The organism is Streptomyces sp. NPDC093510 (genome assembly GCF_040683555.1).
GTDB lineage: Bacteria > Actinomycetota > Actinomycetes > Streptomycetales > Streptomycetaceae > Streptomyces.
Genome location: NZ_JBFBEE010000007.1, coordinates 173321 through 230482, shown reverse-complemented (window position 1 = coordinate 230482; position 57162 = coordinate 173321). Strand labels below are relative to the sequence as shown.

At 71.5% G+C, this 57162-nt stretch carries 52 protein-coding genes, 1 tRNA gene and 1 pseudogene (2 of these 54 only partly in view); 42 read left to right on the top strand and 12 right to left on the bottom strand.

Annotated elements, in window-relative coordinates:
- From dxs to AB0N81_RS13690, 4 genes are all read left to right on the top strand, one after another.
- Positions 1-1021: the 3' portion of a 1-deoxy-D-xylulose-5-phosphate synthase gene (gene dxs, locus AB0N81_RS13705; protein WP_365357991.1), read on the top strand. It extends 890 nt beyond the left edge of the window; 1021 of the gene's 1911 nt are visible here — the last part of the coding sequence; its start codon lies beyond the left edge, outside the window; its stop codon occupies positions 1019-1021.
- Positions 1018-2403 (top strand): aspartate aminotransferase family protein, encoded by a 1386-nt coding sequence (locus tag AB0N81_RS13700; protein WP_365357990.1) that lies wholly within the window; start codon positions 1018-1020, stop codon positions 2401-2403. The genes dxs and AB0N81_RS13700 overlap by 4 nt, the downstream gene beginning before the upstream one ends.
- 77 nt (positions 2404-2480) lie before the next feature.
- On the top strand, positions 2481-3125 hold the full coding sequence (locus AB0N81_RS13695) for an XRE family transcriptional regulator (RefSeq protein WP_365357989.1): 645 nt from the start codon (positions 2481-2483) through the stop codon (positions 3123-3125).
- A 59-nt stretch (positions 3126-3184) separates the two neighbouring features.
- Positions 3185-3301 carry a DUF6126 family protein gene (locus AB0N81_RS13690; RefSeq protein WP_361169991.1) on the top strand — a complete coding sequence of 39 codons (117 nt, stop codon included), beginning with the start codon at positions 3185-3187 and terminating at the stop codon, positions 3299-3301.
- Positions 3302-3335: 34 nt separating this feature from the next.
- On the opposite strand, the gene AB0N81_RS13685 is transcribed toward AB0N81_RS13690, so the two are convergent.
- A complete protein-coding gene (locus AB0N81_RS13685) occupies positions 3336-4151 on the bottom strand; it encodes a tyrosine-protein phosphatase (protein ID WP_365357988.1) in 816 nt (271 codons plus the stop codon).
- A gap of 104 nt (positions 4152-4255) precedes the next feature.
- A complete protein-coding gene (locus AB0N81_RS13680) occupies positions 4256-5062 on the bottom strand; it encodes a class II aldolase/adducin family protein (RefSeq protein WP_365357987.1) in 807 nt (268 codons plus the stop codon).
- A gap of 127 nt (positions 5063-5189) precedes the next feature.
- Between AB0N81_RS13680 and AB0N81_RS13675 the strand changes: the two genes are divergently transcribed.
- Complete coding sequence (locus AB0N81_RS13675; protein ID WP_365357986.1) at positions 5190-5753, top strand: TetR/AcrR family transcriptional regulator; 564 nt, start codon at positions 5190-5192, stop codon at positions 5751-5753.
- On the opposite strand, the gene AB0N81_RS13670 is transcribed toward AB0N81_RS13675, so the two are convergent.
- Positions 5750-6247 (bottom strand): SRPBCC family protein, encoded by a 498-nt coding sequence (locus tag AB0N81_RS13670; RefSeq protein WP_365357985.1) that lies wholly within the window; start codon positions 6245-6247, stop codon positions 5750-5752. The genes AB0N81_RS13675 and AB0N81_RS13670 overlap by 4 nt on opposite strands.
- A 194-nt stretch (positions 6248-6441) precedes the next feature.
- Between AB0N81_RS13670 and AB0N81_RS13665 the strand changes: the two genes are divergently transcribed.
- The 9 genes from AB0N81_RS13665 (at position 6442) to AB0N81_RS13625 (ending at position 16160) form a co-directional block, all read left to right on the top strand.
- Positions 6442-8532, top strand: a complete 2091-nt coding sequence (locus AB0N81_RS13665; protein ID WP_365357984.1) for an alpha-galactosidase — start codon at positions 6442-6444, stop codon at positions 8530-8532.
- Positions 8533-8708: 176 nt separating this feature from the next.
- On the top strand, positions 8709-9545 hold the full coding sequence (locus AB0N81_RS13660; protein ID WP_365357983.1) for an SGNH/GDSL hydrolase family protein: 837 nt from the start codon (positions 8709-8711) through the stop codon (positions 9543-9545).
- A gap of 224 nt (positions 9546-9769) precedes the next feature.
- The gene (locus AB0N81_RS13655) at positions 9770-10540 is read left to right on the top strand and encodes an SIMPL domain-containing protein (RefSeq protein ID WP_365357982.1); all 771 of its coding nucleotides are present in this window, start codon (positions 9770-9772) and stop codon (positions 10538-10540) included.
- A gap of 149 nt (positions 10541-10689) precedes the next feature.
- On the top strand, positions 10690-11895 hold the full coding sequence (locus tag AB0N81_RS13650) for an MBL fold metallo-hydrolase (protein ID WP_365357981.1): 1206 nt from the start codon (positions 10690-10692) through the stop codon (positions 11893-11895).
- Between the two features lie 421 nt (positions 11896-12316).
- The gene (locus AB0N81_RS13645) at positions 12317-14164 is read left to right on the top strand and encodes an ATP-binding protein (protein WP_365357980.1); all 1848 of its coding nucleotides are present in this window, start codon (positions 12317-12319) and stop codon (positions 14162-14164) included.
- Between the two features lie 83 nt (positions 14165-14247).
- Positions 14248-14682 (top strand): roadblock/LC7 domain-containing protein, encoded by a 435-nt coding sequence (locus tag AB0N81_RS13640; RefSeq protein WP_365357979.1) that lies wholly within the window; start codon positions 14248-14250, stop codon positions 14680-14682.
- Positions 14683-14684: 2 nt separating this feature from the next.
- Positions 14685-15056, top strand: a complete 372-nt coding sequence (locus tag AB0N81_RS13635; RefSeq protein ID WP_365357978.1) for a DUF742 domain-containing protein — start codon at positions 14685-14687, stop codon at positions 15054-15056.
- Complete coding sequence (locus AB0N81_RS13630; protein ID WP_365357977.1) at positions 15034-15627, top strand: ATP/GTP-binding protein; 594 nt, start codon at positions 15034-15036, stop codon at positions 15625-15627. The genes AB0N81_RS13635 and AB0N81_RS13630 overlap by 23 nt, the downstream gene beginning before the upstream one ends.
- Positions 15624-16160, top strand: a complete 537-nt coding sequence (locus tag AB0N81_RS13625) for a GAF domain-containing protein (RefSeq protein ID WP_365357976.1) — start codon at positions 15624-15626, stop codon at positions 16158-16160. Before AB0N81_RS13630 ends, AB0N81_RS13625 begins: the two co-directional genes overlap by 4 nt.
- Before the next feature lie 10 nt (positions 16161-16170).
- Here AB0N81_RS13625 and AB0N81_RS13620 read toward each other — a convergent pair whose 3' ends face one another.
- The 3 genes from AB0N81_RS13620 to AB0N81_RS13610 form a co-directional block, all read right to left on the bottom strand.
- Positions 16171-18051, bottom strand: a complete 1881-nt coding sequence (locus AB0N81_RS13620; protein WP_365357974.1) for a DUF2264 domain-containing protein — start codon at positions 18049-18051, stop codon at positions 16171-16173.
- A gap of 43 nt (positions 18052-18094) precedes the next feature.
- Positions 18095-19402, bottom strand: coding sequence for a M60 family metallopeptidase (locus tag AB0N81_RS13615; RefSeq protein WP_365357973.1), 1308 nt, complete (start codon positions 19400-19402; stop codon positions 18095-18097).
- 127 nt (positions 19403-19529) lie between these two features.
- Positions 19530-21989, bottom strand: coding sequence for a polysaccharide lyase 8 family protein (locus AB0N81_RS13610; protein ID WP_365357972.1), 2460 nt, complete (start codon positions 21987-21989; stop codon positions 19530-19532).
- A gap of 233 nt (positions 21990-22222) precedes the next feature.
- Here AB0N81_RS13610 and AB0N81_RS13605 point away from each other — a divergent pair, with 233 nt between their 5' ends.
- The 5 genes from AB0N81_RS13605 to AB0N81_RS13585 all read left to right on the top strand — a co-directional run bounded on the left by AB0N81_RS13605 (position 22223) and on the right by AB0N81_RS13585 (position 29678).
- Positions 22223-23680 (top strand): M1 family metallopeptidase, encoded by a 1458-nt coding sequence (locus AB0N81_RS13605; protein WP_365357971.1) that lies wholly within the window; start codon positions 22223-22225, stop codon positions 23678-23680.
- Positions 23677-25932 (top strand): right-handed parallel beta-helix repeat-containing protein, encoded by a 2256-nt coding sequence (locus AB0N81_RS13600; RefSeq protein ID WP_365357970.1) that lies wholly within the window; start codon positions 23677-23679, stop codon positions 25930-25932. Before AB0N81_RS13605 ends, AB0N81_RS13600 begins: the two co-directional genes overlap by 4 nt.
- A 148-nt stretch (positions 25933-26080) precedes the next feature.
- Positions 26081-27265, top strand: a complete 1185-nt coding sequence (locus AB0N81_RS13595) for a Gfo/Idh/MocA family oxidoreductase (protein WP_365357969.1) — start codon at positions 26081-26083, stop codon at positions 27263-27265.
- Positions 27266-27388: 123 nt separating this feature from the next.
- Complete coding sequence (tdh, locus tag AB0N81_RS13590) at positions 27389-28417, top strand: L-threonine 3-dehydrogenase (protein WP_365357968.1); 1029 nt, start codon at positions 27389-27391, stop codon at positions 28415-28417.
- A 61-nt stretch (positions 28418-28478) separates the two neighbouring features.
- On the top strand, positions 28479-29678 hold the full coding sequence (locus AB0N81_RS13585) for a glycine C-acetyltransferase (RefSeq protein WP_365357967.1): 1200 nt from the start codon (positions 28479-28481) through the stop codon (positions 29676-29678).
- A gap of 72 nt (positions 29679-29750) precedes the next feature.
- Here the strand turns inward: AB0N81_RS13585 and AB0N81_RS13580 are convergent, their stop codons facing one another.
- Positions 29751-30410 (bottom strand): TetR/AcrR family transcriptional regulator, encoded by a 660-nt coding sequence (locus tag AB0N81_RS13580; protein ID WP_365357966.1) that lies wholly within the window; start codon positions 30408-30410, stop codon positions 29751-29753.
- A 186-nt stretch (positions 30411-30596) separates the two neighbouring features.
- Between AB0N81_RS13580 and AB0N81_RS13575 the strand changes: the two genes are divergently transcribed.
- From AB0N81_RS13575 to AB0N81_RS13565, 3 genes and pseudogenes are all read left to right on the top strand, one after another.
- Positions 30597-31715 carry a serine hydrolase domain-containing protein gene (locus AB0N81_RS13575; protein ID WP_365357965.1) on the top strand — a complete coding sequence of 373 codons (1119 nt, stop codon included), beginning with the start codon at positions 30597-30599 and terminating at the stop codon, positions 31713-31715.
- Between the two features lie 90 nt (positions 31716-31805).
- Positions 31806-32060 (top strand): annotated as a pseudogene (locus tag AB0N81_RS13570) (dihydrofolate reductase family protein); the annotation flags it as partial.
- Between the two features lie 247 nt (positions 32061-32307).
- Positions 32308-33207: a LysR family transcriptional regulator gene (locus AB0N81_RS13565; protein WP_365357964.1), complete on the top strand. Its 900-nt coding sequence runs from the start codon at positions 32308-32310 to the stop codon at positions 33205-33207.
- Positions 33208-33357: 150 nt separating this feature from the next.
- Here AB0N81_RS13565 and AB0N81_RS13560 read toward each other — a convergent pair whose 3' ends face one another.
- Positions 33358-34149 (bottom strand): SDR family oxidoreductase, encoded by a 792-nt coding sequence (locus AB0N81_RS13560; RefSeq protein ID WP_365357963.1) that lies wholly within the window; start codon positions 34147-34149, stop codon positions 33358-33360.
- A 224-nt stretch (positions 34150-34373) separates the two neighbouring features.
- On the opposite strand from AB0N81_RS13560, the gene AB0N81_RS13555 reads away from it, so the two are divergent.
- From AB0N81_RS13555 to AB0N81_RS13530, 6 genes are all read left to right on the top strand, one after another.
- Positions 34374-34724, top strand: coding sequence for a beta/gamma crystallin domain-containing protein (locus AB0N81_RS13555; RefSeq protein ID WP_365357962.1), 351 nt, complete (start codon positions 34374-34376; stop codon positions 34722-34724).
- A gap of 817 nt (positions 34725-35541) precedes the next feature.
- Positions 35542-36405: an ABC transporter permease gene (locus AB0N81_RS13550; protein WP_365357961.1), complete on the top strand. Its 864-nt coding sequence runs from the start codon at positions 35542-35544 to the stop codon at positions 36403-36405.
- A gap of 89 nt (positions 36406-36494) precedes the next feature.
- Complete coding sequence (locus tag AB0N81_RS13545; RefSeq protein ID WP_365357960.1) at positions 36495-37520, top strand: ABC transporter substrate-binding protein; 1026 nt, start codon at positions 36495-36497, stop codon at positions 37518-37520.
- A 2-nt stretch (positions 37521-37522) separates the two neighbouring features.
- Positions 37523-38377, top strand: coding sequence for an ABC transporter ATP-binding protein (locus AB0N81_RS13540; RefSeq protein ID WP_365357959.1), 855 nt, complete (start codon positions 37523-37525; stop codon positions 38375-38377).
- 128 nt (positions 38378-38505) lie between these two features.
- Complete coding sequence (locus AB0N81_RS13535) at positions 38506-39069, top strand: XRE family transcriptional regulator (protein WP_365357958.1); 564 nt, start codon at positions 38506-38508, stop codon at positions 39067-39069.
- Positions 39066-39689, top strand: coding sequence for a GNAT family N-acetyltransferase (locus AB0N81_RS13530; protein WP_365357956.1), 624 nt, complete (start codon positions 39066-39068; stop codon positions 39687-39689). Before AB0N81_RS13535 ends, AB0N81_RS13530 begins: the two co-directional genes overlap by 4 nt.
- Here the strand turns inward: AB0N81_RS13530 and AB0N81_RS13525 are convergent.
- Together AB0N81_RS13525 and AB0N81_RS13520 are read right to left on the bottom strand one after the other, a co-directional pair.
- Positions 39683-40576 carry a sugar phosphate isomerase/epimerase gene (locus tag AB0N81_RS13525; protein WP_365357955.1) on the bottom strand — a complete coding sequence of 298 codons (894 nt, stop codon included), beginning with the start codon at positions 40574-40576 and terminating at the stop codon, positions 39683-39685. The two genes, AB0N81_RS13530 and AB0N81_RS13525, sit on opposite strands and share 7 nt — an antisense overlap.
- A gap of 8 nt (positions 40577-40584) precedes the next feature.
- Positions 40585-44070 (bottom strand): ThuA domain-containing protein, encoded by a 3486-nt coding sequence (locus AB0N81_RS13520; protein WP_365357954.1) that lies wholly within the window; start codon positions 44068-44070, stop codon positions 40585-40587.
- Between the two features lie 336 nt (positions 44071-44406).
- Between AB0N81_RS13520 and AB0N81_RS13515 the strand changes: the two genes are divergently transcribed.
- The 9 genes from AB0N81_RS13515 to AB0N81_RS13475 all read left to right on the top strand — a co-directional run bounded on the left by AB0N81_RS13515 (position 44407) and on the right by AB0N81_RS13475 (position 51827).
- Positions 44407-45384 carry an alpha/beta hydrolase gene (locus AB0N81_RS13515; protein ID WP_365357953.1) on the top strand — a complete coding sequence of 326 codons (978 nt, stop codon included), beginning with the start codon at positions 44407-44409 and terminating at the stop codon, positions 45382-45384.
- A gap of 131 nt (positions 45385-45515) precedes the next feature.
- On the top strand, positions 45516-45896 hold the full coding sequence (locus tag AB0N81_RS13510) for an MmcQ/YjbR family DNA-binding protein (protein WP_365357952.1): 381 nt from the start codon (positions 45516-45518) through the stop codon (positions 45894-45896).
- A gap of 157 nt (positions 45897-46053) precedes the next feature.
- Complete coding sequence (locus AB0N81_RS13505; protein WP_365357951.1) at positions 46054-47337, top strand: MFS transporter; 1284 nt, start codon at positions 46054-46056, stop codon at positions 47335-47337.
- A 106-nt stretch (positions 47338-47443) separates the two neighbouring features.
- Positions 47444-47517, top strand: a tRNA-Pro gene (locus tag AB0N81_RS13500).
- A 365-nt stretch (positions 47518-47882) separates the two neighbouring features.
- Positions 47883-48206 (top strand): SDR family NAD(P)-dependent oxidoreductase, encoded by a 324-nt coding sequence (locus AB0N81_RS13495; protein ID WP_365357950.1) that lies wholly within the window; start codon positions 47883-47885, stop codon positions 48204-48206.
- Between the two features lie 94 nt (positions 48207-48300).
- Positions 48301-48972, top strand: coding sequence for an HAD family phosphatase (locus AB0N81_RS13490; protein WP_365357949.1), 672 nt, complete (start codon positions 48301-48303; stop codon positions 48970-48972).
- Positions 48973-49238: 266 nt separating this feature from the next.
- On the top strand, positions 49239-49670 hold the full coding sequence (locus AB0N81_RS13485) for a cupin domain-containing protein (RefSeq protein WP_365357948.1): 432 nt from the start codon (positions 49239-49241) through the stop codon (positions 49668-49670).
- A gap of 560 nt (positions 49671-50230) precedes the next feature.
- Positions 50231-51169: an FkbM family methyltransferase gene (locus tag AB0N81_RS13480; protein WP_365357947.1), complete on the top strand. Its 939-nt coding sequence runs from the start codon at positions 50231-50233 to the stop codon at positions 51167-51169.
- A 220-nt stretch (positions 51170-51389) separates the two neighbouring features.
- A complete protein-coding gene (locus tag AB0N81_RS13475) occupies positions 51390-51827 on the top strand; it encodes a spore-associated protein A (RefSeq protein ID WP_365357946.1) in 438 nt (145 codons plus the stop codon).
- Between the two features lie 39 nt (positions 51828-51866).
- Here the strand turns inward: AB0N81_RS13475 and AB0N81_RS13470 are convergent, their stop codons facing one another.
- Positions 51867-52508 carry a DUF6328 family protein gene (locus tag AB0N81_RS13470; RefSeq protein WP_365357945.1) on the bottom strand — a complete coding sequence of 214 codons (642 nt, stop codon included), beginning with the start codon at positions 52506-52508 and terminating at the stop codon, positions 51867-51869.
- A gap of 118 nt (positions 52509-52626) precedes the next feature.
- On the opposite strand from AB0N81_RS13470, the gene AB0N81_RS13465 reads away from it, so the two are divergent.
- The 5 genes from AB0N81_RS13465 (at position 52627) to AB0N81_RS13445 (ending at position 57036) form a co-directional block, all read left to right on the top strand.
- On the top strand, positions 52627-53466 hold the full coding sequence (locus AB0N81_RS13465; RefSeq protein ID WP_365357944.1) for an SDR family oxidoreductase: 840 nt from the start codon (positions 52627-52629) through the stop codon (positions 53464-53466).
- 139 nt (positions 53467-53605) lie between these two features.
- On the top strand, positions 53606-54412 hold the full coding sequence (locus tag AB0N81_RS13460; RefSeq protein WP_365357943.1) for a mannose-6-phosphate isomerase: 807 nt from the start codon (positions 53606-53608) through the stop codon (positions 54410-54412).
- A 147-nt stretch (positions 54413-54559) separates the two neighbouring features.
- Positions 54560-56014 (top strand): vanadium-dependent haloperoxidase, encoded by a 1455-nt coding sequence (locus AB0N81_RS13455; protein ID WP_365357942.1) that lies wholly within the window; start codon positions 54560-54562, stop codon positions 56012-56014.
- Between the two features lie 115 nt (positions 56015-56129).
- On the top strand, positions 56130-56327 hold the full coding sequence (locus AB0N81_RS13450) for an antitoxin (RefSeq protein WP_365357941.1): 198 nt from the start codon (positions 56130-56132) through the stop codon (positions 56325-56327).
- 202 nt (positions 56328-56529) lie between these two features.
- Complete coding sequence (locus AB0N81_RS13445) at positions 56530-57036, top strand: hypothetical protein (protein ID WP_365357940.1); 507 nt, start codon at positions 56530-56532, stop codon at positions 57034-57036.
- Between the two features lie 87 nt (positions 57037-57123).
- Here AB0N81_RS13445 and AB0N81_RS13440 read toward each other — a convergent pair whose 3' ends face one another.
- Positions 57124-57162 carry the 3' end of an acyl carrier protein gene (locus tag AB0N81_RS13440; protein WP_365357939.1) on the bottom strand. It continues 279 nt past the right edge of the window, so 39 of the gene's 318 nt are visible here — the last part of the coding sequence; its start codon lies beyond the right edge, outside the window — the gene reads right to left on this strand; the stop codon is at positions 57124-57126.

Genomic DNA, 57162 nt, shown 5'->3' with positions numbered 1-57162 from the left:
CACGGTCGGCGTCATGGACCCGCTCACCTGCGAGCCGCTCGCACCGTCCAACGGCCCCTCCTGGACCTCCGTGTTCGGTGACGAGATCGCCCGCATCGGCGCCGAGCGGGACGACGTCGTCGCCATCACCGCGGCCATGCTTGGCCCGGTCGGCCTGACGAAGTTCGCCGAGGCCCACCCCGACCGGGTGTGGGACGTCGGCATCGCCGAGCAGCACGCCGCGGTGTCGGCCGCCGGCCTCGCCACGGGTGGCCTGCACCCGGTCGTCGCGGTGTACGCCACCTTCCTCAACCGCGCCTTCGACCAGCTCCTGATGGACGTGGCGCTGCACCGGTGCGGGGTCACCTTCGTGCTCGACCGCGCCGGGGTCACGGGCGTCGACGGCGCCTCGCACAACGGCATGTGGGACATGTCGATCCTCCAGGTCGTGCCCGGACTGCGGATCGCCGCGCCGCGCGACGCCGACCAACTGAGGGCCCAGCTGCGGGAGGCGGTCGCCGTGGACGACGCGCCGACCCTGCTCCGGTTCCCCAAGGAGGCGGTGGGGCCCGCGATCCCCGCCGTGGACCGGCTCGGCGGCATGGACGTACTGCTCCAGGACCCGGACCCGGACGTGCTGTTCGTCGCCGTCGGCGTGATGGCGGCGGTCTGTCTGCAGGCCGCCGAGCTGCTGCGGAACCGCGGTCTGCGCTGCACCGTCGTCGACCCGCGCTGGGTCAAGCCGGTCGACCCGGAGCTGCCCGGACTCGCGGCGGGGCACCGCGTCGTCGCCGTCGTCGAGGACAACAGCCGCTCCGCGGGGGTCGGCGCCGCGGTCGCGCTCGCGCTCGGCGACGCCGAAGTGGACGTCCCCGTAAGGAGGTTCGGGATTCCCGAGCAGTTCCTCGCGCACGCCAAGCGGGGCGAGGTCCTCGCCGACCTCGGGCTCACCCCGGTCGAGATCGCGGGCAGGATCAGCGCCACGCTCGCGGCCAAGGAGGGCGCGGGCCGGCAGGGTTCAGGCAAGGAGCAGAGCGTATGACCAAGGAGTTCGACCTCGGCAGGCTCCTCGCCGAGCGAGGCGCGGAGCGGTACGAGCTGCACGCCCGGCACCTCAACCACCAACTGCCGCGCATGCTGCACACCATCGGCTTCGACAAGGTGTACGAGCGGGCCGAGGGCGCGTACTTCTGGGACGCGGAAGGCAACGACTACCTCGACATGCTCGCCGGCTTCGGTGTGATGGGCCTCGGCAGGCACCACCCCGTCGTCCGCAAGGCGCTGCACGACGTCCTCGACGCCTCCCTCGCCGACCTCACCCGGTTCGACTGCCAGCCGCTGCCCGGCCTGCTCGCCGAGCGGCTGCTCACGCACAGCCCGCACCTGGACCGGGTCTTCTTCGGCAACAGCGGCACGGAGGCCGTCGAGACGGCGCTGAAGTTCGCCCGCTACGCGACAGGGAAGCCGCGCGTGCTCTACTGCGCGCACGCCTTCCACGGGCTGACCACCGGCTCGCTGTCGGTCAACGGCGAGGACGGGTTCCGGGACGGCTTCGCGCCGCTGCTGCCCGACACCGCGGTCCCGCTGGGTGATCTGGACGCGCTGCGGCGGGAGTTGCGGAAGGGCGACGTCGCCGCGCTGATCGTCGAGCCCATCCAGGGCAAGGGCGTGCACGAGAGCCCGCCCGGATATCTGCGCGCCGCCCAGGAGCTGCTGCACCGGCACAAGGCGCTGCTGATCGCCGACGAGGTGCAGACCGGCCTCGGCAGGACCGGCGAGTTCTACGCGTACCAGCACGAGGAGGGCGTCGAGCCCGACCTGGTCTGTGTCGCCAAGGCGCTGTCGGGCGGCTATGTGCCGGTCGGCGCGACGCTCGGCAAGGACTGGATCTTCAAGAAGGTCTACTCGTCGATGGACCGGGTGCTCGTGCACTCGGCGAGCTTCGGTTCGAACGCGCAGGCCATGGCGGCGGGCCTTGCCGTCCTGGCGGTGATGGAGGACGAGAAGGTCGTCGAGAACGCCCGGGTCACGGGGGAGCTGCTCAGGTCGCGGCTCGCGGCCCTCGTCGACCGTTACGAGCTGCTGAGCGAGGTGCGCGGCCGCGGGCTGATGGTCGGCATCGAGTTCGGGCGGCCCACGTCGCTCAAGCTGCGCGGGCGCTGGACGATGCTGCAGGCCGCCCGCAAGGGGCTCTTCGCGCAGATGGTCGTCGTGCCGCTGCTCCAGAAGCACCGCATCCTCACCCAGGTCTCCGGGGACCACCTGGAGGTCATCAAGCTGATTCCGCCGCTGACCGTGGGGGAGCGGGAGGTGGACCGGTTCGTGACGGCCTTCACCGCCGTGATGGACGACGCGCACAGCGGCGGTGGGCTGATGTGGGACTTCGGCAGGACGCTGATGAAGCAGGCGGTCGTGAACCGCTGAGGCCCTCCGCCCACCCGGCTTTTGCCTCTCGGGCAAGAAAGTTGCCCGGGAGGCAAGGCTCTGGCTGAATCAGGGACATGAGCCCTGCCGAGCCCGTGGAGCCCGCGACGGCCGCCGAGCCACCCGAGACGGCCGAAGCACTGCCCGCCGTGGCGCCCCAGCTGCGCGAACTGCGCCGCCGCGCCTCCCTCACCCTGGAGGCCGCCGCCCGCACCGCCGGGCTCTCGCCCGCCCATCTGTCCCGCCTGGAGACCGGGCAGCGCCAGCCGTCGCTGCCGATGCTCCTCACCCTCGCACGCGTCTACGGTACGACGGTCTCGGAGCTGCTCGGCGAGACGGTCGCCGACCGGGACGCGATCGTCCGCGCCCCGGACATGGAGCCGACCCGGGCGGGCGGCTGGACCTACTGGCAGGCGGGCGCCTCCGGCCGTGGCATGCAGGCGCTGCGCGTACACGTGCCACATGGCGCGCAGGGCGACATCGTGCGCGTCCACCCCGGCGAGGAGTGGCTGTACGTCCTGAAGGGACGGCTGCGGCTGCACCTCGGTGACGCCGCGCACACCCTCGCGCCGGGGGACAGCGCGCACTTCGACTCGCTGACCCCGCACCGGATCGGCGCCGCCGACCGCGGCGGCGCCGATCTCCTCTTCGTCCACACGTTGCTGCAGAGCCCCGCCACCGCGCTGTGCCTCGGTGGCCCCACTCAGGGAGACCCGACATGACGGAACCGGAACAGCAGGCCCCCGCCCCGCAGGAACAGCCCGCCCGCAAGGTGATGCGCATGGAGGAGAAGTTCCCCCGGGCGCTCTGGGTCCGCCTGATCATCTACGTGGCGGTGGGCCACATCTTCGCGGCCTTCATCTATCTGCTGTTCGAGCTGGGCGCGAAGAACCAGTAGGGGAGCCGGGTGCGGGCGTCGGACCGGGTGCCGCTCAGTCGAGCAGGCGCTCCCGGAGACGCTCACGGGTCTCGTCGCTCACCTCGAGGCCCACGGAGAGGTACGTGTCCACGTCGCCCCAGGTCTGCTCGATCGTGTCGTAGGCCGCCGCGAGGTACTCGGCGCGGGCGTCGAAGAGCGGGTCGAGAAGCTCCATGACCTCGGGCGACATCGCGTTCGGGGAGCTGTCCGAGCGGTGCACCTTGTAGCGGCGGTGCTTCACGCTCGACTCGAGGTAGTCCGCCTCGATGGCGTCACGCTCCACGCCGACGGCGAGGAGCGTGACGGCTATGGACAGGCCCGCGCGGTCCTTGCCGGCCGCGCAGTGCATCAGCGCGGGCACGCTGTCCTCGGCGAGCGCGTGCAGCACCTTGCTGTGCTCGGCGGTGCGCTCCTTGATGATCGTGCGGTACGCGGCCGACATCCGGTCCGCGGCCCTGCCGCCGGAGAGGATCGAGCGCAGCTGGTCCAGGTCGCCGTCGCGCACCATCATCCAGAACTCGGCGCCGTCGGCCGGGTCGGTCAGCGGCAGGTTCATGTTCCGCACGCCCGGCAGCGCGACGTCCGGGCCTTCGAGGCGCTGGTCCGCGGCGTTGCGGAAGTCGAAGATCGTGTGCAGGCCGAGCGAGGAGAGGAACTCGACGTCGGCCGCGGTGGCGTGCGCCAGGTGACCACTGCGGAAGAGCCTGCCGGGGCGGACGCGGCGGCCGTCCACCGTCGGCAGCCCGCCCACGTCACGGAAGTTGCGCACTCCGGAAAGCTCGGGCTCTGACAGCTCTGACAGCTTCGTCGGCGGGACTTGCTGCGTCACGGGCTCTCCTCAGGCTCTTCGGCCGGCGCGGCTCGCCGGGGCAGGTGCGCCTTTGACGATACGACATGGGTTCCTGGGGCAATTACCCGTTCTCGGGGGCTCGGTCACTCGAAGAGGTCGGGCTCTTCGCGGACGATCTGGTCCCACAGGGGGCGCAGCTGGAACCACCCGGAGAGAGGGGTCCCGATCTGTTCCCGGACCATGAGCGCGGTGTCGTGGTCGATGTGCTCGGGCGTGCCCGCGGCCATCGCGAGCAGCTGTGCCTGGCAGGACCGCTCCATCGTGATGAACCACCAGGCCGCCTCGGGGACGGTCCGGCCCACGGTGAGGTTCCCGTGGTTCTGGAGGATGACGGCCTTGTGCCCGCCGAGTGCCCGCCCGATGCGCCGGCCCTCCTCGGCGTCGTTGACGACGCCCCGGTAGTCCGAGTACAGGCCCTGGTCCTCGTAGAAGGCGCAGGCGTCCTGGGTCAGCGGGTCGAGCGGGACGCCGAGGCTGGAGAAGGCCTTGCCGTACGTCGAGTGGGCATGGGCGGCGGCCACGACATCAGGGCGGGCCCGGTGGACCTCGGAGTGGATGCAGAACGCCGCGCGGTTCACCGGGCGCCCGCCCTCCACGACCTTGCCCGCGCTGTCGACCAGGAGCAGGTCGGACGTCCGGATGTGGCGGAAGCTCATGCCGAACGGGTTGACCCAGAAGTGGTCCGGGGCGCCGGGGTCGCGTGCGGTGATGTGGCCGGCGACGCCCTCGCCGAAGCCGAGCTTGCCGAAGAGGCGGAACGCGGCGGCGAGCTCCTGCTTGCGCAGCTGCCGCTCGTCCTCGACGGAGAGGTTTTCCGGGCGCAGGTCCAGGGCGGCGATCTGTTCTGCGGTTCCGACGGCGGCACGCTCGTCGGCGGTGAGTGCGGTCATGAAGCCTCCTCAAAAAATACGGGCCGTTCATTTATGGCTGGCCGGTAACGTTGCACGCGCCACGGAGGCTGTCAACGGTTCGGGGAGGACGCCCATGGCGAAGGGTGCGCGGACGCGGGCGCGAAGCGTGGCGAAGCTGCAGGCGGCAGCGCTGGACGTGTTCGCGGAGCACGGCTTCCACGGCGCGTCGATCGAGGAGATCTGCACCCGGGCCGGCCTGTCGCGAGGAGCGTTCTACTCGAACTTCGAGGACAAGGAGGCCCTCTTCTTCGCGCTGTTCGACGAGCACGCCGACCGCGAGGTGGCACGGCTCGACGCGGCGGTCTCGGGTGCGGCCACGATCGACGAGGTGCTGGACGCGCTGGTGGGGGCATGGAAGGGGCACGGCGACGAGGAACGCTCGTGGTTCCTCGCGTCCACGGAGTTCACCGTCCACGCGATCCGGCACCCGGCGACCGCCCGACGGCTCGCCGAGCACGACCGCCGGCTGCGGGACCGCCTATCGGAACTCCTGGCCGTCTTCTTCGAGCGCGTCGGACGCGAGGGGCCGGCCGACCTCGACATGCTCGCGCGCTGCGTCATCGCCCTCCACGAGGGCGCGCTGATGCAGACCCTCGTCGAACCCGGCGAACTGCGGCCGGGGGAGTTGCAGCGCCGGTTCCTCCCCGCGGTCCTGCTGGCGGGCGGCTAGCCGAGGGGTTCGCCGGTCTCCAGGAGGGTCTTGAGGCTGGAGAGGATGGGCGGCCAGCCCTGGCTGCACATGGAGTGCAGCGTGCCGGCCGGGTCGAACTCGTGCGTCACGGTCAGCTTCACCTGGTCGCCCCGGTCGCCCCGGTCGTCCCGGTCGCCCTGGGGTTCGAGATCGAAGGTGACCTGGGAGCGGCGCTCACTCGCGAGCCGCGCCCGCAGCTCCTCGTCGATGCCGTTCGCCTCGGCCCACTGAGGGCTGAAGGTGTGCCAGGTGTACGCCAGCCGGCGGTGCGGTTCATGGGCGAGGACGACCTGCTCGGGGTCCTCGGTCGTGGCTCCCGTCTCGGTCCAGGCCATCGGGGACCCCGCCGCCCAGTCGGTCGAGAAGCTCACGCCCCAGTACCGCTGCGTGAACGCCGGGTCGGTCAGCGCCTGCCAGAGCTGTTCGGGGGAGGCGCGGATGTACGTCGTATAGACGAACGTCTTGCTGTCCATGGGGGCTGCTCCAATGCTCTGTGCAGGTCCGCGGGCCTGCTCTCCCAGGTCCGCACGCCGCTCAGGTCAACGCCATCACCGGGCGACGCGGCGTGTCAATCGGAGTGCCTCTGTATGGCCGCGGGTTTCACTGTCACCATGTGCAGGCGGGCGAGCGCGCGCCTGTGGGAATCCTCGGACCGGGCGGGGGCCTGATGATCGAGACCGGCGCCGACGGCCGCACATGGCTGCTCTCGGGACCCCGCAGCAGCTACGCCCTGCGGCTGACGGAACACGACGAACTGCTGCACCTCCACTGGGGGCCGCAGATCACCCTCGCCGACGCGGAGGCGCTCGCCGCCGAGCCGCTGCCGCCCGCCCGGCCCTTCGAATCGGCGCTCGACGGGCGCGAGGAGTATCCGGTGGAGGGCGGGCCGCGCTTCGTGCCGCCCGCCCTGTCGGTGCGTGGCGGCGGGGTGCGCGGCACCGAGTGGCGGTACCGGAACGCGGCGGCCGACGAGGACGAGCTCCAGCTCCACTTCTTCGACCCGGTTCACCAGTTGCGGATCACGCTCGTCTACCGGCTGCGCGGAGACGTCATCGAGCGGCAGGTCGTCCTCGTGCACGAAGGACGCTTCGGGACATCCGAGGTGGAGCTGCTGCGCGAGGACCCCGCGACCTGGACACTGCCCGCACGGGACCGCTGGCGCCTGTCGCAGCTGCACGGCCGCTGGGCCGCCGAGTCACGGCTGGTGCGCGCCGACCTGACGTACGGCGAACAGGTCATCGGCAGCCGGCGCGGGCACACCGGGCACCACCACCTGCCCTGGGTCGCGCTCGACGCGGGCGAGGCCACCGAGGAGAGCGGCGAGGTCTACAGCTGCGCGCTCGCCTGGTCCGGGTCGTGGCGCGTCTCGGTGCACCGGCTGCCGGACGGCACCGTGCAGATCACCGGCGGCAGCGGGCACGACGGCTCAGGTCAGCACCTCCTCGCGCCGGGCACGGCCGTCGTCACGCCCGTCTTCGCGGGCCTGTGGACCGACGGCGGCTTCGGCGGCGCCAGCCGCGCCTGGCACGCCTACCAGCACGCACACGTCATCCCGGACGCCGGCACGCCCCGGCCCGTCCTCTACAACTCCTGGGAGGCCACCGGCTTCGACATCTCGGAGGGACAGCAGCGCAAGCTCGCCCGGCGGGCCGCCGCCCTCGGGGTGGAGCTCTTCGTCGTCGACGACGCGTGGTTCGGCGAGCGCGTCAGCGACCGGGCGGGCCTCGGCGACTGGACGCCCAACCCGGACCGCTTCCCCGGCGGCCTCGGCCCGCTCGCCGACGAGGTGCACGGCCTCGGGATGCGGTTCGGCATCTGGGTGGAGCCGGAGATGGTCAACCCCGACAGCGACCTCTACCGCGCGCACCCCGACTGGGTGCAGCACCAACACGGCCGTACGCGCACGGAGTTCCGCAACCAGCTCGTCCTCGACCTCACACGGGAGGACGTACGCGCACACCTGTGGCGGCGCCTCGACGGGCTCCTCTCCAGCGCCCCCGTCGACTACGTGAAGTGGGACTTCAACCGCCCCTTCACCGATGTCGGCCGGCCCGGCGCGGCCTACCCCCAGGGGCTCTGGTCGGGCCACACCCACGCCCTGTACGACCTGCTGGACCGGCTCCGCCAAGCGCACCCCGACGTGGCCTTCGAGTCCTGCTCGGGCGGGGGCGGACGGATCGACCTCGGCATCCTCTCCCGCACGGACCAGGTGTGGACCTCCGACAACACCGATCCGCTGGACCGGCTGGCCATCCAGCACGGCTTCAGCCAGCTGCACCCGGCGCGCGTGATGGCCGCCTGGGTCACCGACAGCCCCAACACACAGCTGAACGGCCGGGTCAGCTCCCTGTGCTTCCGGTTCGTGAGCGCCATGGCCGGGGTGCTCGGCATCGGCGGCGACCTCACCCGGTGGACCGAGGGCGAGCTCGCAGAGGCGCGGGACTGGGTGGCTCTCTACAAGGAGATCAGGCCCGTGGTGCAGCTCGGCGACCTCTACCGGCTGCGGCCACCGGGAGACGGGCTGAGCGCCGTGCAGTACGTCCGCGGCGACGACTCCGTCGTACTGGCCTGGCTTCGGGCGCAGGCTTACGGGGAGGAGCCGGCGCCGGTGCGGCTGCGCGGGCTCGATCCGGCGGCGGCGTACGTCTGCCCGGACACGGGGGAGACGTACCGGGGCGCGGTGCTGCTGCATCGCGGGCTGAGGACCGGGCTCACAGGGGACCTGGACGCGGCGGTGTTCCGGCTGCGGAGGGTGTGACGCGTGCGCGGCGAAAGAGGCTGTGACATGGGGCGAAAGCGGGGGTGCCGTGCGATGAAAGGTGGAACGTGCACTTATTCCGAGTTGGGTGAATCTTGACCGGTGGCTTATCTCACCCACCGTCAACCCCTCCTACGGTGGCGTAGGTCACTTAGGGAGGTGAAGGATGTGGCTTCGTGAGCGCAGAGTCGACAACCTTCATCCACCACCCCAACAACAACCGCGTATTCAACTCCTACGCAGCGGTCGGCGACAGCTTCACCGAAGGCGTGGGCGACCCGGGCCCCGACGGCACCTTCGTCGGCTGGGCCGACCGCCTCGCGGTCCTGCTGGACGACCGTGTACCCGAACACACCTTCCGGTACGCCAACCTCGCCGTCCGCGGAAAACTCCTCGACCAGATCGTCGAGGACCAGCTGCCGCGCGCCAAGGAGCTCGCCCCCGACCTGGTGACCTTCTGCGCCGGGGGCAACGACATCATCCGGCCCGGCACCGACCCCGACGAGGTCGCCGAGCGGTTCGAGCGGGCCGTCGCGGACCTCTCGTCGGCGGTCGGCACGGTCATGGTGACCACCGGCTTCGACACGCGTGGTGTGGCGGTGCTCAAGCATCTGCGCGGCAAGATCGCCACGTACAACATGCACGTGCGTGCCATCGCCGACCGCTACGGCTGCCCGGTGCTCGACCTGTGGTCCCTCAAGACCGTCCAGGACCGTCGTGCCTGGGACGGCGACCGGCTGCACCTGTCCGCCGAGGGCCACACGCGCGTGGCGCTGCGGGCCGGACAGGTCCTGGGTCTCGACGTGCCCGCCGACCCCGACCAGGCGTGGCCCCCGATGCCGCCGCGCGGCACGCTGGAGGTGCGGCGCGACGACATCCACTGGGCGCGCGAGTACCTGGTGCCGTGGATCGGGCGGCGCATCCGGGGCGAGAGCTCCGGGGACCACGTGGAGGCGAAGGGCTTCCGCAACCTCGACACCCTCAAGCTGCACATCGAAGCGGCTGCCTCCTGAGCCGGTGAGCCGCTCGGTGAGTCGCTCACCGGGCGGCGGCACGCTGGACGGCGTCTTCGGGTGAACGCCCGCCGTCGTAAGGGGAGTCGGCCCCGGAGCGGCCGGTCCCGGCACTGGACCGGTGAGGTGACCGGGCGGGAGTGGCGCGGGCGCGGGCGGGCCCGCCGGTGCTGGGATGGCGGCGAATCGTCCCCGCAGGGACGGACCGCCGGAAGGAACCCCCCATGCGCTCAGTACGTTCCGTCAGCGCCGTCGCCGTGGTGCTCGCCGCCCTCGGGCTGCCCGCCGCACCTGCCGCCGCCACGCCCGGCGCCCCCGTGGCGGCAACCGTCCCAGCCTCCGCCCCCGCCCCCGCGACAGTGACCGTGACCGGGGCGGGCAGCGCCTCCGCCGCACCCGACATGGCCGTGCTCACCGCGGGCGTCGAGGTCACCCGGCCGACGGTGGCCAAGGCGCTCGAGGCACAGAACGACGCGGCGGCGGCGCTGCTCGGCGCCGCGCGCACGGCGGGCGTCGACGAGAGGGATGTCAGGACGGAGGACCTCTCGCTGACCCCTGTGTACCGGGGCCAGGCCGGTGCGCCGCCGCAGAACGGGTCCAGGGGCGAGGAGGCGCACGTGATCGGCCACCGGGCCGCGCAGATGTTCTCCCTCACGATCCGCGACATCGACAGGACCGGCGCCGTGGTGCGGGCGGTCGTGGACGCTCCCGGCGACGCGAGCCGTGTCCACGGGGTGGCCTTCGACGTCGCGGACCCCGGGGCGCTGCGTACCAGGGCCCGCGAGGCGGCGTACCGGGACGTCCGGGAGAAGGCCGCGCAGTACGCCGAGCTGAGCGGCCGCCGTCTTGGGCGCCTGGTCTCGCTGGACGAGAGCGGCGGGCGCACCGGGCCGGTGCCGATGCCGGTGGCCGCGTTCGCGAAGGTGGGGGCGCCGGTCGCGCCCGGACGCATCCATGACGAGGTCTCGGTGACGGCGGTGTACGAGCTCCGCTGACGGCGGTCCACGGGTTCGGTGACTGTCGCGCGGGGCCGGCCGCGCCCGGCCGCGCAGGAGCGTCCGAACCCGGCACCGGAGCCCGCGCAGGACGCTCCCGGAGCCGGTGGACATAATGGGAGGGCCTATCCACCCCCTCAGGAGGTCCCGTGTCCCGGTCCCTGATTCCCGGGCTGCGCTCCCTGCGGTCCGCTGCCTTCGGAGCGGATCCCGCGGGTGCCCGGCTGGCCCGGATCCGCAGATCGCCGAACTTCTCCGTGGCCGAGGGGTCCTTCCAGAACCCCGTGGGGGCACGGACCCGGCCCACCGGGTCGACCATGGAGTTCGCGAAGATCTACTTCCGCAAGGAGGAGCGCGTACGCCGCGGCCCGGCCGGCACGGTCCCGGTGCACGCCACGACCCTCGCCGACCTCGCCGTGCCGCCGGCCGGCGGATTGCGGGTCACCTGGATGGGTCACTCCAGCGTCCTGGTCGAGATCGACGGGCGGCGGGTGCTCTTCGACCCGGTCTGGGGCGAGCGGTGTTCGCCGTTCTCCTTCGCCGGGCCCAAGCGGCTGCACCCGGTGCCGGTGCCGCTGGCGGCGCTCGGCCCGGTCGACGTCGTGGTGATCTCGCACGACCACTACGACCACCTGGACATGCCCACCATCAAGGCGCTCGCCGGCACGGACACGGTCTTCGCGGTGCCGCTCGGCGTCGGCGCCCACCTGGAGCGGTGGGGCGTGCCCGCGGACCGGCTCCGCGAGCTGGACTGGCACGAGACGGCGAAGGTGTCGGGGCTGGCCCTCACGGCCACCCCCGCACGCCACTTCTGCGGCCGCGGACTGCGCAACCAGCAGCACACGCTGTGGGCGTCCTGGGTGGTGGCGGGCCCGGAGCACCGCGTCTACCACAGCGGGGACACCGGCTACTTCGAAGGCTTCCGGGACATCGGCGCCGAGCACGGCCCGTTCGACGTCACCATGATCCAGATCGGCGCGTACAGCGAGTTCTGGCCCGACATCCACATGACGCCCGAGGAAGGCGTGCGGGCGCACCTGGACCTCCAGGGCGGGGAGCCGCGCGGCGTACTGCTGCCGATCCACTGGGGGACGTTCAACCTCGCCCCGCACGCCTGGTCGGAGCCCGGTGAGGGCACTGTCGCCGCGGCGCGGCGCGCGGAGGCGGCCGTCGCGCTGCCCTGCCCCGGCGAGCCGTTCGAGCCCGACGCGGCGTCCCTGCCCGGCGCGCTGTGGTGGCGTGGTGTCGCGGTCGAGCCGGACGGCGGCTGGCCGGGGGCGTCGACGCTGGTCGTCCGCGCGATCGCAGGACCCAAGACGGACAGCGGCGAACACGAGACGGCGCCCGTCGCGTAGGACGGCGCCTGTCGCTCGAGGCGACTCCCGCCACGGAAGGCGACTCCCGCCACCAAAGGCGGCTCCCGCCACCAAAGGCGGCTCCCGCCACCAAAGGCGGCTCCCGCCACGAAAGGCGGCTCCCGTCACGTGAGACGCGTCCATCGCGTGACGGGGTCCTCGGGCCCCCTTCTCGTCCCTCTCTAATCGGACCCCCGTGCGAGGTGTCATACCAGAGCGGGACGCTGCACCGCGGACTTTGTCAACTGCCCACCGCACGTGATGCGTTGCCGACTACCGTGAGTGGCCGTCGGGCGACGCAGGGATCACGACGCAGGGCTGACGTCGCGACCTGCCGGCCGGCACGGCGATGCCGCAACCACGCCGCAAAGAGGAGTCGGGCCGACCGCTGGACCCTCGTCGCAACGTACCGAGGACGCAGATGTCTCACCTACGCGCACCGGCCGCCCGCGCAGACCGCCGAGAGGGCGGCCGGCACGGCAGACCCGGCAGCCGGACCGCCGCCGCACTGCCCGAGACGCACATACGCCCGCAGCTCCTGCGCATCGCGGTGCTGCCGGCCGTCGCCGTGGGCCTGAGCGCCTGCGCGGCCGTGCTCTTCACCCTGCGCTCGACCGGCACGCGGCCGGCGCCCGCCCTGCTCGCCGTCCTCACCGTCGCGGCGCTGGTCGGCCTCGCGGGCATCGTGTTCGCCGCCGTCGCCGCCGAGCGCGCCGCGAAGTCCGTGCGCGACCGCGTCGGCGCCCTGCGCCGCACCACCGCGCGCGGCCAGGAGGAACTGCGGGCAGTCGTCGAACAGCTGCGCCGCGGCGACCCGCTCCCGGCCCCCGGGGCGCCGGCCAGGACCCGGCCCGGCGGCGACGAGTTCGACCAGCTCGCCGACGAGCTGAACCGCGCCCACGACGTGGCCATCGGCGCCGTCGTACAGGCCTCCCAGCTCTCCAGCCACGCGGGCAGCGAACAGAAGGTCGAGGTCTTCGTCAATCTCGCCCGGCGCCTGCAGTCGCTCGTGCACCGCGAGATCTCACTCCTCGACGAGCTGGAGAACGAGGTCGAGGACCCCGAACTGCTCAAGGGCCTCTTCCACGTCGACCACCTCGCGACCCGCATCCGCCGCCACGCCGAGAACCTCGCCGTGCTCGGCGGCGCCGTCTCGCGCCGCCAGTGGAGCAACCCGGTCTCCATGACCGAGGTGATGCGCTCGGCCATCGCGGAGGTCGAGCAGTACTCGCGCGTCAAACTGGTGCCCCCGATCGACGGCACCCTGCGCGGCCACGCCGTCGCCGATGTCATCCACCTGCTCGCCGAACTCGTCGAGAACGCCACGGTGTTCTCCGCGCCGCACACGCAGGTCCTGCTGCGCGCCAACCTCGTCACCGCCGGCCTGGCGGTGGAGGTCGAGGACCGGGGCCTCGGCATGCCCCTCGCCGAACAGAGCAAGATGAACCGGCTGCTCACCGACCCCGACCAGGTCAACGTCGCGAGTCTGCTGCAGGACGGCCGCATCGGGCTCTTCGTGGTCTCCGCGCTCGCCCGCAGGCACGGCGTCGCGGTGCGGCTGCAGACCAACATCTACGGCGGCGTCCAGGCCGTACTGATCCTGCCGCAGGAGCTGTTGGGCGCCGAGCAGCAGGCGCAGCCGGTCACCCGGCGCCGCCCGGCGGCCGAGGAGGCGGCACGGGGCGCCGCCGGGGACGTACCGGGCGACGTACACAACGACGTACGCAACGACGTGCGCGGCGGTGCACGCGACGATGAGGGTGACGACGCCTCGCCGTGGCCGCGCGCCGTCCCCCAGGCGGAGCTCGCCCCGCAGCCCCGCCCCGCCCCCGCCTCCGCCCCTGAACCCCACCCCGTGCCGGCCCCGACGCGCCACGCGCACGGCACCCCGCCCGCCCCCCTCCCCGTGCGCGGCGCCCGCCAGGACCGGCCGACGCCCGCCGACGCCACCCCCGGCATCCGGCCCGAGGACCGGCAGGCCGTCACCGAGCACGCCGCCGCTCCGCCGACGCCCCGCAACGGCGCCGTGCGCGGCCGCGTCGAAAGGCCCCGGCTCCCCAAGCGGCGCGCCCAGGAACACATCGCACCCCAGCTGCGGGACTCACCGGCGCCGCGGCCCGAGAACGACCAGGTCGTCGGCCACGACCCCGGCCTGATGGCCGCGTTCCAGCGCGGCATCGGCCTCGCGCAGGCGCAGGACGCGCGTGACCCCATCCCGCGGGAGCGCCCGGCCGACGCCCCGCACGACGGACAAGGACACGGCGGCTGACCAGTACCTCGGGCCCGACCCCGGCACCCCACCTCTGCCCCGGCAGACCTACGTACGTCCGTACCTCAAGGAGTCGATCCACCATGGCGAGCGATGCGCCGACCGGCCATGTATCCGATCTCGACTGGCTGATGAGCGGCCTCGTGCAGCGCGTGCCGCACACCCACAGCGCCGTCCTGCTCTCCTCCGACGGACTCGTGAAGTCGGTGCACGGCCTCGACCCGGACAGCGCCGACCACATGGCGGCCCTCGCCTCGGGGCTCTACTCGCTCGGGCGCAGCGCGGGCATCCGCTTCGGCGACAGCGGGGACGTCCGCCAGGTCGTCGTGGAGCTGGACACCACCCTCCTGTTCGTCTCCACCGCGGGGTCGGGAACCTGCCTGGCCGTGCTCGCCGGGCGCGACGCGGACGCGGCCGTCCTCGGCTACGAGATGGCGATGCTGGTCAAGAGTGTGCGGCCGTACCTGGTCACCGCGCCCCGGCAGCCCGCCGGTGAACCCACGCCGATGAGGCATTGAGCATGGCGGCCCCGCACGACGGGCCCTGGCTCGACGACGCCGCCGGACGGCTCGTCCGTCCCTACACCGTCAGCAACGGACGGACCAGACCGACCAGCCAACTCGACCTGCTCTCCCTGGTGATGGCGACGGGCTCCATCCCGCTCGGCCATCTGGGGCCCGAGCACTCCGCGGCCCTCGGCCTCTGCGAAGCGCCCACCTCCGTCGCCGAGATCGCGGCGCAGCTGAGACTGCCCGCGGTCGTGGCCAAAGTGATCCTCTCGGATCTCCTCGACTGCGGGTCCCTCACCCAGAAGGCCCCGGATCTGTACCACAACCCCACCGACCGGTCCCTGTTGGAGGCAGTGCTCGATGGATTACGACGACAGCTCTGACCCCTTCCCCACCGCGCTGAAGATCCTGGTCGCCGGTGGCTTCGGGGTCGGCAAGACGACCTTCGTGGGCGCGGTGAGCGAGATCGCGCCGCTGAGCACCGAGGAGCTGCTCACCACTGTCAGCGAGGGCACCGACGACCTGTCGGGCGTGGAGAACAAGACCACGACGACCGTCGCCATGGACTTCGGACGGATCACGCTCGACCCGGAGCACGTGCTGTACCTCTTCGGGACGCCCGGGCAGGAGCGGTTCTGGTTCATGTGGGACGAACTCTCCGAAGGAGCTCTGGGAGCGGTGGTCCTCGCCGACACCCGCCGTCTGGAGGACTGCTTCGCCGCCGTGGACTTCTTCGAACAGCGCGGCATGGGATTCATCGTGGCGATCAACGAATTCGACGGCGCCCACCGCTACGAGCCCGAGGAGGTGAGGTCGGCGATCGACCTCGATCCTCAAGTGCCGGTCGTGCGCTGCGACGCGCGGATCTCCAGCTCCGGCATCCAGACCCTCCTCATCCTCGTCAAGCACCTCCTCAATCACGCCCCGGCGGCCAGCCACGGAGCCCACACGTGACGCTCGACCCGACAGGGCGGCTGCTGCTCACCCCCGTCGACACGGAGGCTCCCGCGCGGGTGCGGCGGCTGCGCGGGCTCGGGATCGGACAGCGTCCCGAACCGGACTTCGACCTCTTCGCCGACCGGCTCGCCGAACTGACCGGCGCGCCGTACTCGATGGTCAACTTCATCGACGAGGACCGGCAGTTCTTCGCGGGCCTGCACGCTCCGGAGAAGGCGGGCAGTGAACCGAGTCGCTACCTGGCGCGCGATCACGGGTACTGCCCGCACGTCGTGGTGCGCCGCAAGGCCCTCGTCCTGGAGGACGTCCGCGACTACCCCCGGTTCGCGGGCAACCCCGTGGTGGAGGAGAACGGCGTCCGCTCCTACCTGGGCGCGCCCCTGATCGACCGTACGGGGACGGTGCTCGGCACGGTCTGCGTCGTGGACGTCGAGCCGCGCCGCTGGGGCAGGGAGGGGCTCGACACGATCAAGCGCATGGCGGCGGAGCTGGTCGAGCAGATCCACCGGAGGGAGGACGGCGGAATCTGAGCGGCGCGGGTCAGAGGTCGAGTGCGGTGCCGTCGGGGAAGCGGACACGGACGCGGTCGCCGTCCACGTGGCAGGTGACGGATTCCCGCAGTGCCCGCGGGCGGACCGTGTCCTGTGACAGGGCGATCAGGGTGACGTGGACGCTGTCGCCGCCGGGATGGGCGGCAAAGGTGAGGAAGGGTGTCGCGGAGTGCGGCCCGTACGCGTTGGCCGCCACCTCGCGGGCGATGCCCGCCTCCTCGTCCCAGCCGTACAGGGCGACGACCGCGCTGGTCAGACCCGTCGTCGTACGGGTGAGTGCCCAGCCGGGGCCTTGCTCGGCGTGCGGTCGCGTCTCGTCCGCGACCGCGTGGCCGCCCTCGCGGACGGTCGCTCCGGCGGGCGCCCGCACCCGGTGCACGCGGATCTCCCACGGGCCGTGCAGGGCGCTCGTCGACACGATGGGAAACTCGCCGCCGCCATTCGGGAATTGCGCGTCGTGGCGGGAGGAGGCCGTGCGGCCCTCGCAGGTCAGCGGGTGGATGCGGCGGCGGCGCGTGGGCGTGCCGTCCGGGGCGATGAGCGCCAGGTGGCCGTCGACGGCGCGTTCCCACGCGCGTGGCGCGGTCTCTGGGGCGGTCGCCGTCGAGTAGCCGAACTTGGCGTAGTGCGGATCGTCCTGGGCGGGGCCTTCCAGCGGGTTGTGGTCGCTGCCGTGGTTGACGAGGCGGACGATGCCGTCGTGCCGGGTGCCGTGCAGCAGCCAGCCGGGCTGCGGCAGCGCCGTGTACTGGTCGGATTCCTCTACGGGGAGGGGCCTTTCGCGCTCCGTCCACACGGGGTGGTCGGCGGGCAGGAGCAGGCCGAGGAAGCCCTTGCTCGCCCAGTACGGAGAGGCCGGGCCCGAGTATGCCTGGGTGGCGGGCAGGAACGTCCCGTACCAGCCGAGCGGCAGGAGCCCCCGCTCGTCGGGGACGCCGCGCTCCACGAAGTGCCGTGCCGTGCCGGAGGCGAGGCGCCGGGTGAGGCCCGGGGTGAGCGGGGTGCAGTCGGCCAGCGCCCCCATCCACACGGGTGCGGCGGCCGCGAAGCGGTACGTGAGGGAGCGGCCCTGGTGGACGGGGGCGCCGTCGCCTCCGAAGAAGTGCGGGTAGGCCATGAGGAATCGGGTGAGGCGCTCGCGGTAGACCTCGGCCCGGCCGCCGTCGTCGTCGCCCGCCATCCGGGCCCACAGCAGCGGGTACAGGTGCATCGCCCAGCCGATGTAGTAGTCGAAGTTGCGCCCGTCGCCGTCGCTGTACCAGCCGTCGCCGCGGTACCAGTCCTCGATGCGGTCCAGGCCCCCGTCGATGTCCGACCGGCTGTACGGGGCGCCCACCGAGGCGAGGAACTGCTCCGACACCACCTGGAAGAGCCGCCAGTTGTTGTCCCATGTCTTCGCGCCGACGAATCCGGAGAACCAGTCGACCACCCGCTCCTGGACCCGGGTGTCGAGCTTGTCCCAGATCCAGGGGCGGGTCTCGTGCAGTCCGATCGCGATCGACGCGGCCTCCACCATCTGCTGGGAGCAGTCGGTGAGTTCGGGCCACGCCTCGCCGCTGTCACGGTCCGTGCCCGTTGTCAGACCTCGCGCGTAGCGTTCCACGAGGCGGGTGTCGACCGCGCCGCCCGCTCCCGCGATCCGGAAGGAGGCGAGCAGGAATGAACGCGCGTACCCTTCCAGGCCGTCCGACACGACCCCCGACCAGCTGCCACGCCCCGGCAGGCGGTACTGCGCGAAGCCCGGCGTCGCACAGGGCACGAGGGCGTCCAGCTGACGGTCGGCGAGCGCCTCCCAGTGCGCCCGGGTCCAGCCCGTGAGCGGGGACAGGACACGGTCGGTGGGCGGCAGGGTCAGGTGCGGTGCGGGCATGAGGTCCGTGACTCCTCGGTCGGTGGGGCCGGATCGGGTGACGCTATTCGCGGTAGGTGCCCGCGTCGACCGTGGGCCCGGGCAGGCCGAGAGCGGCGATACGGGACCGGCCGGCCGACGTGACGGGGAAGCGCCATGTGCCGGTGAAGAAGCCGGTGAGATCGCGGCCGGTGGCCCTGCTGGCGTACACGGCGAGGTGGTCGTAGCGGTCGGCGTCGGTGGCGGCGGCCGGATCGTCGGCGCGGATCAGCCGGTGCAGTTCGGGCCAGACCCCTGCGCCGAAGGCGAGGCGCAGCTGCCAGAGCGGGACCAGCTTGCTCCACACGTCCAGGGACGCGTAGTCGCTGCCGCCGTCACGGGCCGCGAAGGCGCGGTCGTAGACGTCCTTGCCCGCGGAGTCCTTCACGAGCAGCCGGGAGCTCTGGCCCAGCGTGCGCTGCGCGGCGAGCGAGTAGAGGTTGCAGGTCACCTCGGTGAGCGCGCCCGGCTTGTACGCGAACTGCTGGTGCTGGTGGCCGAGTTCGTGGTACATGCCCCAGCCGCCGGTCCGCAGCCCGTCCACGGCCGCGATGTACTTCATCGCGGCGCCGGGGTAGCCGGTGTAGCCGTGGGTGGCGTAGGCGCCCACGCCCGAGGCGACCTTGGTGACGTTCACGAAGTGGTACGGCAGCGGGTTGCGGCCATGGAGGCCGCTCGTGCCGCCGAGGCCGCTGAACGAGGCGTGCGAGGCGAGGAGTTGCTCGTACGTGTCCAGGAGCGCGGCATGACTCTCGGCGCGGTACTGCAGGGCGGTGGCGCGGGACAGCGTGACGATGGCGTGCGCGGAGCGCAGCTGCACGTATCCGGCAGTGGTGTACGAGTCCAGCTGGGACTGGAAGGAGGACTCCGACGTCGAGCCGTGCGTGAAGGTCGGCATGGGCACCGAGCCGGCCCCCACGGTGACCGTGGCGCGTTCGCCACTGCCCGTCATCGTGAGGTGGACGGGCCCGCCGTGCGGGTCGGTGACGGTGTTCGTGCCCGCTCTGAGCGTGTACGCGCGAGGGGAGTCGGGGGAGGCGTAGTAGTCGGGGATGCCGACGTGCAGGGTCGGCAGGACACCGTCCGGGGCGGACACGGTGACGGTGACCGCGGTGCCCGCGGGCGCGTACGCCGCCGTGGTGAAGAAGTCACTGGCACGCTGGGCCGCCCCGAGCCGGACCCGCTGGGACTCGGCGGAGACCCGGGCGGTGAGCCGGACGGTGGCGGTGGCCCGCGAGGGGGCGGCGTGGGCGGTGCGGGGGAGGACAACGGCTCCGGCGGTGGCGGCGAGGCCGCCGAGGAGGGTGCGGCGGCGGAGGGGAGTGGATCTCATGCGGTGCACTCCTTCGGGTAGGGACGAACTCCGGTGGGGAAGCGCCCCGAACAGGGGGCACTGGAACTGCGCGACCGGCCCGAACGTGCCCGCGGCCGACGCACTGGCCTTCCGATGGAGCGGAGCGCTACGTCAGCTCCGCCGTATGGGTCCGGCCGCGAGAGCCGCCGACGCGCACGGTGACGACCGGACGCCGCCCCGGCGTGACGGTCACCGTGTCGTCGGCGCGGACCGCCTTCCGCACGCCGAAGGGAAGCCCGACGCTCACGGTCGTCCCCGTGCGGCCGGGATCGGCGACGGCCACGGACACACCTCCGCGCCCGCGCCGCACGAGGACCGTGCAGGGCCCTGACGCCGTGAGGCCCCCGGCCCGGCCGGGACCCCAGAAGTGCGCCGCGAGCACCCCGTCGCGCCGCGCCTCGACCGCCTGCACGGTCGCGTCGTCGGCCACGATCCGCACGGGCCGGGCGCGGGCCCAGGCCGCCGTCGCGGCCGCGCTCGCGCCGGGCAGCAGGACGTAGGCGTACGAGGCGGAGGCGGGGGACACCCCGTGGTCGAGCCAGAGGGTCAGATAGCGGCGCGTCACCGGTGCCGTGCTGCCACCGGTGTCAGCGCCGGTGTTGATGTCCCGCCACGCGCCGACGCGCTCCTCGCGCAGGGCACGCAGGCCGGGGCCGGCCGCGCGGCCGGGGTGGTCGGGGAAGACGTAGCCGCCCGTGCCGTCCAGGTGCGCCCAGCCCGCGTCGGTCAGCCGGGCGGACCAGCCGTCGTGGCCCGGCTGCCGGCGGCCGTCGACGGTCAGCCGTGGCGCGGGCCCGCCGGCGTGCAGGTTGCGGTTCTCGACGATCGTCTCGACGGTGCGCCCGTCGCTCGCGCCGATGTCCGCGCCGAGCGCGACGACGACGTTGTCGAGGCAGAACCACGCCTTGCGGGCCCGCAGGGTGCTGCCGTCGGCGAGCAGTTCCATGGCCGCGGCGCCGTAGCGGGAGTCCAGGACGGCGCCGCCCGCCACGGCGTTCCTCGGGCGGTACGTGCCCGTGCCGCCGCCTGTGCCGATGTCGGCGCGGGCCCGCGTGTCCACGGTGGTGCCCGGCAGCCGGTACGGATCGACGGTCGCCCAGAAGGCGTCGCCGAACTGCCCGAGGTCGTCGCCGCTGTACAGATAGGTCATGCCGTCGCCGGTGTACCAGCCGTGCAGGTTCTCGCCGTTGCCCGCCTCGTAGGCGGCGATGCGCTTGGATGAGAGCGACAGGGCGAAGGCCCAGCGGGGCCGCCGGTGCACCACCCGGTCCATACCGGCGAAGACGAAGTGCCCGGTGAGCCGGTCCGCGGCCGGGACCGACGCGTCGTCGAGGACGGCCCTGGCGCGGGCGAGCGCGGGGATGCCCACGAGCCCCAGGTAGGGCGTGTTGTCGTTGCGGCGGATCCAGCCTTTCGCGAGGGCCCGCCAGCGCCGCGCGTACCCGGCAGGGGCGCCGGACGCCAGCTGCAGGATGTGGGAGAGCGTCGCCGCCCCGTCGTTGTGGTCCCGGGCCTTCTCCCTGGATGTCGCCCGGCCGCGCACCGCGTCCATCATCAGCCCGTCGAACACCACCGGCGCGAACGTCCGGTCCACCGCCTCGTACAGCACGGACGTCCTCGGGTCGGTGACCGCCCACGGGGAGTCGGCGAGCAGCGCGATGAGCTGACCCGTGCTGCCGAGCAGGACACTGCCGTACGTCCCGGTGTACGCGACGGAGCCGTGCTGCACGAACGACCCGTCTTCGTAGAAGCCGTCTCCCGAAGTGACGTACTTGAAGAGGCTGTTCCTGCCGTTGTCCCGCACGTCGGACAGGCCGTCGCGGGCCCGTGCGACCGTGGCGGTGTCCCGGGTGAGCAGGCCGCGCAGGGCCACGATGACGGCCTTGTCGGCGCGGTTGGCGCCGGTCTCGGCCAGCGAGGGGGAGTTGGTGCGGCGGTCCGGGTCCGGGCAGAACTTCGCGACCGTCGCCGTGTACGCCGCCAGGTCGTCGGCGGGCATGCGGGCCCGCAACAGTACGCAGGTGTCCATGAGCGCGCGGGGCGCCCCGATCTCCCAGAACCACCAGTTGCCGGACTCCGGGCGGTCGGGGCGGTAGCCGGTGGAGTGCAGGAAGCGCAGTGCGCCGAGGAGGGCGTCGGCGGTCTCAGCGCTGCCGCTGAGCGAGGTGCCGGGCGTGGCCCAGGCCGTCGCGAGGGTGCGCAGGCGGGTGTAGCTCTGGCCGAAGTTGCCGGGGTCCGAGGCGGGGGAGAGGTCGGGCCACAGCGCGGTTCTGTCCGCCGTCCGGTCCAACTGCCGCCACCAGCCGGACGCCTGTGCGTCCAGCGTCTTCAGGGCCGCCGCGAAGTCCGGGTCCGCGGCGTCGAAGTCGCCGCCGGTGAGCTGCGCGGCGGCGCGGGCGAGCAGGGTGTCGTACGCGTCATCGGGCCCGGCCGTGACCGGGGCGGCCCACGCCGTACCGCTCGCTGCCGCCGTCGGCGCGACGGCGGCGGCCGCCCCCGCCGCGAGGAGCGTGCGTCGGCTGGGTCCGGTGGAGTCGGCAGCAGGCGTGGGCGCAGGCGTGGGCACTGGCGCGGACACTGGCGAGGGCATGCGAACTCCCAGAGGTGTCGGGGGCACATGAGGCGATCCCGCGACAGCATGTAAGCGGTTGCTATCGGGCGCAATAGGGGTTGGAAACTTTCTACGTTCTTTCTGTGCCGCCTATGCCGGGGGGCGGGAACTGGGAGGAGGAAAGTCCAAGAAGGCTGCCATGTGAGGGTGTTGACGGAGTCAGTAAGCGATTACTACGTTGCCGCCCCATGGCTGAGAAAAGGACACCCATCGTGCGTGCCGCCATCGCGACGGCGGCCGCGGCCGCCACCCTCGCGCTCGCCGCCCCCTCGCCCGCTCACGCGGCCCCCTTCGCCCCCACCCCCGGAGCGGACGGCGTGGGCGACCCGCTGTATCCGACGCTCGGCAACGGCGGCTACGACGTCCGCCACTACGACCTCGCCTTCGACTTCACGCCGGTGACGTACGACTTCGCCGCCACCATGAAGATCCGGGCCCGGGCCACCCAGGACCTGTCGTCCTTCAACCTCGACGTCGACTCGCTCGCCATCGACGCGATCGAGGTCGACGGTGCGCGGGCGACCTGGGCCCTGCGCCCCGGGAAGACGGGCCAGGAGCTCACCGTCACCCCGGCCCGCCCGCTGCGCGAGCACCGCTCCTTCGACGTAGAGGTGACGTACCACGGCAACGGAAAGACCAAGCCGGCCGGACTGCCCGGCTGGCGCCACATGTCCGACGGCGGTTTCGCCTCGGCGGCCCAGGCGTCCCGCGCCGACACCTTCGCCCCCGTCAACGACCACCCCTCCGACAAGGCGACCTGGACCTTCCACCTCACCGCGCCGAAGGGCTGGACCCCCGCCGCGAACGGCAACCTCACCGGCCGCCGCGACGCCCCCGGCACCAAGCGGACCTGGGACTTCTCCCTCAAGTCCCCCATGGCGCCCGAGCTGTTGGGCATCTCCGTCAACAAGCAGACCTATGTGTACGGGCGCGGCCCGCACGGCGTGAGACTGCGCCACCTCGTGCCCGAGGACCAGCAGGCGAAGTACCGCCCGATCGTCGAGGAGACCGGCGGGCAGCTCGCCTGGCTGGAGAAGACCCTCGGCGTGCGCTACCCCTTCGACACGTACGGCGTGCAGATCGTCCGCGACGGCTACGGCGACGCGCTGGAGAACCAGACCCTCTCCCTCTTCGGCCCCGGCTGGTTCGAGCGCCCCACCTACTCCACCACCATGGTCCACGAGCTGACCCACCAGTGGTTCGGCGACTCCGTCACCCCCACCACCTGGCAGGACGCCTGGCTGAACGAGGGGCCCGCCGTGTTCTACGCGGCCCTCTGGGCGGAGCAGAAGGGCTTCCAGCCCATCGAGGAGAAGATGAAGGCCGCCTACGCCGAGCTCGACCAGGTCCGCAAGACCGACGGCCCGCCCGGCAAGCCCACCGGGCTCGGCGGCTTCAACATCTACGACGGTGCCGCCGTCTCCCTCTACGCCCTCCGGCAGCAGATCGGGCAGGACGAGTTCGACGCGGTCATGAAGGCCTGGCTCATCAAGCACCGGCACGCCAACGCCTCCACCGAGGACTTCGTCGACAACGCGGTGAAGGTGACGGGTGACCCGTCCGTCGGCACCTTCCTGCGCCACTGGCTCTTCGACCTCGACAACCCGCCCATGCCCGGACACCCGGACTGGGGTGCCGCGAAGTGAGACGCCGACCCTCCGCTCTCGTCGCGCTCTTCGCCGCGGCCGTGTCACTCGGCACGCTGATCGCCCCGCAGGCCGCCGCGCGGCCCGGCCCGCGCGTCCTGCACGCGGCACCGCGCGGCGGCGGCGACGCGTGCAGCGCCGCGCACCCCTGCTCGCCCATCGGCGCCCGGGACGTCGCACGCACGGTCACCGGGCACGACATACGAATACAACTGGCCGACGGCACCTACGAATTGACTGAACCACTGCACCTGGGCGCCGCCGACTCCGGGCGGGACGGGCACACGGTCACCTGGACGGCGGCGCCCGGCGCCCACCCGGTGCTCTCCGGGGGCCGCGCGATCGAGGGCTGGACGGAGAACCCGGAAGGCACCTGGACGGCCACCGCCCCCGAAGGGGTCACCCCACGGCAGCTCTTCGTCGACGGCCGCCGCGCGGTCCGGGCGCGCGGCGCGGCCTGCCCGGCCACCACCTGCGACGCCACGAAGGCGGGCATGACGGGCGCCGAGGCGACCGGGATCGCCGAGTGGCGGCGGCCGACCGGGGCCGAGGCGGTCATCAAGGTCCGCTGGCGGAACTACCGTTGCCGGATCACGGGTGTCCAGGGCGACCGCATCACGTTCGCGCAGCCCTGCTGGGCCAACTCGGCGAGCGGCACCAACCGCACGGGCCCCGCCTGGGACTCGACCACCGTCGACTCGCCCCGCTACCACGGCGTCGCCTTCTTCGAGAACGCCCGCGAACTCCTCGACGAGTCGGGCGAGTTCGTGTGGGACGCGGAGGACCGCACCGTCACCTACCTGCCACGGGCGGGCGAGAATCCGCGCCGCGCCCACATGGTCACCCCCGTGACCGAACAGCTCATGGTCCTCGACGGCGCCCACGACGTGCGCGTCGACGGCATCGGCTTCGCGTACGCCGCCTACCGGCAGCCCGACACCGACGAGGGGTACGCGGGCACCCAGGCCGGCCTCACCCTCACCGGCGCCACCGGCCCTGTCGACCACGCGGGCCGGTACTACACCAAGCCCGCCGCGGCGCTCACCGTGCGCGGCGGAGGCCAAGTGGCCGTCACGCGCGCCGAGTTCATGCACCTCGGTGGTGCGGGCGTCGTCCTCGAAGCGGGCACCAAGGACTCGTCCGTCACCCGCTCCCGCTTCACCGACCTGTCCTCCGGCGCGGCCTACATCGGCGACACCGAGCCGAAGCCCGGCCCGGAACTCGCGGGGGAGCGGAACACCTTCGCGTACAACACCGTGCGCCACACCGGAGTCGAGTACACGGACTCCGTGGGCATCTGGGCGGGATACGAGGCGGAGTTGAGCGTCGACCACAACACCCTCGACGACCTGCCCTACTCGGGGATCTCCGTCGGCTGGGGCTGGAACCAGCCCGAGGCACGCGAGTCCGTGCTGCGCGACAACCGCGTCACCGCCAACCGCATCACGAACGTCATGCGCGTCGAGCACGACCAGCACGACGGCGGCGCCGTCTACACGCAGGGCGCCCAGCCCGGCACGGTGGTCTCCGGTAACTACATCAACCGCTCGGCGTACGGCAACACTGAGCGCGACGGCAACGGCATCTACCTGGACGAGCAGTCCTCGTACATCCGCGTCGAAGGCAACGTCATCACCCGCGTCGGCTACAAATGGGTCTCCAACTGGGCCGACTACGGCATCCGCAACCACGCCACCGGCAACTGGACCGACACCGACGCACCCGCCCTCACCGGCACCGGCTCGACGATGCGGGACAACCACACGGAACTCGACCGGCTGCCCGCCGCGGCGCTGGCCGTGGCGCGGCGCGCGGGCGCCCACCCGCGGCCGGCCGAACAGCTCCGCCCCGACCTGGCGCGGACGGGCACGGCGACCCAGTCGTCGACGGACGGCGGGGCCCCGGCCGCGTACGCCGTCGACGGGGACACCAGCACCGACACCCGCACGCTCGCCGAGGAGGGCGCCTGGTGGCAGGTCGACCTCGGCGACCTGCGGCGGGTCGGGCAGGTCGAGGTCTGGAACGGTGCGTCGACGGCCACGGCGGACTTCGACGTACAGCTGTCGAGGACCGCGGACTTCACCGACGCCACGACCCGGCACGTCGCCGGGAAGGCGCTGCGTCCCACGCTCCTGGAGTTCGACGGGGGTTTCGACAGGGGTTTCGACAAGGGCGAGCCGGCCAGGTTCGTGCGGATCCGGCTCACCGGCACCGGGCGCGTCGCACTGGCACACGTGCTCGTGCATCCGTAGCGGGGTGCTCGTCCCACCGCGGCCGGGCGGCTGGACGAGCATGCACATGCCTCGACACGGGCGGGCGGGGCCGGGCAGACAGGGATCAAGCCCGTCCGCCCCACCGTCCCATCCGCAACACCTGCTCAAGTGAAGCGAAGGAAGTTCCATGACCGACCTCCGTCTCGGCGTCCTCGGCTACGGGCTGCGCGGCTCGCTCGCCCGCACCGCCCACCGGCCCGGCGCGGGCTCACGCGTCACCGCGCTGGCCGATCACGACACCACAGCCCGGGCGGCGGCGGCCGTGGCCTTCCCCGGCGCGCTGATATCCGGCGACCACCGCAAGGTGGTCGAGGCCCCGGACGTCGACGCGATCGTCGTCCTCACCCCCGACCACACGCACGCGGCTCTCGCCTGCGAGGCGCTGCGCGAGGGCAAGCCCGTCTTCGTCGAAAAGCCCCTGGGGACGAGCGTCGAGGCCTGCGACGAGATCCTGCGCACCGCCCACGAGACGGGCACACGCCTCTACGTCGGCCACAACATGCGCCACATGCCCGTGGTCCGGCTGATGCGCGACATCATCGAGCGCGGCGAGATCGGCACGGTCAAGACGGTCTGGGTGCGCCACTTCGTCGGCTACGGGGGCGACTGGTACTTCAAGGACTGGCACGCCGAACGGCGGTACACCACCGGCCTGTTGCTGCAGAAGGCCGCCCACGACATCGACGTGCTGCACTGGCTCGCGAACGGCTGCACGCGGCGAGTCCAGGCCCTCGGGGACCTCATGGTCTACGGCGACAACCCGCACCGCCGCGAGCCGGGCGAACCGAAGACGGACGACTGGTACACCAAGGACGGCCACTGGCCGCCGCACACCCAGCGCGACCTCAACCCCGTCATCGACGTCGAGGACGTCTCCCTGGTCAACATGCGCCTGGACAACGGCGTCCTCGCCGCCTACCAGCAGTGCCACTTCACCCCCGACTACTGGCGCAACTACACCGTCATCGGCGACGCGGGCCGGCTGGAGAACTTCGGCGACGGACCCGGCGGCGCGGTCAAGGTGTGGAACGCGCGCCGGTCGTCCTACCGAGGGGACGCGGACGCGGAGTACCCGGTGCCGGCCGTGCAGGACGAGGGCGGGCACGGCGGCGCGGACCCGCTGCTCATCGACGAGTTCGTACGTTTCGTACGCGAGGGAGCGCGCACCGACACGTCGCCCGTCGCGGCGCGCATGGCGGTGGCGACGGGAGTAGGGGCGACGCAGTCGCTGCGGGACGGCGGCACGCCCCGCGAGGTGCCCGGCCTCGACCCCGAGCTGACCGCCTATTTCGAACGTGGTCAGACCCACTGAACCCCAGGGCCTGAAGGAAAGCTGCGGCGGCGCTTAAGAAATCCTCGATGGACCGGGGCGCCGCCGTAGGGAAGATTCCTGTGTCGTCGGGGGAAGAAGCGACGTACGACAGGAGCCGTAGCGTTGAAGGCGCTGGTCAAGGAGAAGGCGGAGCCCGGTCTCAGCCTGAAGGACGTGCCGGAGCCGGTCATCGGCCACGGCGATGTCCTCATCAAGGTGCTCCGCACCGGGATCTGTGGCACCGACCTGCACATCCGGTCCTGGGACGGCTGGGCTCAGCAGACGATCACCGCGCCGCTCGTGGTCGGCCACGAGTTCGTCGGCGAGGTCGTGGAGACCGGCAGGGACGTCACCGACATCAAGGCCGGCGACCGGGTCAGCGGCGAGGGCCACCTGGTGTGCGGCAAGTGCCGCAACTGCCTGGCAGGACGGCGTCACCTGTGCCGCGCCACGGTCGGCCTCGGGGTCGGGCGGGACGGCGCCTTCGCCGAGTACGTCGCGCTGCCCGCGTCGAACGTGTGGGTGCACCGCGTTCCCGTGGACCTAGACGTCGCCGCGATCTTCGACCCGTTCGGCAACGCCGTGCACACGGCCCTCTCCTTCCCGCTGGTCGGCGAGGACGTGCTGATCACCGGCGCGGGCCCGATCGGCCTGATGGCGGCGGCCGTCGCCCGGCACGCCGGCGCCCGCAATGTCGTGGTCACCGACGTCAGCGAGGAGCGCCTGGCGCTGGCCCGCAAGGTCGGCGCCGGCCTCGCGCTGAACGTGGCGGAGTCGACGATCGCCGACGGCCAGCGCGAGCTCGGCCTGCGCGAGGGCTTCGACGTCGGCCTGGAGATGTCCGGCAACCCGCGCGCGATGCGCGACATGGTCGCCAACATGACCCACGGCGGCAAGATCGCCATGCTCGGCCTGCCCGCCGAGGAGTTCGCCGTCGACTGGTCGCGGATCGTCACCTCGATGATCACCATCAAGGGCATCTACGGCCGCGAGATGTTCGAGACCTGGTACGCGATGTCGGTGCTGCTCGAAGGCGGCCTCGACCTGGCCCCCGTCATCACGGGACGGTACGGCCACCGCGACTTCGAGGCCGCCTTCGACGACGCGGCGAGCGGCCGCGGCGGCAAGGTCATCCTCGACTGGACCGCCTGACCACCGCCCTGCGCACCGGCCCTCCGCCCCTTGAACTCCTGAACTCCTGAAGGAACCAACCATGTTCGACTCCGTACGCGAAGACCTCCAGGCCACCCTCGACGAGATCCGCACCGCCGGCCTGCACAAGCCCGAGCGCGTCATCGGCACCCCGCAGTCCGCGAAGGTCGCCGTTACCTCCGAGGGCCGTCCCGGCGAGGTCCTCAACTTCTGCGCGAACAACTACCTCGGCCTCGCCGACCACCCCGACGTCGTCGCCGCCGCGCACGAGGCCCTGGACCGCTGGGGCTACGGCATGGCCTCCGTCCGCTTCATCTGTGGCACGCAGGAGGTTCACAAGGAGCTGGAGGCGCGCCTGTCCGCGTTCCTCGGCCAGGAGGACACGATCCTCTACTCCTCCTGCTTCGACGCCAACGGAGGCGTCTTCGAGACGCTGCTCGGCGCGGAGGACGCGGTGATCTCCGACGCCCTCAACCACGCGTCGATCATCGACGGCATCCGGCTGTCCAAGGCGCGCCGCTTCCGGTACGCGAACCGGGACATGGCGGACCTGGAGCAGCAGCTGAAGGAGGCGTCCGAGGGCGGCGCCCGCCGCAAGCTGATCGTCACCGACGGCGTCTTCTCCATGGACGGCTACGTCGCCCCGCTCTCCGACATCTGCGACCTCGCCGAGCGCTACGACGCCATGGTCATGGTCGACGACTCGCACGCCGTCGGCTTCGTGGGCCCCGGCGGCCGCGGCACCCCCGAGCTGCACGGTGCGATGGACCGCGTCGACATCATCACGGGCACCCTGGGCAAGGCCCTCGGCGGCGCCTCCGGCGGCTACGTCGCGGCCCGCGCCGAGATCGTCGCGCTGCTGCGCCAGCGCTCGCGCCCGTACCTCTTCTCCAACACGCTCGCCCCGGTGATCGCGGCCGCCTCGCTGAAGGTCCTCGACCTGCTGGAGTCGGCGGGCGACCTGCGGGAACACCTCGCCGCCAACACGGCTCTCTTCCGCTCGCGGATGACCGAGGAGGGCTTCGACGTCCTGCCCGGCGACCACGCCATCGCCCCCGTCATGATCGGCGACGCTGCCGTGGCCGGACGGATGGCCGAACTGCTCCTGGAGCGCGGCGTCTACGTGATCGGCTTCTCCTACCCCGTGGTCCCGCAGGGCGCCGCCCGCATCCGCGTCCAGCTCTCCGCGGCCCACTCCACGGAGGACGTGAACCACGCGGTCGACGCGTTCGTCGCTGCGCGGGCCGAGCTGGAGGGCTAGACCGTTTCCGACTGCGTCACCGCGAAAGGCCCGACCTGGCCGACCGCCGGCCGCTGACCGCCGGCCGGTCGGCTAGGTCGGGCCGACCGCGGCCTCGATATGGGCGAGCTGCGCGGCGAGGATCTCCTCGAACGCGGCACGGCGGTCCGCCCCGAGGGGACGGACGTCGCGGGCGAAGTGGGCCAGGGTCGGGAAGCGTTCGGGGTCGGCCCCCAGAACCGCCACGCGGAACAGCTCCATGCCCTGTTCGTACTCTTCCGGTGTGACGGTACTGGCCCCGGCCTCGGAGGAGATCAACGCGGCGATGAGGACCGCGATCCGGTGATAACGCCCCGGGATCTCCTCGTCGGGCAGCCCCGACGCGCGCAGGGACCGCAGCACCTCTTCCATGACCAGCCGGGAACCGGTGCCACTCGATGCGTAGCGTCCCCAGACCGCGGCGAGCTGAGGCTGCTGCCCGAAGGCCTCCCTCACATGCAGGGCCAGGGAGGTGATGCGCTGCTTCCAGTCGCCCTCGGCGCGATAGTCGTCCATCGCGGCCAGCAGAATCCGGTCGGCGACCGCGCGCATCAGCTCGGTCTTGCTGCGGAAGTGCCGGTAGAGGCTGGAGGAATCGGTCCCGAGGGCCGCGGCCAGTTTGCGCACGCTGAACGAATCCGCGTCGCCCGTGCGCAGCAGCTCCGCGGCCGCATCCAGGATCTCTTCGGTCGACCAACGCCTTCGGCCTGTCATCTTGCTCCTCTCGCCCACTCTCATCCTATCCGTGCGTGTGAAGTAGTGCACTTGGTGTTGCACGCACCGCGTGCATAATGAGGACATGGGTGTGCCGGGCGGACCGGGATGCCCTTCGTGCCCCGTTGCCCGGGCCGAGCGGCCGACGCGGCGCGCACCCCCGGGGATGACGAAAGGACGTATGCCGTGAGGAAACCACTGGATCCCACCGAGCTGAGTGCCGCCCTGGAAAACGTCCACCGCGCCGGGATACCGGGCCTGTTCGCCGAGGTGCGTGACAGCGACGAGGTCTGGCGCGGCGCCGCCGGGGTCGCCGATGTCGTCACCGGCCGCCCCGTCACCGCCGACATGCGGCACCGGGTGGGCAGCATCACCAAGACCTTCACCGCGGCCGCGGTTCTCCAGCAGGTGGAGAGCGGCCGGATCGGACTCGACGCGCCGATCGGCCGGTATCTTCCGAAGCTGGTCCCCGGAGAGCGCGGGGACGTGATCACCGTTCGGATGCTGCTCGACCACACCAGCGGCCTCGCCGAGTATCTCCCCTACGCCTACCCCTCCCTCAAGGCGCTCCCCGTCGTGGCGGACACCGGGCCCCAGAGTCTGGACGACCACCGGCTCACGCGGTTCGACCCCGCCGAACTGATCGAGATGGGAGTCACCGCGCCGGCCGTCGGCACTCCGGGCGGCACGCCGGGCGTGTACTCCAACACCAATTACCTGCTCCTCGGCGAACTCCTGGAAGAGGTGACCGGCACCACGGCCGAGCAGTACATCACCCGGAACGTCATCGAGCGCGCCGGACTCCGCGACACCGAACTCCCCACCGGACCGTACGTCGACGGACCGCACTCGCAGCTCTACGAGGCGTGGTTCGGCATGATCGACCCGCCGCGCGACTACAGCGTCTACGACATGTCATGGGTGGGTCCGGCAGCCGCGCTGATATCGACCGTCTCGGACCTCAACCGCTTCTTCGGCATGTTGCTGGCCGGAGAGATCGTCGGGCCGTCGTCGCTGGCGCAGATGCGACGCACCGTCCCGGTCATCTCCCAAGAGGGAAGGACGATCGACTACGGCCTCGGCCTGCACCCGATGCAGGGCCCCGGTCAGGACATCTACTGGGGCCATGGCGGCATGGTCTGGGGTGGTGGAGCACTGGCCATGACCCGTGCCGACGGCAAGAGGCAGATGGCTGTCGCGGTGAACCTGCAGAGGTGGCACAGGCTCGACTCCTCCGGCAAGCCGCAGCCTCACCCCATCGACGACGCGCTCGCCGCTCTCTACCGCGTGGCGATGTCGGACTGACCGGACCGAGTCCCGCGGCGTCCGGCTGTCGTACCGTCGAACCCAGCGCTACCGGGAGGACTTCTGATGCGCAGGGTGACCTGCTCGATGGGCGTCTCGGAGGAGATCGAACGGTTACGGGCCGAGCCCGGGAAGGGCGACATCGCGATCGGCGGCGCGCGCCTGGCCGCCGAGGCGGCGGCGTCGGACCTGATCGACGAGTACCGCCCCCGTATCCACCCGGTCCTGGTCGGCGGCGGCATCCCGTACTTCCCCCGCCATGAACGCCGAGCCAACCTGGAGCTGATGGAATCCCACGCCTTCGCTTCGAAGGTGGTCCGCCTCCGCTACCGAGTCGCACGCTAGGGCTGCGCCACGTTCGGCCCCCTCCGCCCCCTCCGCCCCCTCCGCTCCCTCCGGCGCCCTCGGGGGAGGGGGCGCGAGGCTGAGTTTGTTCAGGGGCGCGGGGAACTGCGCGCCGGCCCCAACCCGCCCGCGGGTCACGCCAAACGCAAGCCCCCCAAGGCGCCCCTGGGGTCACCGGCCGGCGCCGCCGCGGCGAGGGCCCCGCCCCACCGCTACGGATGAGCCCCCCGTAGGGGAGAATCACCGCATGATCGAAGCACGGCGCCTGCACATCCTCCGTGCCGTGGCCGACCACCGCACGGTCACGGCCGCCGCCGCCGCGCTCTACCTCACCCCGTCCGCCGTCTCCCAGCAGCTCACGGCCCTGGAGCAGGAGACCGGCCACCGCCTGGTCGAACGGTCCGCGCGAGGCGTCCGGCTCACGGCGGCGGGCGAGATCCTGCTGACGCACACCAACGCGGTCCTGGCCCAGCTGGAGCGCGCCGAGGCGGAGCTCGCCGCGTACAGCTCCGGTGAGGCCGGCACCGTGACCGTCGCCGCCTTCGCCACCGGGATCGGCCTGGTCGTCGCCCCCGCCCTGGCCCGCCTCGCCTATTCCGCCCCCGGAATCCGCGTCCGCGTCCAGGACGCGGAGGGTGACGCGAGCCTGCCGATGGTCCTCGACCGGCAGGTGGACGTCGCCGTAGCCGTCGAGTACCGGGGCGCGCCGGGCGCGGACGATCCGAGGCTCACCCGCGTCCCGCTCTACGCCGAGCCCTTCGACGCGGTGCTCCCGCTCGGCCACCGGCTCGCGGACGCGGAACGCGTGGCCCTGGCGGAGCTCGCCAAGGACGCGTGGATCGGCCCCTTCGCAGGCAACCCCTGCCACGACGTGGTCGTCCTCGCCTGTGAACAGGCCGGGTTCCAGCCGACGTTGGAGCATTGGTCGGACGACTTCAGGGCGGTGGTGGCCCTCGCGTCGGCCGGCGCGGGAGTCGCCCTCGTGCCCCGCTCGGCCCTGCGGGGCATGGACGTGTCCGGGGCGGTGGTGCGCCCGGTGGAGGGCGCGGCCCCCACGCGCAGGGTGTTCGCGGCGGTGCGGTGCGGCGCGGAGGGGCATCCGCTGATCCGCCCGGTACTGGACGCGCTGGGCGACGCGGCGGCCTGAGAACGCACCGAGCCGTCGTAGCACCCTGGGCCGTCGCACCGCCCTGGGCCGTCGCACCGCCCTGGGCCGTCGCACCGCCCCGGGCCGTCGCAGCACCCCGGGCCGTCGCAGCGCTCCGGGCCGCACCGCCCCGAGGCGCGCCGCCCCAAGTCACACCGTCTTGACGGAGTTGCCGTCGATGACGTGATCCGCCCCGGTGATGCCGGCGGCGACCGGTGACCCCAAGTACGCGATGAGCGCGGCGACTTCGGCCGGCCGTACGATCCTGCCGATGACCATGCCCGCGGTCTCCGGGAGGCCGTCGATCAACTGCTCCTGAGGCAGGCCCATGGACGCGGCGAGCTGCGCCCCGTATCCGTCGGGGCCCTCCCACATGTCCGTGCGCACGGGGCCGGGCGAGACGGTGTTGACGCGTACGCCCCGCGGCCCGAACTCCTCGGCGAGCGCCTTGCCGAACGCGGTCAGCGCGGCCTTGGCGGTGCTGTACGTGACCGGTCCTGCGTGCGGGGTCCTGGCGCTGGTGGAGGAGACGTTCACGATGGCGCCGCCACCGCCGAGGGTGAGGTGGGGGAGCGCGGCCCGTGCGGTGCGGACCGCGGCGAAGAAGTTCAGGTCGAACGCGTCGTGCCACTGCTGCTCGGTGCGGTCGAGGAAGCCGCCCGTCCAGCCCGCGTCCGCGTCGCCCCCGCCGACGTTGTTGACGAGGAGGTCGAGCCCGCCCAGTTCGGCCTCGGCACGGTCGACCAGGCGTGCGGGGCCGTCGGTCGTGGACAGGTCCACGGTGATGCCGGTCGCGCCGGGGGCCGCCAGTTCCGGGGTGATCGTGCGGGCGGCCGCCACGACACGCATGCCCTCGTCGAGCAGCGCGGCCACGGTGGCCAGTCCGATGCCCCGGCTCGCCCCGGTCACGAGGGCGGACCTGCCGGTCAGCTGCAGATCCATGAGTCCCGCTTTCGTCGTTTTCGGCCTTTACTGGAGGCCCGATTCGGCCAAAACCCCCAAGATGCTCCCGATCAGGACATTTGGGGGCCCGTTTCGGCCGTGGGTCAATAAGAAGATTGCCATGTACAGGAGTCTTACAGGATCGTCGTCGTGCAAGCGCGAAACGAGTCCCGGTAATGGCCTCGTAAAGCGGTCATGTACGGGCCGGAATGAGGAGAACTCGAATGTCGAGAACCAAGAGGATCGCGCGTTCCGCAGCCGTGGCGCTGGCCGCGGCGGCCGCGTTCACCATGACGATGCCCGCAGGCAACGCATTCGCCATCGACCACGTCGAATGCCGCGGCGGCGAGAACTTCTTGAAGATCTGGTCGCACAGCGGCGGCCGTCAGAGCGTGGACTGCTACGCGAACCGCGGGCGGACCTCCTTCGGCGGGTGGTGGGTCGACAGGATCTCCACGGGCAACAACGACCTGATCTACTACGACGCCAATGGCGACTCGGTGAAAATAAACCGGTGGACCGACATCACGTTCCCGAGCCGCCCGCCGAAGGTGAACGACATCGAAATCCTGTGACGGCTCGATGACTCGATGACGCGATGTCCCGGAGGTCCGGTGGTCATATCCGCACCATGGCTATTCTCGGATTCTGAATTCCCGGTGGCATTCGTGTGACGCCGGCCGCGCCTTTACCGGGCGCGGCCGGTATCGGCGTTATATGGGCTCCCCCCTGATCCTCCTCCTCTCGGACCTCCCCCCCCGTCCGCGCATCCGTTACTGTGCCTCGCCTGCGGTTCGCCTGCGGTTCGTCTGTGGGGCGTGGTCTGGCGGGGGCGCCTTGGGCGGGTCCTGTGCCTGCGGTTCGTCGGTGGGGCGGGGCCGCGGGGGTATGTACGTACTCGCTATCCCTGCGTCACGCCTCAAGTCCAAAGACGCCACAGTGTGCTCGGTGCTCCGTGCGCACATACCCCCACGTCCCCTCCGGCCGGTTTCGCGGCTGCGGCCCGGTGGGGGTTGCCCGCGCCCGGTCCCACGTCCCCTTGGGAGCGCGTGCGGCTGCGGCCCGGCGGGGGTGTCTGAGTCCGGTCCCACGTCCCCCTTGGGAGCGCGTGCGGCTGCGGCCCGGTGGGGGTGTTTGTGGCCGGTCCCGCGTCCCCTCGGGGAGAGTCGCGGCTGTGGCCCGGTGGGGGTACCCCCGTGTGACTCCCGCAGGGCGGGTCCCAGGGTGCGCGGTCCTGCGCGGCAAGAACTCGGGTTCGGCCTCTTGACCCTGCGGTCAGCCAGTCATTAGCGTGGCGGGCGGTCTACCAGAAAGCGCTTTCTGATCCCGCACCGGTCCACGCAACTGTCTCCCAAGTTCGCCGCACGCCAGGGAATGTCAGGGGAGTTCACCGTGAGTCAGAGCGCACTGTCGACAACTCCCGTGCAGACGGCGGGCGTTGTCGACCGACAGCGGCCGGACATCCGGCAGCGCGCGGCCGAGGCGGCCGAGAAGAGCTGGCGTCCCCTCGCGCTGCTGGTCGTCTGCTTCGTCGTCTGGTGGCTGGTCGCCGCCACCGAGATGGTCGAGGCCTATCTGGTGCCCTCGCCCGGCGCCACCCTCGACGTCATCCTCGACAAGCCCGACTACCTCTGGCAGCACAGCTGGGTCACGACGTACGAGACCCTGATCGGTTTCGTCATCGCGGTCGCCGTCGGCATCCTCTCCGCCGTCCTGATGGTCGCGTCGACGACGGTCGAGAAGACCCTCTACCCCATCCTCCTCTTCGCCCAGGTCGTCCCGAAGATCGCCATCGCCCCCCTCTTCGTCGTCTGGCTCGGCTTCGGCATCGCACCGAAGATCCTCATCGCCGTCCTGATCGCCTTCTTCCCCGTCGTCATCTCGATGGTCACCGGACTCAAGGCCGTCGACCCCGAGATGCTGCAGCTCTCCGCCACCATGGGCGCGCGGCCCTGGCAGACCTTCCTGAAGATCCGCTTTCCGGCGTCGCTCCCGCACCTGTTCTCCGGCCTGAAGGTGGCCGTGACGCTCGCCGTCACCGGGGCCGTCGTGGGCGAGTTCGTCGGCGCGAACGAGGGCCTCGGCTATGTGATCCTCCAGGCCAACGGCAACCTCGACACCCCGATGCTCTTCGCGGGCCTGCTCGTCATGTCACTGATCGGCGTGGTCCTGTTCGTGCTCGTCGAGATCGCGGAGAAGCTGCTGCTCCCGTGGCACGCGAGCCGCAGGGACCAGACGGCGACGACCGCGTACTGAACGGTACTGAACGATCGTCACGTCGCCCCCTCCGCTCGCCCCCCGTCCCGCCCCTCCACCTCATCCCCGTACGCGAGAAGGGCCGTCCCATGCACGCGCGCAGACTCCTCACCGGCCTCGTCCCCCTGGCGCTCGTCGCGGTGACCGCGACGGCCTGCGGTGGCGACGACAAGACGAGCACCAGCGCCTCCGGCGAGAAGCTGGACAAGGTGACCCTGACGCTCAACTGGTACCCGTACGGCGAGCACGCGCCGTTCTACTACGGCAAGAAGCAGAAGATCTTCGAGGACCACGGCATCGACCTGGAGATCAGAGCCGGGCAGGGTTCCCAGAAGACCGTGCAGGCGACGGGCGCGGGGCAGACCGACTTCGGCTGGGCCGACACCCCGGCCGTGCTCGCCGGCGTCGACCAGGGCGTCAAGGTGAAGAGCCTCGGGGTGTTCCTGCAGACGACCCCCGCCTCCGTGCAGTCCTTCGCGGCCGAGGGCGTAGCGTCGCCCGCCGACCTCAAGGGCAAGACGGTCGCGGGCACGGCGGGTGACGCGCTCACCAAGACCTTCCCGATCTTCCTGCAGAAGAACGGCATGGAGATCTCCGACGTCAAGGTCCAGAACACCGACCCCGCGGGCAAGATCGCCGCGGTGATATCCGGCAAGACGGACGCGCTGCTCGGATACGCGAGCGACCAGGGCCCCACGATGCGGAGCAAGGCCGAGAAGGACGTCTCGTACCTGCGCTTCTCCGAACATGGCCTGAACTTCTACTCCAACGGCCTCATCGCGGGCGCCAAGACCCTCCAGGGCAGGGGAGACCTGGCGAAGCGGATGACCGCCGCGGTCAGTGAGGCGTGGGCGGCCGCCGAGAAGAAGCCGGGGCCCGCGGTCGCGGCGATGGAAGGGGCGTCCGAGCAACTCCCGCCGAAGGGCGTCCTGTCCGAACAGTTCAGGACGACGCTGACGTTGCTGCACACCGACGCCACCGAGGGCAAGGCGCCGGGCGCCAACACCGAGGCGGACTGGAAGCAGACCATCGAGGTCTTCTCCGAGGCGGGCATGGTCAAGAACCCCAAGTCCGTGACGGAGTACTGGGACTCGGCCAAGGGGGTCAAGGGGTGAGCATGCCCAACGACGCCACGCTCAAGAAGGTCCGGGACGGCGGGAAGCAGGGCCTTTTGGACACCGCAGCGGCCGCGCCCACGCCGGCGCCCGCCGTACGGCTCGACGACGTCGCCGTACGCTTCCGTACGAAGAAGAAGGACGTCACCGCGTTGCGCGACGTCTCGCTCGACATCGGCACCGGCGAGTTCGTGGCGCTGGTCGGCCCCTCGGGGTGTGGCAAGTCGACGCTGCTCAAGCTGGTCGCGGGGCTGCTCGGGCCCTCGTCCGGCGAGGTGCTCCTGGGTGGCGAACGGGTGCGCGGGCCGCGGCCCGACATCGGTTACGTCTTCCAGCGGGCCGCCCTCCTCGACTGGCGCTCTGCGCGGCGCAACATCCTCCTCCAGGCGGAGATGCGCAAGCTCCCCACGGAGTGGGCACGCGCGCGTGCCGACGAACTGATCCGCATGACCGGGCTCACCGGCTTCGAGGACGCCTACCCGCACGAGCTGTCCGGCGGCATGCAGCAGCGGGTCGCACTGTGCCGCGCGCTGCTGCACGAGCCGCCCGTACTGCTCATGGACGAGCCGTTCGGTGCCCTCGACGCGCTCACCCGGGAGCAGCTGAACGTCGAGCTGAACCGCATCTGGCGCGAGACCGGCACCACGGTGCTCCTGGTGACGCACTCCATCGCCGAGGCCGCGTACCTCGCGGACCGCGTCGTGGTGATGAGCCCGCGCCCGGGCACGGTCACGGAGGTCATCGAGGTCGGCCTGGAGGCGGACCGGGGGTACGCCGAGACACTCGCCTCGGTCGAGTTCCGCGAGGCGACGGGGCGGATCAGGGAGCTGCTGGGCGCAGTCTCCGCGCACGAGTAGGAGAACTCCGCGCACGACTAGGGGAACTCCGCGCAGGACCAGGAGGACTCCGCGCACGACTGGAGGCGCGTGTCCGCGATGTGGTCCACAGTTGTCCGTCATCCCATATCAGGGATAGCGTGCCAGATATGGAACATGATGGAGTCGACGCGCGCCTCGCCGCCCGGCTGTCCGAGCTGCGTGCCGAACGCGGCTGGTCCCTGGGTGAGCTGGCCGAGCTGAGCGGGATCAGCCGCTCCACCCTGTCCCGCGCCGAACGCGCGGAGATCAGCCCCACGGCGGCACTCCTGAACCGTCTGTGCGCCGTCTACGAACGGACCATGTCGCAGCTCCTGAGCGAAGTGGAGGCGGAGCCCGCGCAGTTGGTGCGCGCCGTCGACCAGGCGGTATGGGCCGACGACGAGGCGGGCTTCATGCGCTGGGCCGTCTCGCCGCCCCGCTCCGGGATGCGTGCCGAACTGGTCGAGGGCCGACTGCAGCCGGGCGCCGACCTCGCCTACGACCGCCCGCCCGTACCCGGCCTGGAGCAGCACATCTGGGTGCTCGAAGGGTCCCTCGAAGTCACCGTGCAGGGCGAGGCCCACACCCTGCGCACCGGAGACTGCCTGCGCTTCCGGCTGTGGGGCGCGTCGCGGTTCCGCTGCCGGGGCGAGGACGCCGTGCGGTACGCGCTCGTGGTGGTGAAGCCATGACCGGTGAAGCCGTGACCGGCGTCCGCACGGAGACGGCGACTCCGCCCGGAACACGCCTCGTACGCCTGGACGCCGCAGGGCTCCACGACGCCGCCGACGGGCTGGCCGACCTGCTCGTCGACACGGTTCGGGGCGGAGCGTCGCTGGGCTTCCTCGCGGATCTGGACCGGGCGGCCGCGGCGGCCTGCTGGCGCGGGCTCGTCCCGGCGGTCGCGTCCGGCAACGTCGCCGTCTGGGCGGTCCGCGACGAGGGGCACGACGTCCGACGCGTCACCGGCACCGTCAGCGTCGCCTTCACCGACAAGCCCAACGGCCGCCACCGCGCCGAGATCGCCAAGCTGATGGTGCACTCCTCCGCACGCGGGCAGGGCCTCGCCCGCGTGCTCCTCACCGCGGCCGAAGAGGCGGCGGCGGAGGCGGGCGTGACCCTCCTCGTCCTGGACACCGAGACCGGCAGCCCCGCGGAGTCCGTCTACAGGAAGGCCGGCTGGACCATGGCCGGGACCATCCCCGACTACGCGGCGGACCCGTCGGGAGCCCTCCGCGCGACAACCCTCTTCTACAAGCGGCTCGGCGCCGACAGCATCGACGCCGAGCCGGACCGCCCGGCGCGTCAGTAGCGCAGCGCCGCCAGATACGCGTAGCTGTTCCGTGCGGTGGCGAACGGATCGGCGGGGGAGTCGTGCTCGACCAGCCACTGCCGGACACCGCCCACGCGCGCGTGGGCGAACATCGCGGCGAAGTCGAGCGTCCCCGAACCGACATCGGCGAAGCCGCCGTCGGCCGCCATGTCCTTCACGTGCAGCGCGGGGAACCGCCGCCGGTGACGCCGGAAGTACGTCGACGGATCGGCGCCGCCCTTCACCGCCCAGTACACGTCCAGCTCGAAACCGACCAGTTCGGGGTCGGTCTCCGTGAGGAGGACGTCGTACAGGTTGGTGCCGTCGACCACCACATGGTCCGTGCCGTGGTTGTGGAACAGCACGGGGCCGAGCCCCGCCTCCCGCGAGGCGCGCCCGATCCTGTTGAACTGCCGCGCCGCCTCACGGAATCCACCAGGCGTGTGCAGCGCGCCGGGCAGACTCGGCACCACCGGCCACTTGGCGCCGAGGGTGTGCAGGTCGTCGAGCGCCTGAGAGAGCCCGCTGCCGGTGAGGGTGGGGTACGCGACGTGCTCCAGGACCGCCCGCAGTCCCGTGGCGTCGAGCATCCGCCGGATCCCCGCGGCGTCGTACCCGTGGCGGCCGCTCACCCCCACGGTCGCGTACCCGATCGCGGAGAGCTGCTCCAGGGTGCCCGCGAAGTCCCGCGCCAGGGCGTCGCGCATCGTGTACAGGTGCATGCCGATGCCGCCGCGCGGGACGCGTCGCTTGTGCGCCCGCTCCGCCGCCCGCGCGGGCAGCGCCCCGCCGGCCGCCGCCACGAGCCCCAGCGACGTACCGAGGGACGCACGCAGGAAGGTACGTCGGGCCCCGTCGACGGCAGACGCGTTCGAAGATCCGGTCATGGTCGTCCTCACTTCGCCGTGATCCGGACAGCGCCGGTCGTCGTGTCGCCCTTGTCGTCGGTGACGGTCAGATGCGCGGTGTACGTCCCCGCGCGCGCGTACGCGTGCTCGGCGCTGCCGCTCTCCGCGCCGCCGGGCTTGGAGTTGTCACCGAAGTCCCAGTGGTACGAGGCCGCGGTGCGGCCCGCCGGGAGCTTCACCGTGCTCGTGAGCTTGACGGCGAGAGGCGCCGGGCCACTGCCCGGTGCGGCCTTCACCGTCACCTTCGCGCCGGTCTTCTTCTCGACTCCGGGGCCGTTGAAGTGCAGCCAGTCGACCGTGAGGAGGTCGGGCTCGCCGGACGACCACTCGGGGTTGGTGAAGACGGCGTACACCGTCGTCGTGCCGTCGTGGTCGGCCAGATCGGTGGTCGGCGAGACGAAATTGCCCCAGCCGCCCGTGTTGGGCACGCTCACCTTGCCGAGCAGCTCACCCGTGGGAGACCCGGCACGGAACTCGACGTCGCCGCCGAGGCCGCCCGACGCCGCACCGACGGTCACGGAGTCGACGCCCTTGAGGTGCACCGGGTCGAAGGAGACCCAGTCACCGTCCTCGATCTCGATGAGCCGCTTGCCGCCGGACGCGTCCGCGCGGTCGCCGGTGTCCGCCCCGCCGTGCGCGCCGCCCGTGGCGGTCCGGTGCTCGGCCTCGCGGAAGGAGGTCCGCAGCGTCAGCGAGGCGGAACCGGTCAGCGCGGGCACACCGCTCGCGCCCTTGTCCTCGTACTGCGCGGTGATGCCGTAGTACAGGTTCTGTCCCGGACCGTGGCTGTCGCCGGCGTCCGTCACGATCTCGCCCGCGCAGCCGGTGTAGTTGTCCAGCGGGTGCAGATGGGTGTCGTGTCCCAGCTGGGACTGGACGACGACCCGGTCGCAGTCGATCCGCCGGTCCTCCCGGTCCGTCACCTCGACCTTGAACGGAATGGTGTCTCCGAAGCGGAACATCCCTCCGTCCGGCGGCTGTTGGATCGTCACCTCCGGTCTGGTGTTGCCGACCGTGATGTCCCGCACCGCCAGAGCGCTCAGCTCCTTCGGCCCGGTCACCTTCAGGCGGGCGGTGAACCGCCCCTTCTCGGTGTACTTGTACGTCGGGTTCGCCTCGGTCGAGTCGGTCGTGCCGTCGCCGTCGAAGTCCCATGCGTACGTGACGGGAGTGCCGCCCGGCAGTCCCGACCCCTCACTCGAGAACTTGACGGTGAGGGGCGTACGGCCGTTGTCGGGCGTCGCGGTGACCCGGGCGTCCGGGAGGCGGCCGTCCGCCACGTAGTCGATGCGGTATATGCCCGCGCCTTCGTTGCTGCCGCCGCGGCCCGTGCCGCTGCCGAGGCCGAAGTCGATGACGTACAGCGCCCCGTCAGGACCGAAATCGGCGTCGAAGGGCTGGTTCCACTTCATGTCGGAGAAGACGGAGTTGATGGACTGCAGATCGCCCGCCTTCGCCGGCGGGAAGCGCGGGTCGGTGAACGACTGGTCCTTCTCCTGGATCGAGAAGGTCTTGAACCACTGCCGGGTCAGCTCGTAGGCGAGCCACTTCCCCTCGAAGTACTCGGGGAACTTCGTCTTGTACGTGTTGGCCGCGTCGTAGTCGTAGACGGGACCGCTCATCGGGCCGCCGCCGCCCGTGCCGAGTTCGGGGAACTCCTTCGACTCGGAGTAGGCGTACCAGACGTCCGCGGGCTCGGCGGGCGGGAGTTCGCGCAGGCCGGTGTTGTTCGGGGAGTCGTTGACGAGCTTCGCGCAGTCGAACTTCGCCTTCGACGTCTTCGTCGCGAAGTCGTAGTCGTTGAACGGGGTGTTCTCGCCGACGCAGTAGGGCCAGCCGTAGTTCCCGGCCTCGGTGATCCGGTCGAACTCGACCGTTCCCTCGGGCCCGCGGTCGGCCACGGCCTTGCGCGCATCGGGACCGTAGTCGGCGATCAGCAGGGCCCCGCTGATCGGATCAGTCGTGATCCGGAAGGGGTTGCGCATGCCCATCGCGTAGATCTCGGAGCGCGTCCTCTCCGTTCCGGCGGGGAAGAGGTTCCCCTCGGGCACGGCGTACGTTCCGTCGTCCTTCGGTGTGATCCGCAGGATCTTGCCGCGCAGGTCGTTCGTGTTCCCGGAAGTGCCCTGCGCGTCCCAGGCGCGGCGCCCCTCGCGTTCGTCGATCGGCGCGAAACCGTCCGACGCGAACGGATCGGTGTTGTCGCCCGTCGCCACGTACAGATCACCCTTCTTGTCGAAGGCGATCGAACCCGCCATGTGCGAATTGGCCCGGCCCTCGCCGCGCCACGTCGGAATCGTCAGGAGCCGCTTCTCCGACGACGCCGCGACCTTGCCGCCCGCCTCCGTGAAACGCGACAGATTGATGCGCTTCTCCGTCTTGTCGGAGTGCAGCAGATAGAGCCAGTGGTTGTCCTCGAACTCCGGATCCAGCGCGAGTCCGAGCAGCCCGTCCGACTGGCTCGTCATCTCCGGTGTGTACGCGAAGTCGAGGGCCGTGGAGACCTTGAGCGTCTCCTGGTCGATGATCTTCAGCTTTCCGGTGCGCTGGACGAAGAAGACCCGGCGGTCGGGCGCGACGGCCAGTTCGAACGGGTCGGCGAGGTCGGCGGTGGCGAGCGGAGTGCGCTGGAAGGCGCCCGTCCTGGTCGCCGTGCAGTCACCCGGCCTGTCCCCCGCGGCCCACTGGATGCCGCCGAGGATGTGCCGCAGGAAGCCCTCCTCCTGGAAGGCCGACTTGGCGTGCCCGCCCGCCGTGTACCAGGAGCGGCCGCCGTCGTAGTTCTGGCACCAGGACCACGGCTGGTCGACGCCCTCGTCGAGCCCCGTGACGCCGTCGCGCACCTTGACCTGCGCCAGGGTGTGCACCTTCCCCGTGGGATTGGCGCGCCAGTTGTACCACTCCTCCGTCCGCTCCCAGAGCTCGGGAAGCCCCTTCGTGGACGGGTGCGCGTGGTCGAGCACCTTGATCCGCCCCTTCTGCACGGCCGGATGCTTGTCGAAGATCGCGCCGACCAGGCCCTCGTACCAGTCCCAGTCGCGCTCGCTCGCCGACGCGGCGTGCAGCCCTACCCAGCCGCCGCCGGCCCTGACGTACTTCTGGAAGGCCGCCCGCTGCTCCGCGTCGAGCAGATCGCCCTTCTCGGGCGTCGAGTTGGTGTTGTTGAACACGACGGCCTGGAAGCGGGCGAGATTGGCGGCGGTGAACGCCCCGGCGTCGTCGGTCGCCTCGACCTCGAAACCGTGCTCACCACCAAGCTTCTTGATCGCCTCGACCCCCGCCGGGATCGAGTCGTGGGCGAAGTTCGTGACCTTGGAGAAGACCAGGACACGGAAGGCCGGCGCGGCCTCGGCGCGGGGCGGGGCCGCGATCCCGAGACCCGCGACGAGCGCGAGCAGGGCGACGAAAACGAGCAGGGCTCTCGGTGCGCCTCTCGGCGCTCCCTTCGGAGCCGCGGAACTCATGGAACTCATGGCGCTCCCTGGGCTGGCTTGGCTGGTGGCCGGCTGCCGGTCGCCGGGTGTGCGGTGAGTTGCGTCGGCCGCTAGAAGGCGCCATCGGCCAGAAAGCGCTTTCACGAGGCGGAAAACAGGGTAGGTTCCGGTTCCGCGGAGGGTCAATGGGGCGGACGGGTCCGTACGGGGCACGCGGCGCCGTACGGGTCACGAGGCACCGTACGGGCCGCGAGGCACCGGACCGGCCGCGAGGCACCGGACGGGTCACGCGGCCACATCGGCCCGCATGACGTCCCGCGCGTGGGGGAGGCTCGCCCGAAGAGAACCAGTCGCACTCCCAGGGAGCCCGCAGCGATGCCCGACCGAGCCGAAGACACCACCGCCCCCGCCGCGTACACCGCGGGACTGCTCAACGCGGCGGACGGCGTGCCCGTCGCCACGTACACCTGGCTGCCCGCCGACGGCAGGCCGCGCGCGTACGTGCAGATCGCGCACGGAGCCGCCGAACACGCCCTGCGCTACGACCGCTTCGCCCGCCACCTGACGTCGCACGGCTACGGAGTGGTCGCCTCCGACCACCGCGGCCACGGCGCCACCGCCCAGGCCACGGGCGGCTACGGAGTGACCTCCGAAACGGCGGGCCCGGAGGGCGCCGACAGCTGGCGCGCGATCGTCGACGATCTCAAGGCCATCGGCGACCAGGTGCGCACGCTGCACCCCGGTGCCCCGTTCTTCCTCCTTGGGCACAGCCTCGGCTCGCTGCTCGCGCGGGACTACGCCCAGGAGTACGCCGACGGGCTCGCCGGTGTGATCCTTTCGGGCACGTTCCGCTCGCTGCCCGGCGCCGAGATCGAGGGGTCCATCGCCCGCCTGGAACAAGAGATCGCCGAACACGGCCGGGCGGCCCCCTCGTCGTACGTGTCGGACCTCTTCGCCTCGTTCAACGACCCGTACACCCACCGCACCGGCTTCGAGTGGCTCTCACGGGACGAGGCCGAGGTCGACGCCTACGTGGCCGACGAACGCTGCGGATTCGGCTTCTCGGCGGGGCTCTCCCTGGACTGGGTGCGCGCCGTCCGCAAGATCAACGACCCGCGCAACATCGCGCGTGTGCCCGCCGATCTGCCGATCCACATCGCGGTCGGCGAGCAGGACCCCTGCAACCAGCGGATGACGCTGGTCCACGAGCTCCTGGAGGACTACCGGTACGCGGGCGTCGAGGACCTGACGTGGAAGGGGTACCCCGACGCACGCCACGAGATCCTCAACGAGACCAACCGCGACGAGGTCCAGGAGGACCTGACGGCGTGGCTGGACAAGCGGGTGCTCTGAAGTCCGGGGCGGCTTGAGGCCCGAGGCAGCTTGAGGCCCTGGGCACGTTGAAGCCCGAGGCTGTCGGCGGGCGGCTGCCGGCGGGCGGCTGTCGGAGGGTGGCTGTCAGTGGCGTTGGCTACGGTTCTGGCATGTCGAAGTCCAGATCCCGTGCCCGCGTCACCTCCGACGACGTGCGCCGCATCGCCCTCGCCCTGCCGGAGACGGTGGAGAAGACCGCGTGGAGCATGCCCACCTTCCGCGTGGCCGGAAAGATGTTCGTGACGGTCCCCGACGACGAGACGTCCTTCGCCGTGCGCTGCCCGAAGGTCGAGCGCGACGAACTGGTCCTCGCCGAACCGGACAAGTTCTGGGTCGCCGCCCACGAGGCCGGCTCGGCCTGGGTGCGGGTGCGTCTCGCGGCCCTGGACGCCGACGAGCTCATGGACATCCTGGCCGATTCCTGGCGCCAGGCCGCGCCGCCCCGACTTCTGGAAGAACACCCCGAGTTGGGCGTCGCTCCCACGGGCTGAGGGGGCGAGGGAGCTCCTCGGCCGCACTACTCGGGCGTCGAGCGCAGATTCGGGCGTCGAGCGCAGATGGAGAGCGCTGTCTGTGCTCCATGGCATGATCCCACCACTGCCGTCGGGGAGGGGTGGGGTCAGGGTGCCGTCGGGGTCGGGAGCGCAAGTGGAGCACCACCGGGAGGCCGGGACCGACCGGGGCATCTGGTCGCGGGACTTCGGACTGTTCTTCGCGGCCCGTGCCGTGGCGAAGCTGGGCGACACGATGCTGCCGGTCGCCCTCGCCGCCGGGCTGCTGCGGCACGGGCACGGTGCCGGGGCCGTCGGACTCGCGATGGCCGCCACGACCGTCTGCTTCGCCGGTCTGGTGATCTTCGGCGGGGTCTTCGCCGACCGCTTCAGCACCCGGCTGCTGATGATCGCCGCCGACCTCGTCCGGCTCGGAACCCAGTCGCTCGCGGCGGTCTTCTTCTTCACCGGGCACGTCGTCCTCTGGCAGATCTGCGCGATCGGCGCGGTCAACGGCGCGGCCGCGGCCCTCTTCCAGCCCGGCGTGGCCAGCACGGTCCCGCGGCTCGCGGCCGACGTGCAGAAGGCCAACGGCGCGATACGGGTGGCGGAGTCGACCGCGTCCCTCGCGGGACCGGCGGCCGCCGGCGTCCTGGTCGGCCTCGCGTCCCCCGGCGCCGTCTTCGCCGCCCACGCGGGAACGTACGGGCTGAGCGCCCTGTGCCTCCTCCTGCTCCGCCTCCCGCCCGCACGCCCCGGATCACAGCCGCACAGCAAGGGCTTCCACGCCGACCTCGTGCAGGGCTGGCGGGAGTTCCGGTCCCGCACCTGGCTGTGGGGCGTCATAGCCGTCTTCAGCGTGCTGATGATCACGACCACGGGGCCGACCGTGCCGCTGGTGGCGACCCTCGTCGTCCAGGAGCACGGCTCCGGCGCCTACGGCCTGGTCAATTCCGCCCTCGGGGCGGGCACCGTCCTGGGCGGCCTCCTCGCCCTGCGGCTGCGCCCCCGCCGCATGCTCCGGGCCGGGGCGATCGCCCTGATCGCCTACAGCGCCTTCCCCGCGTCGGTCGGGGTCCAGCTGGGCGTTCCCCTGATGGCGGCGGGCGCGGCCGTCGCGGGCGCCGGTCTCTCCTTCTGGGGAGTGATGTGGGCGACGAGCGTCCAGACGCAGGTCCCGCCGGACGTCCTCAACCGCATCCACGCCTACGACGTCGCCGGGTCCCTCGCCATGCTCCCGGTCGGCCAGGCGCTCGCCGGCCCCGCGGCGAGCGCCTTCGGCGCCGAGACGGTCCTGATCACGGGCGGCGTGATGACGCTCGTGGTGTGCGCCGGCCTGTTCTCCGTACCGGCGATCCGGGGCCTGGTCCGCGCCGACGCGCCCACCCTGGTCGGACCGCGGCCGGACGTGCGCGAGGACTCCCGTGTCCGTGGCCGGTGACCCGGGTCACGCGGCGTCCCCTCCGACGGGTGAGCGATCACGGGTCGGAGTGCGGTATTGTTTCGGTGCACGTTCGGCCGGGGGAAACCCCAGGTCACACGGGCAACGGGACGTGGCGCAGCTTGGTAGCGCACTTGACTGGGGGTCAAGGGGTCGCAGGTTCAAATCCTGTCGTCCCGACTCGTGAGAGTCGCAGATCAGGGACCGTTTCAGAGCAATCTGAAACGGTCCCTTGATCGTTTTTGGGGCCCAGTTGGGGACGGGACCGTCGTCCTTGACCGCGTCAGCGGGTGACCACGGTGGGGCTCGGCAGGGAGCGTGGGACGCGCGGCGTGCGGAGATGGATATTGCGGTGAGCTTCCTGGGCGATGGTGCGCGCCCGTCCGCGTCGTGTCGGACCGATGCGGGCGGAGAACGCTTCTAGTCTTGCCCTGGTGCACCCGTTCATGACGGCAATCAGCCTCCGGGAGGTGCGGTGGCCCAGGCACCACACGCCGCTTCTGCAACCGCTTCGGTGATGGAGAGATTCGATCCGCAATGCGGCGGTGGTCCAGGAAGTCCGGGCACGCGGCGTCCGCGGGATGCATCGGGAGATCGACCTGACGGTGCAGGGCGTCGTGCGGCAAGCCCTGGACGACACGGTCGAGGAATTCGGGGCCCTCAATGTGCTGGTGGCCCTGCGCCCCCAGGCGCAGGCCGCCTACGACGCCTCGAAGGTGGCGGTGCACCAGCTCACCCGTTCCCTCGCTGCGGAGCGGGCCGCGAACGGCGTCCGCGTCAACGCACTGGCTCCCGGCTACGTGCGTACCGAGATGACCGCTGCCGACGACCCACGGTCTTCCTCGCCGGCGAGGCTTCCGCCTCCATGACCGGCCAAGTCCTCTGCATCGACGGCGGCTGCACCGCCGTGTAACCGGATCGACCGGTCGGAATGTCTGTCAACTGGTGGAGGAGGCACGCACGATGGAGCGCACCGCAGATGTCGCGGCGCTGCGGGGGCTCGCTCCGCCCGCCGCCGTGGTCTTCGACTGCGACGGCACCCTCATGGACACCGAACCGTTCGCCGACGCGGCGCGCGGCGCTGTCTTCACCCGCAGGGGACACGTCTACGACGAGGCGGCCCGCGGTGCCCTCATCGGCCTGTCCACGACCCAGGGCGGTGAGGTGATGTCCCGCCTCTTCGGCGGCAACGCATCCCGGCTCGCCGAAGAACTCGCCGAGGAACTCCTGTCCGCCGTCGCGGTGGGGGCACAACCGATGCCCGGTGCGGTGGACCTGGTGCGCCGGTCGGCCGCCTTGGTGCCGGTCGCTGTGGCCAGCAACGGCCCTCGCCCACTGCTGGACAAGACGCTCGCCCAGGGCGGCCTGGCCGGATGGCTCCCGATCACCGTCTCCGGGGACGATGTCGAGCGACCCAAGCCACACCCCGACTGCTACCTCGCAGCTTGTGCGGCCCTCGAGGTGCCGCCAGAGAGATCCTTGGCGGTGGAGGACTCATCGGTCGGCGCGCAGGCCGCCAACGCGGCGGGAATGGTCGTGCTCGGTGTGGGCAGCCGGGCGCACTGCCCACACCTGCACGCCTACGTTCCTTCTCTCGACGACCCTGCGCTCCAGTGCTGGCTCGGCACCTGGTAGCCCCGCCCGTTCGGCCTGTGGCTTCGAACTGGTCGGCCCCCGTCGGCGTGCAGGGCGGGAGCGGGGCCTGCGTTGTGGCCCTGTGTTGAATGAGGCGTTCCCCCCACCTGGGCCTCCACGGCGAACCCTTCCGCGCCTGCCTCGGCGCAGTGGCCCACCTGACGACGGCCGGCCATCCCGGCCGCGACATCGGAACGCGCTTCAGCCGTCGGTGAACTGCGGCGCGTGCTCCTCGCATCTCCGCAGCCGGCTGCTGTGCTGCGCGCATGGCAGATCAGCGGCAGTGCACGGTCGTGCGGACCGGGCAGTACGAGGGCGTCCAGGGCGGCACGTTCGGTGCGGGCATCAGCGCCCAGTCGGCGGGGGCCGAGCGGTTGTGTCTCCACCGCCTGGTGATGCCCTCGGGGACCCGAGGCCACCCTCACCTGCACGAGGGTCACGAGTCGGCCGTCTTCATCCAGTCGGGCCAGGTCGAGGTCTGGCACGGGGAGGGCCTGACGGAGCACGTGATCCTGCGGGCGGGCGACTACATCCACATCCCTGCCGACACCCCGCACATGCCGGTGAACACCGGTACCGAGGACATGGTGTGCCTGGTCGCGCGTACCGACCCCGACGAACAGGAGGGCGTCCGGCTCCTGGGCCTGCCGGCGTGGCTCGAGGACCTGGTCAGCCGGCTGCCCGTCGGGGCCGGCTGAGCCAGCCGCGATCCCGCTGCTCGCCGATTGCGCGATGGGGGGGCAACCGCTGGGCCGAACGTGGGAAACGGCGGGGGCGCGCCTGTTCATCACGCGGAGGTTCTCTGCATCATCGGCTCCGGTTGAGCGCGCGAAGGGCGACGGAATTCTCATGGTGACCGGAGTTGACCGCGTCGGCACCCGGCAGCGGCTCGGTGGGCTGCTGCACGAGGCCGCCGAGAACGGCTGTGCGGTGATGGCCTTCAACGTGGTCGGCCCGGAACGCGGCGGGCTGAGCGCTCTCGTCCGCTTCACCGTCGCCGCCGAGGACCCGTCCCGGCCGAAGCCGGCACCCGCCCCGTCGAAGCCGGCACCCGCCCCGGCCGAAGAAGGACTGGCGTCCGCCCGTGCCGCCGGCCTGGTCACCCTCGGAGTCCCGCCCTGTCCGACCCCGCCTGCCCGACCCCGCCTTCCCGGCCGGCCTGCTCCTCGACTCCCTGCAAGCCCCCGCGCTCACTCGCTGGACCGCTGCCTGGAACGGCTGACCGAGCAGGAACCCGTATCAACCAGAAAGTACACACATGGGACTGGCATACCTGCGCTCGGACGCGGACCGGGCGATGGGCGTCGGCATGGGCCGCGTACTGGCGCGGGAGACCGTCGGCTGCGGGAAGGACATGGCCCTCGCGATGCGCACGGCGCAGGGGACGAGCAAGGTGACCGCGCCCTACTGGATGGGCCGCCGCTTCCTCGGAGCCGCGGGCCGCCCGCTCGCCGACGACACCCCGCTGTCGCTGAGCTTCCTCACCCCTCGGCAGACGGCCCGCGTACGCATCCGCAGGAACCAGAGCGATCTGCTCATCCTGTGGCAGATCTTCCTGAAGCGCTTCTACGAACTCGGCGTCCATTACCGGCTCGACGAGGACATCGACACCCTCGACACGATCGTCGACCTCGGCGGCAACACTGGCCTCGCCGCGTCCTACTTCACCGCCCGCTACCGCCCCCGCACCCTGCTGACCGTGGAGCCGATCCCGCAGAACCTGGCCGTCCTGCGGCACAACGCGGCCCTGTCCGGACTCGACTGGAAGATCGAGCCGGCGGCCGTGGCCGGGGAGTCCGGCACGGCGGACTTCACCGTCAGCGCGTTCTGGGACACCTGCACCGCCGTGCCCGCGGTGGCCGCTCTGCGCCGCAGTCGCCCGTACCGGCTGGAGAACGTGCTGGCCCGTCCGGACATGCGGGTGCCCGCGAGCACTGTCGGCGAGGTGTTCACGAAGCACGGCATCGACCACGTCGACCTGCTCAAGGTCGATGTCGAGGGCAGCGAGGCCGAGGTGTTCGCCGAGGTCCAGCCGTGGATGGAGCAGGTCGAGCGGATCGTCCTGGAAGTGCACGACAAGTACATCGACGGCGAAGTGGTCCGGGCCACGATGCGCGCGGCCGGGTTCCGTCAGGTACCGCCGCGCGTCCCGGAGCCTCCCGGTTTCAACCCGGTCGAGCTGTACGTGAAGTCATGAGCGTCACTCCGGCACCGCGACGCACAGCGGTCCCTCTCGTGTGTGCCGGTGCCGGTGCCGGTGCCGGTGCCGGTGGCGGAGGTGAGAAGGGCAGGGTGCAACCGGCACGGCCTTCGGTTGTGTCCTTGCAGGCAAGAGCGCCGGGTGAGGTGTCGTCGACAGGACGTGACGTGACGGTTCATCAGGCAGCGCGGGAGCCGACTTCGGGGGAGACAGGCGTATGGAACGCAGGGGATACATCGGGACGGCGGGAGTCGTCGTGGCGCTGGCGGCGGGGAGCGTCATGGGCACGGCCACCGGGGCGGCAGCGGCTGCGCCCGCAGCCGCTGCCGCGTACAACAAGGTGTGTGGCAGCGGCTACAAAGTCGTCAACCAGATCGACATCGGACAGGTGGGAACGTCCTATCTGACCTACAACTCCGCGACGGGAAAGAACTGCGCCGTGACCATCCGCAGCACCCCGGGACCCGCCGTCCACATGTACGCCTGGGTCCAGCGGGACGACACCAGGGACTATGCGGATGACGACGGCTACTACCGCTCGTACGCCGGCCCGGTCTATCTCGATGCCAGGGGTCACTGTGTCTCCTGGGGTGGTGTGATCGCCGGTGAGTCGGCCGACAGGAGCGGCACCAACTGCGGCCGGATCACCCGGTGACACGCACCGGCCCGACTGACTGAGGGACTGGTGTCGCGGCTACGCCTCGCTGCTCCGGGAGCGTCGTACGCCGCGGCGCCGCAACCACAGCGGCAGTGCGAACCAGCAGAGGGCGAACCACAGCATGACCCCGCCGACGAGGGTTTCGGCGAGAGGGCCCGGGACCACGATGCGCAGGATCAGCAGGAGCGTGCAGCCGATGGTCAGCGCGAGGAGAATCATGCCGCACATCATCAGGCGGCCCGCGGTCTCCACCACCTCGTCCTTCATGCGCTGGCCGGACAGGAAGCGGTGGATGGAGACGGGCGCTATCAGTGATCCCGTGGCCGACGCGCCCAGGACCACAGTGATGACGTAGACGACGCGGTCGAACGTGTCCAGCTCCCGGAACAGGGGAGTGAACGCCACGCTGAGCAGGAATCCGAAGAGGATCTGCACACCTGTCTGGGCGACCCGTGTCTCTTGCAGGATCTCGTGCCAGCGGCGGTTGACCCGCTCGCGCGCGGATTCCGGCGCTTCCGCACCCTCGTTCCGTGCTTCGGCACCGTCGTTTCGCGCTTCGGCGCCATCGTTGCGTGAGCCGGCTCCGTTGTTCCGCGAGCCGTCACCGTGGTGACGCGGACAGCATGCGGTGTGCTCGTTCTCGTCCGCCGACTCGGCCGACCGCTCCGTCATGGTCATGGCATCCTCCCGTTTCCAGAGAAACCGGATGCCCCGTGAGGCCCTTCCCAAGCAGGCCGCGGGGGTTCACAGGCGGCGCGAGGCCCTCGCGTCGGAGCCCAGGAACAGGGAGAACAAGGTGAACCAGCCCCCGCAGCAGCAGTCCCCGCCCGGAACCACAGGACAGATGCGTCCCCGGCCCGACCACGGCGAGGAGACGTACCGCGGCTCCGGCCGGCTGTCCGGGAAGAGCGCCCTCGTCACCGGAGGGGACAGCGGTATCGGGCGAGCCGTGGCCATCGCCTTCGCCCGCGAGGGCGCCGACGTCCTGATCTCCTATCTCGACGAGCACGACGACGCCCGCGAGACGGCACGCTGGGTGGAGCAGGCCGGCCGCAAGGCGGTCCTGGTCCCGGGCGACCTCGCGGAGCCGGAGCACTGCCGCGCGGTGGTGCGCACAGCGGCGGAGACCTTCGGCCATATCGACGTACTCGTGTCGAACGCGGCGTACCACATGACCCGCGACACGCTGGAGGACATCCCCGACGACGAGTGGGACCACACACTCGCGGTCAACCTGAGTGCGCTGTTCCACCTGTGCAAGGCGGCCGTTCCCCACATGCGGCCGGGGGCGTCGATCATCGCCACCACCTCCGTCAACTCCGACATGCCGCCGCCGCAACTGTTGCCCTACGACGTCACCAAGGCCGGCATCGCCAACTTCGTCGGGGCCGCGTCCCAACTCCTCGCGGACAAGGGCATCCGCGTCAACAGCGTCGCGCCGGGCCCGATCCGGACGCCACTGATTCCCGCGACCCTGCCGGAGGAACAGGTGGAGGGCTTCGGGCAGGACGTGCCGCTGGGCAGGCCGGGCCAGCCCGCCGAAGTGGCGCCGGTCTACGTCATGCTCGCCTCCGACGAAGGCAGCTACGTCTCCGGGGCCCGCATCGCGGTCACCGGTGGACAGTCCATCCTGTAGGCGGCTGCCATGGGCTGGTATCCGCTGCGGCTCACCACACCGGTCAAACAGCACCTCTTCGGCGGCCGGGCCATCCCGGACCGGCTGGGGCGCACCGGCCTGCCCCCGGGCCGGATCGCCGAGACATGGGAGGTCAGCGATGACGAAGTTCATCGACGCGGCGGGGCCTCTGCCCGTGCACCCCGACGACCGCGCCGCGCGAAGCCAGGGCGAGCCGAATGGCAAGACCGAGGCGTGGCACATCCTCGACGCCGAGCCGGGCGCCACCGCCCTGGTCGGCGTGCGGCCGGGCGTGACAGCGGAAGAGCTGCGACGCGCTCTGCTGGCGGAGGACTTCGACGCCGTGATGCGCCGCCTGCCCGTGCGTGCCGGGGAGACGTTGTACGTCCCGGCCGGCACCCTGCACAGCTTCGGCCCCGGGACGCTCGTCTACGAGATCGAGCAGACCTCCGACCTCCAGGAGCACGCGATGCGTCACCGCATGGAGGACGGGTCCGCACTCTCCGACGAACAGTGGCACGCCAACATCGAGGCGCTCCTTGGGCAGTGGAAACCCGATCGGCGGCCGGATTTCGTCCCCGGCCTGCGCCTGCCCGTGGACGACGGCGTCGACCGGGTGATCCTGTGCGCCGGCCCCTACTTCGCCCTGGAACGCTGGCGCGTACAGAGCGGAGCCGTGCTCGACCACGGCTTCGCCACCGCGCACATCCTGAGCAACGCGGGAGCACCGGCCACCATCACCTGCGGTGGCCGGGCGCTGGATCTCGACCGGGGGCAGACCGTACTGCTGCCCGCCGCTCTAGGGGAAGTGCGTGTCCACGGCGCCGCCGACGTACTGGCCGGCTACCTGCCCGACCTCGAACGCGACATTCACCGGCCGCTGGCCGCCGCCGGCTACGGGCCGAACGTCGTGGCCGCCCTCGGTGAGGACTCCCGTCGGCGGTGACAGGTTGGTGACGGGTTTCGGACAAGCAGCCTGGCGGGGCCGGACATTCCACCGGGAGCGGTATCTGCCATCGGCGCGCAGGGGTGAGGATCGCGCCGCCACCGCTCCGGTGGCCTTCGTACCAGGTGAGTTCCCAGGGGGTTGGCCATGACCACGCACATCCGGAACGTCAACAGCAAGCGGCCGGTGCGCCGGTGCCGGGCCCTGGCGGTCGCCGTGGCGCTGGCCGCGGCGAGCGCCACGCTGACCGCGCTGCCACAGTCGGCCCATGCGGCGCTGCCACAGTCGGCCCATGCGGCGCTGCCACCGCAGACCATCGCGGACCCGGTGCACTACTGGAACGACGTACTCATGGAGGTCGTCCGAAGAGAGGGCGGCGGCCCCGGCCCCATGGCCAGGTCCGCCGCGATGCTGAACGCCGCCATCTACGACGCGGAGTCCTCGTACCAGCTCAAATGGAAGGGCAGGATCACCTCCGAGCCCTACCTCCGCGCCGAGAAGTACGCGGGCTGGATCGAGGGGCCGGACGAGGAGGAGCGGGTCGTCGGACGAACGGCGTACAACATCCTGCTCGGGCTCTACCCCGGGCAGACCAATTACCTCGACGCGCGGTTCCGCGCCCGCTTCGGCACCGAGCCGACCGGGTTCGACCTCCTCGACACGACGATCGTCGGTCCGATGGTCAAGCAGATGCGGGATGCCCGTCACGCCGACGGTTCCGACAACGACGAGAAGTACGTCACGGACAACAAGCCGGGTGCCTGGCGGCCCACCAGCTACCCCGACATGGTCGACCCCAACTGCACCCGCGCCAGCCAGGCCGTGACTCCCTTCTGGGGTCAGGTCAAACCCTTCGCGCTGACTTCGGGCTCACAGTTCCGGCCGCCTACCCCGGGCCTGTACGGAACGTACGAGAAGCTGCTGGCCAGCGACGCGTACAAGCAGCAGGTCGAGGCGGTCCGCACGGCCGGCGCCGACGAGCGCACCGCCAAGACCCCCGTCGTCGACCGGACCCCGGAGCAGGAAGCGGTGGCCTGGTTCTGGGCGAACGACGAGGACGGCACGTACAAGCCGCCGGGGCAGTTGCTCCAGGCCACCCGTGAGGTCGCGACCCAGGAAAAGCTCGACACCTACGAGAACGCCCGTCTGTTCGCACTCGTCTCCATCGCGATGGCGGACGCCGGGATCGCCGTGCGGGACGTGAAGTACCTGACCCCGATCGACCTGTGGCGGCCGGTGTCCGCCATCCGCGACAGCGGCCTCGACCCCCAGTGGAAGCCGCTGCTCAAGACGCGGGCGGGAGTGAACGTCTCCCCGTGCTTCCCGGCCTGGGCCTCCGGACACGCCACCTTCGGCGCCTCCTGGGCGGGGGTGATGAAGCGCTACTTCGGCAGCGACGACATCGCCTTCACCATGACCACCGACGAACCGCAGTCCCCTGTCAAGTCCCGCTCGTTCACCAGCTTCAGCCAGGCCGCCCGGGAGGACGCCCAGAGCCGGGTCTGGCTCGGCGTCCACTTCCCCTGGGACGCCGAGGACGGACTCGTGCTCGGCGACAAGATCGCCAATCACGTGTACACGACCAAGCTGCGCAAGCTCTGACGTTCCGAGGACTTCCGAGGACTTCCGAGGACGTTCCGAGGACGTGCCTGCGGATGCGGATCGCGCTCCGCGCCCTGACCCTGGATGGGGGGAGTGCAGAGAGGCAGGTACGCCCATGACGGTCATGGACAAGCTCAAGCAGATGCTCAAGGGGCACGAGGACAAGGCCGGCCAGGGAATCGACAAGGCGGGCGACTTCGTGGACGAGAGGACCCAGGGCAAGTACTCCGACCAGGTCGACACGGGCCAGGACAAGCTCCGGGAGCAGTTCGGCAACACGGACCGGTCGCAGCAGGACCCGCCGCAGAGCTGAGGCGGGGGAGACCGCCACGGCCCCGCCCCTCCGCATGACGCGGAGGGGCGGGGCCTCCCTCTGTGTGGCTCCAACGTGGTGTCGTTAATGGCTCACGGTGGTGCCAGATGTGTGCCATGATGGCGTCAAGGGGTGGCGCACCCGGTCTCACAGGCCGAGAGGTGCGCTTCTCGGGGAGACAGCCGTCGAAGGGGTTGGGGACGTGGGGACAGCAGAGAGCCGGCAGCAGGAAGCACCAGGCGCCTGCGCCGCCTTCGCCCGGTTCGTGCTCTGCGGCGGCGGAGTGGGGCTCGCCTCCAGCTTCGCCGTGGCGGCCCTCGCCGCGTGGCTTCCCTGGGCGCTGGCCAACGCCCTGATCACGGTCGTCTCCACGCTCCTCGCCACCGAGCTCCACGCCCGCTTCACCTTCGGCGCGGGCGGCCGCGCGACCTGGCGGCAGCACACGCAGTCGGCCGGCTCCGCGGCCGCCGCGTACGTCGTGACCTGTGCGGCGATGCTGGCCCTGCAACAGCTGGTGGCGGCGCCCGGTGCGGTGGTCGAGCAGGTCGTCTACCTGTCCGCCTCCGCGCTCGCCGGAGTCGCACGCTTCGTGGTGCTGCGCCTCGTCGTCTTCTCGCGGAACCGTTCGCAGGTCGCGGCCACCTCCGTGCGTACCGCCCGTCAGGCGCACGCGGCCGTGGGCACCGCAGCGCTCTGCCGCGCCGCCTGACGGCCACGTGTCTGTGCCCCCGGGAGCGTCGTGCGTCCGGGGGCGGGGACGGGCGTCGTGCCCGGGTGGTCCGGGGCGTACGGGCAGTTACGCGGAAGTGTGCGCGAGCTCCTGGCCGAGGTGGTG

Excerpts from the sequence above, each read along its gene's own strand:
- AB0N81_RS13665 (WP_365357984.1), top strand. The coding sequence starts at position 6,442 with ATGATCGAGACCGGCGCCGACGGCCGCACATGGCTGCTCTCGGGACCC.
- AB0N81_RS13565 (WP_365357964.1), top strand. The coding sequence starts at position 32,308 with ATGATCGAAGCACGGCGCCTGCACATCCTCCGTGCCGTGGCCGACCAC.
- AB0N81_RS13605 (WP_365357971.1), top strand. The coding sequence starts at position 22,223 with ATGGCTGAGAAAAGGACACCCATCGTGCGTGCCGCCATCGCGACGGCG.
- AB0N81_RS13515 (WP_365357953.1), top strand. The coding sequence starts at position 44,407 with ATGCCCGACCGAGCCGAAGACACCACCGCCCCCGCCGCGTACACCGCG.
- AB0N81_RS13525 (WP_365357955.1), bottom strand. The coding sequence starts at position 40,576 with ATGACCGGATCTTCGAACGCGTCTGCCGTCGACGGGGCCCGACGTACC.
- AB0N81_RS13595 (WP_365357969.1), top strand. The coding sequence starts at position 26,081 with ATGACCGACCTCCGTCTCGGCGTCCTCGGCTACGGGCTGCGCGGCTCG.
- AB0N81_RS13630 (WP_365357977.1), top strand. The coding sequence starts at position 15,034 with ATGGATTACGACGACAGCTCTGACCCCTTCCCCACCGCGCTGAAGATC.
- AB0N81_RS13640 (WP_365357979.1), top strand. The coding sequence starts at position 14,248 with ATGGCGAGCGATGCGCCGACCGGCCATGTATCCGATCTCGACTGGCTG.
- AB0N81_RS13475 (WP_365357946.1), top strand. The coding sequence starts at position 51,390 with ATGGAACGCAGGGGATACATCGGGACGGCGGGAGTCGTCGTGGCGCTG.
- AB0N81_RS13655 (WP_365357982.1), top strand. The coding sequence starts at position 9,770 with ATGCGCTCAGTACGTTCCGTCAGCGCCGTCGCCGTGGTGCTCGCCGCC.
- AB0N81_RS13585 (WP_365357967.1), top strand. The coding sequence starts at position 28,479 with ATGTTCGACTCCGTACGCGAAGACCTCCAGGCCACCCTCGACGAGATC.
- AB0N81_RS13530 (WP_365357956.1), top strand. The coding sequence starts at position 39,066 with ATGACCGGTGAAGCCGTGACCGGCGTCCGCACGGAGACGGCGACTCCG.
- AB0N81_RS13560 (WP_365357963.1), bottom strand. The coding sequence starts at position 34,149 with ATGGATCTGCAGCTGACCGGCAGGTCCGCCCTCGTGACCGGGGCGAGC.
- AB0N81_RS13450 (WP_365357941.1), top strand. The coding sequence starts at position 56,130 with ATGACGGTCATGGACAAGCTCAAGCAGATGCTCAAGGGGCACGAGGAC.
- AB0N81_RS13490 (WP_365357949.1), top strand. The coding sequence starts at position 48,301 with ATGGAGCGCACCGCAGATGTCGCGGCGCTGCGGGGGCTCGCTCCGCCC.
- AB0N81_RS13700 (WP_365357990.1), top strand. The coding sequence starts at position 1,018 with ATGACCAAGGAGTTCGACCTCGGCAGGCTCCTCGCCGAGCGAGGCGCG.
- AB0N81_RS13545 (WP_365357960.1), top strand. The coding sequence starts at position 36,495 with ATGCACGCGCGCAGACTCCTCACCGGCCTCGTCCCCCTGGCGCTCGTC.
- AB0N81_RS13680 (WP_365357987.1), bottom strand. The coding sequence starts at position 5,062 with ATGACCGCACTCACCGCCGACGAGCGTGCCGCCGTCGGAACCGCAGAA.
- AB0N81_RS13535 (WP_365357958.1), top strand. The coding sequence starts at position 38,506 with ATGGAACATGATGGAGTCGACGCGCGCCTCGCCGCCCGGCTGTCCGAG.
- AB0N81_RS13615 (WP_365357973.1), bottom strand. The coding sequence starts at position 19,402 with ATGAGATCCACTCCCCTCCGCCGCCGCACCCTCCTCGGCGGCCTCGCC.
- AB0N81_RS13645 (WP_365357980.1), top strand. The coding sequence starts at position 12,317 with ATGTCTCACCTACGCGCACCGGCCGCCCGCGCAGACCGCCGAGAGGGC.
- AB0N81_RS13635 (WP_365357978.1), top strand. The coding sequence starts at position 14,685 with ATGGCGGCCCCGCACGACGGGCCCTGGCTCGACGACGCCGCCGGACGG.
- AB0N81_RS13470 (WP_365357945.1), bottom strand. The coding sequence starts at position 52,508 with ATGACCATGACGGAGCGGTCGGCCGAGTCGGCGGACGAGAACGAGCAC.
- AB0N81_RS13695 (WP_365357989.1), top strand. The coding sequence starts at position 2,481 with ATGAGCCCTGCCGAGCCCGTGGAGCCCGCGACGGCCGCCGAGCCACCC.
- AB0N81_RS13580 (WP_365357966.1), bottom strand. The coding sequence starts at position 30,410 with ATGACAGGCCGAAGGCGTTGGTCGACCGAAGAGATCCTGGATGCGGCC.
- AB0N81_RS13485 (WP_365357948.1), top strand. The coding sequence starts at position 49,239 with ATGGCAGATCAGCGGCAGTGCACGGTCGTGCGGACCGGGCAGTACGAG.
- AB0N81_RS13540 (WP_365357959.1), top strand. The coding sequence starts at position 37,523 with ATGCCCAACGACGCCACGCTCAAGAAGGTCCGGGACGGCGGGAAGCAG.
- AB0N81_RS13510 (WP_365357952.1), top strand. The coding sequence starts at position 45,516 with ATGTCGAAGTCCAGATCCCGTGCCCGCGTCACCTCCGACGACGTGCGC.
- AB0N81_RS13620 (WP_365357974.1), bottom strand. The coding sequence starts at position 18,051 with ATGCCCGCACCGCACCTGACCCTGCCGCCCACCGACCGTGTCCTGTCC.
- AB0N81_RS13520 (WP_365357954.1), bottom strand. The coding sequence starts at position 44,070 with ATGAGTTCCATGAGTTCCGCGGCTCCGAAGGGAGCGCCGAGAGGCGCA.
- AB0N81_RS13460 (WP_365357943.1), top strand. The coding sequence starts at position 53,606 with ATGACGAAGTTCATCGACGCGGCGGGGCCTCTGCCCGTGCACCCCGAC.
- AB0N81_RS13690 (WP_361169991.1), top strand. The coding sequence starts at position 3,185 with ATGGAGGAGAAGTTCCCCCGGGCGCTCTGGGTCCGCCTGATCATCTAC.
- AB0N81_RS13555 (WP_365357962.1), top strand. The coding sequence starts at position 34,374 with ATGTCGAGAACCAAGAGGATCGCGCGTTCCGCAGCCGTGGCGCTGGCC.
- AB0N81_RS13455 (WP_365357942.1), top strand. The coding sequence starts at position 54,560 with ATGACCACGCACATCCGGAACGTCAACAGCAAGCGGCCGGTGCGCCGG.
- AB0N81_RS13480 (WP_365357947.1), top strand. The coding sequence starts at position 50,231 with ATGGGACTGGCATACCTGCGCTCGGACGCGGACCGGGCGATGGGCGTC.
- AB0N81_RS13670 (WP_365357985.1), bottom strand. The coding sequence starts at position 6,247 with ATGGACAGCAAGACGTTCGTCTATACGACGTACATCCGCGCCTCCCCC.